This window comes from Kitasatospora sp. NPDC054795 (assembly GCF_053611565.1).
Map to the genome: position 1 here is coordinate 1 of NZ_JBSHAP010000007.1, position 45,692 is coordinate 45,692.

The following is a 45,692-nucleotide window of genomic DNA, read 5'->3' on the forward strand; positions in this document are numbered from 1 at the left end:
GGCTCCCAGTAGACGACTGGGTTGATAGGCCGGATATGGAAGCCCTGTGAGGGGTGGAGTTGACCGGTACTAATAGGCCGAGGGCTTGTCCTCAGTTGCTCGCGTCCACTGTGTTGTTCTGAAACAACGACCCGCCCGAATTTGTCGGGTGTGCGGTGACAGTTTCATAGTGTTTCGGTGGTCATAGCGTGAGGGAAACGCCCGGTTACATTCCGAACCCGGAAGCTAAGCCTTACAGCGCCGATGGTACTGCAGGGGGGACCCTGTGGGAGAGTAGGACGCCGCCGAACAATTATTCAGAAGAACCCCCATCCGGGATCCGGATGGGGGTTCTTCGCGTTTCCGGACCCAACGGACCCAACGGACCCAACGGGCCCAACGAGGTCAACGGGCCCGACAGGCCGGCCGCGGAGAGGACCGAAAAAATCTCGGCCGGCCGTGTCGAGAACCCGTGCCCGGCACCGTCCCCGGGGTGAACGCGGCCAGAATGGGTCGCACCAAGCTCCGAGGAGACGACGATGGCCAAGTACCTGCTGCTGAAGCACTACCGGGGTGCCCCGGACGCGGTCAACTGCGTGCCGATGGATCAGTGGACGCCGGAGGAGGTCACGGCGCACATCACCTACATGCAGGACTTCGCGGACCGGCTGGAGAAGACCGGCGAGTTCGTCGACGGTCAGGCGCTCGCACCCGAGGGGACGTGGGTCCGGTACGACGGCGAGGGGCGTCCGCCGGTCACCGACGGCCCGTTCGCGGAGACCAAGGACCTCATCGCCGGCTGGATGGTGATCGACGTCGACAGCTATGAGCGCGCCGTCGAGCTGGCCGGGGAGCTGTCGGCCGCGCCCGGGGCCGAGGGGAAGCCGATCCACGAGTGGCTGGAACTGCGCCCGTTCCTCGCCATGCCGCCGACCATCACGGAGTGACCTGCCCGATGAACGAGGCCCTGTTGAGGAGCCTCACGCCGAGCGTCATCGGTGTCCTCGTCCGCCGCGGAGCGGATTTCGCGGCGGCCGAGGACGCCGTGCAGGAGGCGCTGGTCGAGGCGGTCCGGGTCTGGTCCGCCGGGCAGCCGCGCGATCCCAAGGGCTGGCTGGTCACCGTGGCCTGGCGCAAGTTCCTGGACACGGCCCGGTCGGATGCCGCCCGGCGCCGTCGGGAGGACCTGGTCGAGCAGGAGCCGGGGCCGGGGCCCGCGGCCGATGCGGACGACACGCTCCAGCTCTACTTCCTGTGCGCCCACCCGTCGTTGACGCCCTCTTCGGCCGTCGCGCTGACCCTGCGTGCGGTGGGCGGGCTGACCACCCGCCAGATCGCCCGGGCCTACCTGGTGCCCGAGGCGACGATGGCGCAGCGCATCAGCCGGGCCAAGCGCACCGTCTCCGGTGTCCGGTTCGATCAGCCCGGGGACGTCGCCACCGTGCTCCGGGTGCTCTACCTGGTCTTCAACGAGGGCTACTCCGGCGATGTCGACCTCGCGGCCGAGGCGATCCGGCTCACCCGGCAGCTCGCGGCGGTGATCGATCACCCCGAGGTGGCGGGGTTGCTGGCCCTGATGCTGCTGCACCACGCCCGGCGGGCCGGCCGGACCGGGCCCGACGGTGCGCTGGTGCCGCTGGCTGAGCAGGACCGCGCCCGCTGGGACACCCGACTGATCGCCGAGGGCATCGGGATCCTGTACGGGGCCCTGGCCCGGGACCGGCTGGGCGAGTTCCAGGCCCAGGCGGCCGTCGCGGCGCTGCACGCCGACGCCCCCACCGCCGAGGAGACGGACTGGGTGCAGATCGTCGAGTGGTACGACGAGCTCGTCCGGCTGACCGCCCGTCCGGTGGTGCGGCTCAACCGCGCGGTGGCGGTCGGCGAGGCCGACGGTCCGCGCGCCGGGCTGGCGGAGCTCGCCGAGCTGGACGACGCGCTGCCCCGGTACACGGCGGTGGCGGCGTACCTGCACGAGCGCGCCGGGGACGCGGCGACGGCGGCGCGGCTGTACGCGGAGGCGGCGCTCAAGGCGTCCAACCTCGCCGAGCGCGAGCACCTGACCCGTCAGGCGGCCCGGCTCAACGCGGTGTTGAGGGGGCGGGCCCAGGAGTGACGGGACGTCGGGACCGCCTGGTCGGTATCCGGAGGGCGGCGGCTCAGAGCCGGCCGGCGGCCTTCAGCGCCAGGTAGGTGTCGGCCAGGGCCGGGGCGATCCGGGCCGGCGGGGCGTCCAGGACGGTGACGCCGTGGCGGGTGAGGCGCTCGGCGGTGGCCCGGCGGTCGGCGCGGGTCTGTTCGGCGGCCGCCGCGCCGTAGACCGCGTCCAGGGTGCCCCGCCCGGCGGCGAGGACGTCCAGCTGGGGGTCTGCGACGGAGGCGAGGACGACCTCGTGGCGCTTGGTGAGCATGGGCAGCAGCGGGCGCAGCCCGTCCTCGACCGGGGCCGCGTCGAGGCCGGTGAGCAGCACGATCAGCGAGCGCTGGGGGGTCATCTTGAGTGCGGTGGCCACCAGTGAGCGCATGTCGGTCTCGTGCAGGGCGGGTTCCAGCCCGGCCATCGCGTTGGTGAAGGCGGGCAGGACCTCGTGGGCCGAGCTGCCGGCCACGGTGACGCGCTTGCGGGAGTCGTGGGCGAGCAGGTCGACCCGGTCGCCGGCCCGGGTGGCGAGGGCGGTGAGCAGCAGCGCGGCGTCGAGGGCGGCGTCCAGGCGGGGTGCGTCGCCGACCCGGCCGGCCGAGGTGCGGCCGGTGTCGAGGACGACGAGGATGTGCCGGTCGCGTTCGGGGCGCCAGGTGCGGACGGCGACGGTGTTCCGGCGGGCGCTGGCGCGCCAGTCGATGGAGCGGACGTCGTCGCCGGGCAGGTACTCGCGCAGGGAGTCGAACTCGGTGCCCTGGCCGCGGGTCAGCACCGAGGTGCGGCCGTCGAGTTCGCGCAGCCGGGCGAGCCGGGAGGGCAGGTGCTTGCGGCTGGCGAACGGGGGCAGTGCGCGGACCGTCCAGGGGACGAGGTGCGAGCCCTGGCGGCCGGCCAGGCCGAGCGGGCCGAGCGAGCGGACCGTCACCCGGTGGGCGTGGTGGTCGCCGCGGCGGGTGGGGGCGAGCACGGTGGTGATCCGGCGCCGCTCGCCGCCGGGGAGGGTCAGGGCGTGCCGGGAGGCGGCCTCGGCGGTGCCGGGGCGCCAGGCGGACGGGGCCCAGGCGTCGCGGACCAGGCCCCGGAGCAGTCGGCCGGACGGGTTGGTGACGGTCAGTTCGACCGTGGCGGGCTCGCCGAGCCGCACGGTGGTGTCGCCGCTCCGTCCGAGCCGCAGGCCGCGGACCGGGGCGGCGAGCACCAGGTCGACCGCGGCGGCGACCAGCACCGCACCGGTGACCAGGCCGATCCCGGTCCAGGACGGCAGCAGCAGGCCCACGACGAGCGCGCCGAGTGCGGCGAGCAGGGCGGTTCGCCCGGTGAGGGCCATGCGGTGCGCTCCTTCGGAAGCCCGTGAGTCGGTAGCCCGTGGGCCGGTACCCCGTGGGGCCGGAAACGGGTGTGGTGCGGTGGGGTGCGGGACGGCGTGCTGCGGCGGGGTGTGCCCGGGTCAGCGGGGTGCGGGCGTCTGGGCGAGGACGGCCTGGATGACGGAGTCGGCGGTGACGCCCTCCATCTCGGCCTCGGCGCGCAGCGCGACCCGGTGCCGCAGGGTGGGCAGGGCGAGCGCCTTGACGTCGTCCGGGGTGACGTAGTCGCGGCCGGCCAGCCAGGCCCAGGCGCGGGAGGCGGCGAGCAGGGCGGTGGCGCCGCGCGGGGAGACGCCGATCGACAGCGACGGGGACTGCCGGGTGGCCCGGCAGAGGTCGACGATGTAGGCGAGGATCTCGGGGGAGACGGTCAGTTTGGCGATCTGCTCGCGGGCGGCGACCAGGTGCTCGGGCCCGGCGACCGGGCGGACGCCGGCCGCGTGGAGGTCCCGCGGGTCGAAGCCGGCGGCGTGCCGGGAGAGCACCTGGAACTCCTGGTCGCGGTCGGGCAGCGGCAGGATCAGCTTGAGCAGGAAGCGGTCCAGCTGGGCCTCGGGCAGCGGGTAGGTGCCCTCGTACTCGACCGGGTTCTGGGTGGCGGCGACCAGGAACGGGACGGGCAGGGCGCGCGGTTCGCCGTCCACCGTGACCTGGTGCTCCTCCATGGCCTCCAGCAGGGCGGCCTGGGTCTTCGGAGGGGTGCGGTTGATCTCGTCGGCGAGCAGCAGGTTGGTGAAGACCGGGCCGGGCTGGAAGGAGAACTCGGCGGTGCGGGCGTCGTAGACGAGCGAGCCGGTGACGTCGCCGGGCATCAGGTCGGGGGTGAACTGGATGCGCTTGGTCCCCAGGCTGAGCGCGGTGGACAGGGTGCGCACCAGCAGGGTCTTGGCGACGCCGGGGACGCCCTCCAGCAGCACGTGGCCGCCGCAGAGCAGGGCGACGACCAGGCCCGTGACGGCGGCGTCCTGGCCGACCACGGCCTTGCCGATCTCGGCGCGCAGGGCGGTCAGCGCGGTGCGCGGGTCGGTGGCGGGGGTAGCGGGTGCCGTGCCGGGGACGGAGCGGAGCTGGGCGGTTGCCTGGTCGGTCACGGGTTCCGTACCTGCCTTTCGAGGGCGTCGAGGTCGTCGGCGAGCCGCAGCAGTGCGGCGTCGTCGGTCGGGGGCGGGCCGTACAGCAGGGCCCGGACGTCCCCGGCGGGCCGGGCGGGCAGCCGGTCGGCCACGGCGACGCAGAGCGCGTCGGAGTCGGGTGCGCCGGCCCGGAGCGGGACGCCCAGGGCGGGGGCGAGGCGGTGGGCGGTGGCGCCGCGCAGCGCCTCGGCGGCGCGGCCGCGGGCCCTGGCCCGCCGGTACAGGCGGGCGCGGCCCTCGGTGGTCTCGGCGGCGCGGACCACCACGGGCAGGTTCTCGCTGACCACCGGGCCGAGCCGGCGCCCGCGCCAGAGGGCGGCGAGCACGGCGGCGACGGCGAGCTGGTAGCCGGCCCAGTGCCAGCCGCTCGGCAGGAAGTCGCCGAAGGTCTTGGTACGGGCGTCCTCGGGGAGCGGGGCGGAGTAGTCGGGCAGGTGCCAGGTGAGGCGGGGCTGCGAGCCGAGCAGGCCGAGGGCGAGGGAGGCGTCGCCGTCCTTGGTCAGTTCGCCGTTGTGCAGGAAGGTTCCGCTGCCGAGCACGATGACGTCGCGGTCGCCGTCGCCGGCCGGGAGGGCGACCAGCGGGTAGCCGTGGCCGCGGGAGTAGCAGCCCTCGCCGCGGCTGCCGCTGGTGTAGAGCATGCCGCCCTGCTGGGCGCTGCCGGCCCGGACGGCCTCGGTGAGCGAGCAGTCGGCGGGGGTGGAGCGGACGGAGGCGTAGGCCGGTCCGCCCGCGTCGTCGGACAGTCGGATGCCGGGGGCGAGCGCGGTGAGCGCGGCCGGGCCGGGGGCGACCAGGACCAGCCGCCGGTGCCGGGCGGCGGCGACGGCGCGCAGCTGGGCGGGGCCGAGGAGGTCGGGTTCGGGCAGTACGAGGGTGTCCGGTCCGGCCGGGGTGGTGGTCGGGTCGGTGCTGAACTCGGCCTTGATGCCCTGGCGTTCGAGCAGGGCGACGACGGCGTGGGCGCCGTCGCGGTCGTAGGAGCGCGGGTCCAGCGGCGGGTAGCGGCGGTCCTGGTCGAGGGCGGACACGGCGGCGGCGCCGATCAGCAGGGCGGCGAGGACGGCCAGGTACCAGCGGGCCCGGCGCCACAGGCCGCGCGTGGTGGGGGTGAGGCTGGTGGGGGTGCCGGGCGCCTCGGTGCCGGGCGGGGGCGTGGGGACGGTACCGGTCATGCCGCTCCTCCCGGGGTCGGGGCGGGGACGGCGGCACCGGCGGCGTCGGCGGTGTCGGGCGCGAGGACCGGGCGGGTGCGCTCCAGGGTCCGGTCGAGCTCGTGCAGCAGCCGGTAGGCGTCCTGGTCGGCGGTGCGCTCGCCGTACGCGATGTCGTCGAAGGTCCGGGCGGCCGCGGCCAGTGCGGCGGCGTGCTCGGGCAGTGCCCGGCCGGCCTCGGTGGCGGCCTCGTCGGCGGTGCGGCCGGGGCGGATGTCGAGCAGGGTGCGCTCCTCCAGGCTGCGCACCAGGGCGCGCATCTGCTCGCGGACGGCTTCGGTCCAGCGTCCGGCGGCGGCGTGCCCGGCGGCGTCCGCCCGGTACTGGTCGGCGCTGCGCGGGCCCTCGGCGCCGTACACGTCCGGGACGGTGCGGGCGGCGCGGCGGGGTGCGCCGAGGCGCCACCAGAGCGCGGCGCCGATCAGCACCGCGACGATCAGGAAGAGGATCAGCCCGGTGGTGCCGGTGGTGCCGTCGCCGGAGATGCTGTCGAGCGCTTTGGCGATGTGGTCGTAGATCCAGTCCGTGATCCGCTGCAGCACGGACGGGTCGTGCTTGTGGTACTCCGCGTCGAGCAGTTCGTCGCGGGCGGCCTCGCGCGCCGGGTCACGCGGCACGGTGACCGGTGCGCCGCCCGCGGCGAGCAGCCCTTCCCCCCAGTTCGGCATCCGGCTCAGCGCCTCGCTGACGTCGGGTCGCCCGGGCCGCCCCAGCCGGTGCCGCCGTGCTCGGGCAGGCCGGCCGCGCGGGCGAGCTCGATGTCCAGGGCCTCGCGGCGGATCCGCTGGTCGATGTAGACCAGCACGCCGACGGCGGCGATGAACGGGGTGGTGAAGGTGCCGGCGATGATCCCGGCGACCGCCAGCAGGAGCAGCATGGCGATGCCCTGGTCGGCGGCGTCGGGCAGGCCCTGGCGGCTGAGCTTCTCGAAGCCCAGCATCAGTCCGATGAGCTGGGCCGGGACCACGACGACCATCGCGACGACGAACGCCAGCACGTAGCCCAGCACGGTGATGCCGAGGACCCGCCACCAGGCGCCGCGGACCAGGCGCCGCGAGCGCGACAGCGCCGTCAGCACACCCTGCTTCTCCAGCATCAGGGCCGGGGCGGCGAGGCTGAAGCGGATCCACAGCCAGACGGCGACCGGCAGGGTCAGCAGACCGAGCAGGCTCAGCAGGCCGGTGATGGCGGCGGAGCCCTGGCCGGCGAGGCCGTACCCGACCATGGGGGCGAAGCCGAGCAGGATCACACCGGGGCCCAGCAGGGCGGTGAGCAGGGTCAGCCCGAGCAGCTGGAGCAGCCGGGGGCGGGCGTCGCGCCACGCCTCCCCGGCGGTCACCGACCGGCCGAGGACGGCGCGGCTGACCACGATGGTGAGCAGCGCGGTGGCGAACACGTTGAGCAGCAGCTCCAGCGGCAGCCCGGCCAGCATCCGCAGGGTCTGGGTGGACTCGCCGGTCTTCCCCTTGACCAGCAGGTTGACGACGACGGAGCCGGCCTGGGAGAGCACGGCGAGGCCGAGCGAGAGCGCGAGCACGGTGCGCCAGTGCCGGCGGACGGTGGTGACGGCACCGTCCAGCAGTTCGCCGAAGCTCAGCGGGCGCAGCGGGATGACGCCCGGCTTGGGGCTCGCCGGGGCGCCCCAGCCGTACGGGCGGTGGCCGCCGGGAGGCTGCTGCCCCCACTGTTGCCCCCACTGCTGGCCCCACTGCTCTCCGGGCCGGGGGGCGCCGGCCGGACCGGGGCGGCCCGCGGTGGCCTGCGGTGGTGCCGACGGCCCGGGCACGGCGGCGGGCGCGTCGGCCGGGGGCCGGGCGTCGTCGCGGGGCGGCTCGGACGAGCTGGGCGAGGCCCAGCCCGGGGTGTCGGTCATCACTGCTCCTCGGAGGGCGTCACGGGCGCGACTGCGAACGGATCTTCCGCCCGCGCGCAGCGCCCATCGTGCCATGGGGCCGGAAACCAGCCCCATGGCGATCCGGTTGCTGATCGGCAACGGTCCCCGGCGGCGGGTCGGGGGGTGGTCCGCAGCGGGTCCGGAGGGGGTCCGCGGCGGGTCCGGAGGGAGTCCGGAGGCGTTCCCGGCAGGCACATTCGCCCGGTATGGCCGGAATGCACCGGTGGGGGAGTTGGCCGTTCTGGAGCATTGGCACTGCTGTGCGGCAGGTCACAATCCGGTAATGAGAAGATGGACGCATGAAGGGACGCGTCCTCGTCGTTGATGACGACTCCGCACTGGCCGAGATGCTCGGCATCGTGCTGCGGGGTGAGGGTTTTGAGCCGTTTTTCGTCGCGGATGGGGACAGGGCGCTAGCTGCGTTCCGGGAGACCAAGCCGGACCTGGTCCTGCTGGACCTGATGCTGCCCGGTCGGGACGGCATCGACGTGTGCCGGCAGATCCGGGCGGAGTCGGGCATCCCGATCGTGATGCTGACCGCGAAGACCGACACGGTCGACGTGGTGGTGGGTCTGGAGTCCGGCGCCGACGACTACGTCACCAAGCCGTTCAAGCCCAAGGAGCTGGTGGCCCGGGTGCGTGCGCGGCTGCGCCGCGCCGAGGAGCCCACGCCCGAGCAGCTGACCATCGGCGACCTGGTGATCGACGTGGCCGGCCACTCGGTGAAGCGGGACGGCCGGGGCATCCCGCTGACCCCGCTGGAGTTCGACCTGCTGGTCGCGCTGGCCCGCAAGCCCTGGCAGGTGTTCACCCGCGAGGTGCTGCTGGAGCAGGTCTGGGGCTATCGCCACGCGGCGGACACCCGCCTGGTCAACGTCCACGTGCAGCGCCTGCGTTCCAAGATCGAGAAGGACCCGGAGCGCCCCGAGATCGTGGTGACCGTCCGCGGCGTCGGCTACAAGGCCGGACCCAGCTGACGTGACGGACCGGGCAGACGACACCCCGCCGGGTTCCGCGGCCGGCGGGGCCGGTGCCGTGCGCGGCGACGTGCTGAGTTCGACCACCCGCCGCCGGCGAGGCCCTTCCGCCGTGGTCGCGCTGGTGAAGCGTCAGCTGCGCCGCCCCGTGCACCGGGTGGCCACGCTCTACCGCCGGTCGATCCAGCTGCGCGTGGTCGCGGTGTCCCTGCTGGCGTCCATCGCGGTCGTCCTGGTGCTGGGTGTGGTCGTGGTGGCGCAGGTGCGCACCGGCCTGCTCGACACCAAGATGGACGCCGCCCGCGCGCAGGCCCGGATCGGCTTCCAGGTCGAGCAGAAGAAGATCGACGAGGCCCGGGACCAGAAGCTGCGGGGCACCGCCGACCCGACCGTCGACGAGACCGGCACCTGGCTGCTGCGGCAGGTCAACGACCTGGCCGGGAGCGGGCAGACCGTCTACTCGGTGATCGCCATGGCCCCCGGCACCGGCGCCGTCGTCCCCGACACCGCCGGCTTCGCGCCGCGCTACTCGGGCGACATCCAGCCGATCAGCATCCCGGACGCCCTGCGGGCCAAGCTCGCCTCCGAGCCCGGCCAGATGTTCGACCAGCCGACCCGGATCCACCGCTCGCCCGAGAGCGGCGGCAAGTCCGAGCCCGGGCTGGCCCTCGGCATGCAGTTCGTCGGTCCGGCCGCGGCCGGGAACAGCTACCAGATGTTCTACGTGTTCTCCTTCGGCCAGGAGACCGACACCCTCAACCTGGTCACCGGCACCCTGGCGACCGCCGGGGTGTTCGTGGTGATCCTCATGGGCGGCATCGCCTGGGTCGTGGTGCGCCAGGTGGTCACCCCGGTCCGGATGGCCGCCGGGATCTCCGAGCGGCTCGCCGACGGCCACCTGGAAGAGCGGATGAAGGTCACCGGGACGGACGACATCGCCCGCCTCGGCGAGTCCTTCAACCGGATGGCCAACGCCCTCCAGGCGCAGATCCGGCAGCTGGAGGAGCTGTCCCGGGTGCAGCGGCGGTTCGTCTCGGACGTCTCGCACGAGCTGCGCACCCCGCTGACCACGGTCCGGATGGCCGCCGACCTCATCTACGACAGCCGCGAGGACCTGGACCCGATGGCGGCCCGCTCGGCGGAGCTGCTCCAGGGCCAGCTGGACCGCTTCGAGTCGCTGCTCGCCGACCTGCTGGAGATCAGCCGCTTCGACGCCGGCGCCGCGATCCTGGACGCCGAGCCGGTCGACCTGCGCGAGATCGTCGCCCGGGTGGTCGAGGCCGCCGAGCCGCTCGCCGAGGCCAAGGGCAGCGCCGTGGTGATCCGCGGCGACGGCGAGCCGGTGCTGGCCGAGGTGGACTCCCGACGGATCGAGCGCATCCTGCGCAACCTGGTGGTCAACGCCCTGGAGCACGGCGAGGGCCGTGACGTGGTGGTCCGGCTGGGCTCCGCGGACGGCGCGGTCGCGGTCGGCGTGCGCGACTACGGCATCGGACTCAAGCCGGGCGAGGCGTCCCGGGTGTTCCACCGTTTCTGGCGGGCCGACCCGTCCCGGGTGCGGACCACCGGCGGCACCGGTCTCGGCCTGTCCATCGCCGTCGAGGACGCCCACCTGCACGGCGGCTGGCTCCAGGCCTGGGGCGAGCCCGGCGGCGGCTCGCACTTCCGGCTCACCCTGCCGCGCACCCGCGGCGGCGAGATCACCCGGGCGCCGTTCCGGCTGGAGCCGGAGGACTCCCGCAACAACCGGGGCCTGGGCGCGCAGGGCACGCCGTACCGGCGGGCGATCAGCCCGTCCGGGGCGACGGCGACGGCCGCGGTCGAGGACCAGGCGGAGACACCGGAGGCCGTGGGCAGCAGCCTCGGCAGCGGGCTCGGCGGGGTGCTGAACATCGGCCCCGGGCTGGGCCGGAGCCGACTGCCGGAGGGGCCGCGCGCGGACCCCTCGGGCGTGTGGACGGCCGCCGGGTACGGGGCCACCGGCGCCCAGGTCATGGTGGACCCGACGCCCGGACGGCCGTCGGTGGCACAGCGGACGGCGGAGCCGGACGTGACGGGCGGGACGACGGACGCGGAGGGGTCGCAGCGTGCGAGGGACGAGCAACAGGACTGAGCCGAGGCTCCTCGCGGCGGTCGGCACGCTGGTCGGCGCCCTGGTGGTGAGCGGCTGCGCGACCATGCCGGATTCCGGCGGCATCGCCCGGGTGGAGCTGCCCCAGGGGTCGGCCGACAAGAACCTGCAGGCCCGGGTCTACCCGGTGGCACCCGGCCGGGGCGCCAAGCCGCGCGAGCTGCTGACCGGGTTCCTGGACGCGGTGACCGCCGACGAGGGGTACGACACCGCGCGCAAGTACCTCACCGAGAGCGCCGCCGCGGAGTGGAAGCCCGAGGCGGAGATCCGGGTGCTCTCGTCCACGACCATCCCGGGCGGCCAGGACGTCACCGACGCGGACACCACGGTCTCGGTGCCGGTGAGCGGGCAGTTGGTCGCCACCGTCGACGAGAAGCACTCGTACCAGCTGGTCGCCGGGCAGAACAACGTCTCCTCCGACTTCACCTTCGTCCGGGAGAAGGACGAGTGGCGGATCGACAAGCTGCCGACCGGCGTGATCATGAACGAGACCAACTTCCGGAACAGCTTCCGGCAGGTCGCGCGGTTCTTCTACACCGCGCCCGACCCGTCGGCGGTGGCCTCCGGGAACGTCGGCCAGGAGGTGCTGGTCGCCGACCCGGTCTACCTGCGGCGCCGGATAGACCCGCTGGCCACGGCGGCCCAGGCGGTGGCCGACGGGCCCTCGACCTGGCTCTCGCCGGTGGTCCGGACGGCGTTCCCGAGCGGCGTCAGGGTCGAGCGGGTGACCATCGACGACGGCAGGGTCGCCCACCTGCAGATCGGCGGGGTCGACCTCGGCGAGCCGATGGCCTGCCGGCGGATGGCGACCCAGTTCTTCTACACCCTCGCCGACCAGGGCAAGGGCCAGGTCGAGCGGCTGGAGCTGAAGGGGCCGCACGGTTCCTGCACCGTCGGCCGCGGCGACGAACCGCCCACCGGCCCCGGTGCGCTGGCCGGGCCGACGCCCGGTAAGCAGTACTACCAGCGTGCCGACGGCGCCCTGGTGGCGACCGACGAGGGGGGCCCAGGCGACCCGGTCCGCGGCGTCCTCGGCAAGCCGCAGTCGAACACCAAGCCGCCGCTCGGCGCCGTCGCGGTCGGCCGCAGCGGCACCCAGGTCGCGGCGATCAGCGAGGACGGCCACCAGGTCTACTCGGTGCCGCTGTCGGACAGCGCGGTGACCATGGGCGAGCCGGTGCTCAGCTCTCCGGCCAAGGGCGGCGACAAGGAGGACGGCTTCGCCTCGCCCACCTGGGACGGCCGCGGCGACCTCTGGGTGGTGGACCGCAACAAGCAGGCCCCGCGGGTGGTGATGGTGCGCGGCGCCAAGTCGTACACCGTGCCGGTCGAGGGGCTGACCGGGCAGACCGTGCAGTCGCTGAAGATCTCCTCGGACGGCGTCCGGGTCGCCCTGGTGGCCAGGACCCCGGGCTCGGCCGTCCGCTCGCTGTGGTTCGGACTGGTGGTGCACGACGGCACCCCGCAGGCGCCGACCGTGAAGATCACCGGGCTGCGCCGGGCCGCCCCCACGCTCACCGACGTCGCCTCGGTGTCCTGGGCGGAGACCGACCAGCTGCTCGTGCTCGGCAAGGAGGCCGACCGGACCCAGCAGCTGTACTTCATCAGCACCGACGGCTCGCAGAGCACGGACACCCAGCTGCAGAGCGCGGAGAGCATGACGACCGTCGCGGCCTCGGAGTCCCGGGGGGACAGCCTGACCCAGGCGCCGCCGGTGCTCGCGATGGGCGAGGTCAAGCAGGCGGACGGCAAGCCGAGCGAGATCAAGGCCTTCCGCCTGGTCAACCACCAGTGGCGGGAAGCCTCGCTGATCGACAAGCCCCGGTCCTTCCTCTACGCGGGCTGACGGCGCGTCCGGGCGGGCCGACGGGCCTCCCCGGGGCCCGCCGCGGGCCCGCCGCGCGAGCTGATGCGGCGGCGGTCAGCCGGCCGGGCGCGCGGTGGCCGCGACCGTGGCCCCGGCCCGGGCCGGCAGGCCGGCGTCGGCCAGCGCCCGGGCGGCCTCGGCGAGGCTGGCCCCGGTGGTCACCAGGTCGTCCACCAGCACCGGGTGACGGCCCGCGAGGCCCGCGGGCCCGGTCCGGGCGCGCGGCAGCACGGTCAGTGCTCCGCGCAGGTTGCGGCGCCGCTCGGCCGCGTTCAGCCCGGCCTGGTCGGCGACCGGCCGGGTGTGCAGCAGCAGCGGCGCGGCCCGGACGTCCAGGCCGGTCCGGCGCAGTGAGCGGGCGGCCGCCCCGGCCAGCCGCAGCGTCGGATCGTGCCCGCGGGCGCGGACGGCCGAGCGGGCCGAGGGCATCGGGACCAGCAGCAGCGGCGCGGCCCCGGCCCGTGCCCCCAGGGCGGAGCGCACCGCCCGTCCGAGGGCCTCGCCGAGCGGCCCGGCCAGCCGCAGCGCGCCCCGCTCCTTGTGGGCGAGCAGCAGTTGCCGGACCGCACCGGTGTACGGTGCGGCGGCGTGCGTCCAGGGCAGCAGGGTCGGGGCCGGCCGTGCGGTGGCCAGCACGCGCCGGCAGGCCGGGCAGAGCTGGGTGCGCTCGCTGCCGCAGCCCGCGCAGTCGGCGGGCAGCAGGACGTCCAGCAGCCCGGCCAGTGCGTGGCCGAACGGCCCTTGGGCGGCCGGCGGGCGGGTGGCGGAGGGGGACGGCGGCACGGCTGCTCCTGGCGGTGGCAGGCACGGAGAGTCAGCACAGGATCCGCCGTATGGGGGGCGTTGTCCAGGTATTTACCCATACTTCACCCGCGAGAGGGTAGACAGGGTGGACCAGCTTGACCGCCCGACCGCAGTATCGGGTCATACCCTCCTCATCGCCCGGGGAGGCGGAAAACCCGTGTGAGGTGTTCGATAAGGCCCAGGGGGTTTCAACCGTCCCTGGTGGGGAGGAAGTGAGGTGAGGGCCAGTCGTTTCCCGCCGCTGGCGGTGGGGGCGGGGGGCCGGCAGTGGATGGGCTGGTCCAGCTGGGTCTCAGTCCGGTCCGGTAGCACCCGGATCGGCGTCAGCACGAGGGATCGGAGTTCTGCGTGGACATCGTCGTCAAGGGCCGCAAGACCGAGGTGCCCAAGAGGTTCCGCGAGCACGTGGCCGAGAAGCTGGAGAAGGTCCAGAAGTTCGACGCCAAGGCCATCAGCCTCGACGTCGAGGTGTCCAAGGAGCACAACCCGCGGCAGGCCGACCGCTCCGATCGGGTCGAGATCACTCTCCGCAGCCGCGGCCCCGTGATCCGGGCCGAAGCCGCCGCCGCCGACCCGTACGCGGCGCTCGACCTGGCCTCGGCGAAGCTCGACGCGCAGCTGCGCAAGTCCGCGGACCGGCGTCGGGTGCACAAGGGCGGCGCGAACGGCCGCACCCCGATCAGCGTCGCCGAGGCGACCGCGGCCCTGGCCGCGCTCCCGGCCGCGACGGCGCCGGAGGGCGAGACGAACGGCGCCGTCCGCAAGACCATGATGGGATCCCTGGAAGTGGAGGGCGAAGGCCCGCTGGTGGTCCGGGAGAAGACGCACCCGGCCGCCCCCATGGCGCTGGACCAGGCGCTCTACGAGATGGAGCTGGTCGGCCACGACTTCTACCTCTTCGTGGAGAAGGACAGCGGCCTGCCGAGCGTGGTCTACCGCCGGCACGGTTACCACTACGGCGTCATCCACCTGCAGACCGACCTCGCGGCCGGGCCGGGCAGCGGGGCGGGCGGCGCGATCGGCGGGTCCGACGACGAGGACTGACCGTCCGAGCGGTGATCGAGGGGTGACCCCGGCGGCCCTGGCCGCCGGGGTCACCGGCGTTCGGGCGTGTCCGCCGGTTCGGGGCGCCCGGCGAAGGGGTCACCCGATGCGGGGGAATCGACACCGGAGGGTGACCGCAGCGGGTTCGGGGCGTGGAATGATTGGCGCACGACGACCCGCGAAGGGGGAGGAGCGGATGGGGGATCACTTCGGGCTGGGGCCCGGGTCCGGGCCAGGGCTGCCGTTGGGGGCGGGGGACGAGTCCGCGTACGAGCCGCGCCGGAGTGAGCCGATCCGCGTCCTGGTGGTGGACGACCACGCGCTGTTCCGCCGCGGGCTGGAGATCGTGCTCGCGGAGGAGCCGGACATCAAGGTCGTCGGCGAGGCGGGGGACGGCGCCGAGGCCGTGCTGAAGGCCGCCGACCTGCTGCCCGACATCATCCTCATGGACGTCCGGATGCCGCGCCGCAGCGGGATCGAGGCCTGTACGGCGATCAAGGACGTGGCGCCCAGCACCAAGATCATCATGCTGACGATAAGCGACGAGGAGGCCGACCTCTACGAGGCGATCAAGGCGGGGGCCACCGGCTACCTGCTCAAGGAGATCTCCACCGACGAGGTCGCCACCGCGATCCGCGCGGTCGCCGACGGGCAGTCGCAGATCAGCCCCTCGATGGCGTCCAAGCTGCTCACCGAGTTCAAGTCGATGATCCAGCGCCGCTCCGACGACCGGGACCTGGTGCCCGCGCCCCGGCTCACCGACCGGGAGCTGGAGGTGCTCAAGCTGGTGGCGACCGGGATGAACAACCGGGAGATCGCCAAGGAGCTGTTCATCAGCGAGAACACCGTGAAGAACCACGTGCGCAACATCCTGGAGAAGCTCCAGCTGCACTCCAGGATGGAGGCCGTGGTGTACGCGATGCGGGAGAAGATCCTCGAAATAGGGTGAGCCGGGCGGGACTCAGCGGTCCGTCAGCAGTTTCTCCAGGGTCGGGCGCAGCCGCTCGTCGTGCAGCGTCCCGACCCGCACCCCGTCGCAGCCGACCCAGTCGGCCGCCTCGCGCAGCGCCGTCGCCAGGGCCTCGACGTGCCGGGCACCGCCGCCGTCCAGCGAGATCTGCCGGGCGACCAGGGTGCGCCCCTCGCGGGCCGGGTCGACCCGGCCGACCAGCCGGCCGCCGGTCAGCAGCGGCATCGCGAAGTAGCCGTGCACCCGCTTGTGCTTGGGCGTGTACGCCTCCAGCCGGTGCGTCATGCCGAAGATCCGTTCGGTGCGGGCGCGGTCCCAGACCAGCGAGTCGAACGGCGAGAGCAGCGTGGTGCGGTGGCGCCCGCGCGGGGCGGTGGCGAGGGCGGCCGGGTCGGCCCAGGCCGGGGCCGGGGCGCCGTCCTGGCCCCAGCCGGCCACCTCGACCGGGACGAGCCCGCTGTCGGCGAGCACCGGGTCCAACTGCTCGGCGCGCAGCCGGTGGTAGTCCAGCAGATCGGCCCGGGTGGCCACGCCGAGCGCGGCGCCGGCCTGGCCGACCAGGGTGCGCAGGCAGTCCTCGTCCGACCGGTCCTGCCCGAACAGCTCGGCCGGGACGGCCTGTTCGGCCAGCGCGTAGACCCGCTTCCAGCTCCGGCGCTCGGTGCAGACCACGTCCCCGAACGCCAGCGCCCGCTCGACCGCGATCTTGGTGTCGGACCAGTCCCACCACTCGGCGGTCCGCTTGGCGCCGCCCAGCTCGGTGGAGGTCAACGGCCCCTCGGCGCGCAGCTTGTCGAGCACGGCGCGGTAGGTCTCGGGTGCGACCTGGTGGCCCCAGAGGTGGCCGCGGTCGCGGTAGCGGCGGCGCCGGAAGGCGAACAGCGGCCACTCCTCGACCGGCAGGACGCAGGCCGCGTGCGACCAGTACTCGAAGCTCGTGCCGCCACCCCAGTAGGCCGCCTCGACGGCCGGGCGGCCGACCGCGCCGAGCCGGGCGTACGGCACCAGCTCGTGCGAGCGGGCGAGCACCGAGATGGTGTCCAGCTGGACGGCGCCCAGGTGCCGCAGCACCCCGCGCACCCCGCCGCGGCGGTCCGGCGCGCCCAGCAGGCCCTGGGCGCGCAGGGCGATCCGGCGGGCGTCGTCCGCGCTGAGGACGGCGACGGGGGCGGGGCGGGCGTCAGCGGCGGTCATGCCGGGGAGCGTAGCCCCGGGCACTGACAGTGCGGGCCGGGGGCGGGGTGCGGGCCCCGAGGTCTCAGACCAGGTCGGAGGGCAGCAGGGAGGCGATCCAGGCGTCGTGGAAGACGCCGCGCTGCTCGGCGTACGAGCGCAGGGTGCCCTCGAAGCGGTAGCCGGCCTTCGCGGCGACCGCACGGGAGCCCTCGTTGCCGACGTAGGCCTGCCACTCCAGGCGGCGCAGGCCGAGCTCGCGCAGGCCGAAGAGGGAGACGGCGCGGGCGGCCTCGGTGGTGTAGCCGCGGCCGCGGAACTCCTTCACGGCCCACCAGCCGATCTCGGCGGAGCCCGGGTCGTGGGCGCGCAGGACGAGCCCCTGGGACCCGACCAGGGCGCCGGACTCGCGCTCGAACACGCACCAGATCCGGTTCGCTCCGGTGCGCCAGCCCTCGATGGCGAGATCGCGCACGAAGAACTCCGCGTCCTCGCGCCGGTACGGAGACGGAACGACCGTCCAGCGCTGGATCTCCGGATCCTGGCACGCCGCGAAGACGGCGTCGACGTCGGATTCCTGCGGGGCGCGCAGGACGAGCCGCTCGGTGGTCAGGACGACCGGTTCGGTGCTGGTTTCTTCCATGAACGGATTATTTCGCCGGGTGAGGCGGCCGGGCATCCGAATATCCCGCCGGTCCGCCCGCCCGGCAGGAGGCCGATTCCGGGGCTCGCCGACCGTTTTGCCCCGGTGGGCGGTGCTATCGGGCCATGTGCCCGCGGGGGTGACACGGGAATACCGTGCTGACGCACCTCCCGGGGGGTTGGACTCCTCGCATACGATGGCCCGTGCGGTGGGGTGACCCACCGTGCAGTCGTCCAGTGCCAATACAGGCAAGGAGCCCGCTCACGTGTCCGTCTTCGACAAGATCCTGCGCGCCGGCGAGGGCAAGATCCTTCGCAAGCTGCAGCGGATTGCTGCCCAGGTCAACTCCATCGAAGAGGACTTCGTCAACCTCACCGACGCCGAGCTGCGCGCACTGACCGACGAGTACAAGCAGCGGCTCGTCGACGGCGAGAGCCTGGACGACATCCTCCCCGAGGCGTTCGCCACCGTCCGCGAGGCCGCCAAGCGCGTGCTCGGCCAGCGGCACTACGACGTCCAGCTGATGGGCGGCGCCGCCCTGCACTACGGGTACGTCGCCGAGATGCGCACCGGTGAGGGCAAGACCCTCGTCGGCACCCTGCCCGCGTACCTGAACGCGCTGACCGGCAAGGGCGTCCACCTGATCACGGTCAACGACTACCTCGCCGAGCGCGACTCGGAGTGGATGGGGCGGGTGCACCGCTTCCTCGGCCTCGAGGTCGGCGTGATCCTGGGCAGCATGACGCCCGTCGAGCGCAAGCGCCAGTACGGGATGGACATCACGTACGGCACGAACAACGAGTTCGGCTTCGACTACCTGCGCGACAACATGGCCTGGTCGCAGGACGAACTCGTCCAGCGCGGCCACTACTTCGCGGTCGTCGACGAGGTCGACTCGATCCTGATCGACGAGGCCCGCACCCCGCTGATCATCTCCGGCCCGGCCGACCAGGCGACCAAGTGGTACGCCGACTTCGCCAAGCTGGTGCAGCGCCTGAAGATCGACCGCGACTACGAGGTCGACGAGAAGAAGCGCACCGTCGGCATCCTGGAGGACGGTGTCAGCCGGGTCGAGGACTACCTGGGCATCGACAACCTCTACGAGTCGGTGAACACCCCGCTGGTCGGCTTCCTGAACAACGCCATCAAGGCGAAGGAGCTGTACAAGCGGGACAAGGACTACGTCGTGATGAACGGCGAGGTCATGATCGTCGACGAGCACACCGGCCGCATCCTGGCCGGCCGCCGCTACAACGAGGGCATGCACCAGGCGATCGAGGCCAAGGAGGGGGTGGAGGTCCAGAACGAGAACCAGACCCTGGCCACCATCACCCTGCAGAACTTCTTCCGCCTGTACGACAAGCTCGCGGGCATGACCGGTACCGGCACCACCGAGGCCGCCGAGTTCCACCAGATCTACAAGCTCGGCGTGGTGCCGATCCCGACCAACAAGACGCCGCTGCGCATCGACCAGCCCGACCTGATCTACAAGTCGGAGCCGGCCAAGTTCGCCGCCGTGGTCGAGGACATCGCCGAGAAGCACGAGAAGGGCCAGCCGGTGCTGGTCGGCACCGTGTCGGTCGAGAAGTCCGAGTACCTGTCGCAGGAGCTGCGCAAGCGCGGCATCCCGCACGAGGTGCTGAACGCCAAGCACCACGAGCGCGAGGCGCAGATCGTCGCGCAGGCCGGCCGCAAGGGCGCCGTCACCGTCGCCACCAACATGGCCGGCCGTGGTACCGACATCATGCTCGGCGGCAACTCCGACCACCTCGCGGCGGCCGAGCTGGCGCAGCGCGGGCTGACCCCGACGGACACCCCGGAGGAGTACGAGGCCGCCTTCCCGGCCGCGCTGGAGAAGGCCAAGGCCTCGGTCAAGGCCGAGCAGGACGAGGTCAAGGAGGCCGGTGGCCTCTACGTCCTGGGCACCGAGCGGCACGAGTCCCGCCGGATCGACAACCAGCTGCGCGGCCGCTCCGGCCGTCAGGGCGACCCGGGCGAGTCCCGCTTCTACCTGTCGCTGGGCGACGACCTGATGCGCCTGTTCAAGGCCGGCATGGTCGAGCGCGTGCTCTCGATGGCCAACGTCCCGGAGGACGTGCCGATCGAGTCCAAGATGGTCACCCGCGCCATCGCCTCCGCGCAGACCCAGGTCGAGCAGCAGAACTTCGAGATCCGCAAGAACGTCCTCAAGTACGACGAGGTGCTCAACCGCCAGCGCGAGGTCATCTACGGCGAGCGCCGCCGGGTGCTGGAGGGCGAGGACCTCCAGGAGCAGGTCGGCCACTTCATGGACGACACCGTCGAGGCGTACGTCCGGGCGGCCACCGGTGAGGGCTTCGAGGACGACTGGGACCTGGAGAAGCTCTGGACCGCGCTCAAGCAGCTCTACCCGGTCACCCTGGACCTGGAGGAGCTGGAGGAGGAGGCCGGCGGTCAGGCCGGTCTGACCCCCGAGTTCCTGATCAAGTCCATCCAGGAGGACATCCAGGGGCAGTACGGCGCCCGCGAGGACCAGCTGGGCGCTGAGATCATGCGCGAGCTGGAGCGCCGGGTCGTGCTGTCGGTGCTGGACCGCCGCTGGCGCGAGCACCTCTACGAGATGGACTACCTCCAGGAGGGCATCGGCCTGCGGGCCATGGCGCAGCGCGACCCGCTGATCGAGTACCAGCGCGAGGGCTTCGACATGTTCACCGCGATGATGGAGGGCATCAAGGAGGAGTCCGTCGGCTACCTGTTCAACCTGGAGGTCCAGGTCGAGCAGCAGGTCGAGGAGGTCCCGGTCGAGGACGCCCAGGTGGTGCTCGACAAGCTGGAGAAGGACGCCGCCCGCCCGGAGATCAAGGCCAAGGGCCTGGAGGCCCCGAAGCCGCAGCGGCTGCACTACACGGCCCCGTCGGACGAGGTCGGCGGCGGTGTCATCGAGGGCGACTTCGAGGACCTCGCGCCGGAGGACGAGGGCGACGGGCTGACCCGCGCCGAGCGCCGCAAGGCCGCGAAGTCGGCCAAGGGCCGTCGCCGCAAGGGCTGAGCCGGCCGCCGGACACCAGCCAGGACGCCACGCAGGGCGCCGTTCCCGGACCGGGACGGCGCCCTGCGCCGTCGTGTACCGCCGGGGGTGCGGCGGGGCGCTCACCGGGCCTCCACGGCGGTGCACTGCCACTGCCCGGCCGGGCCGCGCTGCTCCAGCCGGAAGGCCACCACGTGGTGGCGCCGGCCGAGGTCGACCCGGACGCAGGCCTCGACCGCGTCCGGGGCGGGCGAGCGGTCGTGCACCGGGCCGAGCCGGGGCCGGTTGGCGGGGCCGCCGCGGCGCAGCGCTCCGGCCCGGACCAGCGAGGCGAGCTGTCCGTAGCCGGCCAGGCTGGTGTGCCGCATCAGTTGGCCGGAGGGCCGTGCGCCGGTGAGCACCTCGACCAGCCGGTGGGCGAACCGGGCGGCCAGCGCCCCGGAGTCGGGCCCGGGGGAGTCGGGCCCGGGGGAGTTGGGTCCGGGGGAGGTGGTGCAGGCGGCGCGCGGGTGGCGCGGCCGGCGGCCGGCCGGGTCGCAGCCGCCGGTGTCGCGCGGACGGCGGTGCGGGTGTGCGGTGGGACGGGCGGTGAACCGGACGGTCACGGCGTGGCTCCTCGGCTGGGTGGTGCGGGTACGGACGGGTCCAGGCTGGAGGCGTCCGGCGTGGGGCGGCAACGGGTTTCCGGGATGCCCGGGGCAGGCTTTGGAGTTCACCTATCCGGGGGAACCGGCCAGTGCGGCGACGGGCCGGACGGGCCCGTCGGCGGCGCCCGGTTGACGTGCGGGGACGGACCGTACGGCCCGAAAGGGGACGTTCCGACTGGGCGGACCGGGTGGCGGCGCGCGGCCGCCGCGTTGCGCCGTACCGGCCCGGAGCGCACCATCGGACCCTGACCGGGAGCGGACGGCCGGGCTCCCACGACGAGGGGTGGCCGGTATGGCGACACGGGTGGCGGCGGCGTCGGCCGCGGGCACCGCTCCGCCCGCCGCGGGCGGTCCCCGGCGCGGCCTGGTGCTGGGCGGCGGCGGGATGCTCGGCGCGGCGTGGACGGTCGGTGCGCTGTGCGCCGTCGAGGAGGCCACCGGGCGGCAGCCGGGCGAGGCCGACGTCCTGCTCGGCACCTCGGCGGGCGCGATCCTCGCCGCGATGCTGGCCGGCGGCGTCCGCCCCGAGCACCTGCGCGACCACCAGCGCGGCCTGCCGGTCACCGAGGGCCCGCTGGCCGGGGTGGCCTTCGACTACGACACCGCCGTCGGCGGTGCGCTGCCGCCCCGCCCGCGGGCCGGCATCGGCTCGCCGGGGCTGCTGCGCGACGCCGTCCGGCACCCGCGCGAGTACCCGTTGCTGACCATGGTCTCGGCGCTCGCACCGCACGGCCGGGGCTCGCTGGCGCCGGTCGGCGAGCTGGTGCGCGGCCTGCTCGGCGACACCGGACCGCTCGGCGGCGGTGGAGCGGCCGGCGACGACGGCCGGCCGGAGCCCGGCGGCGGGGGATCGCCGGTGCGGGTGGTGGCCGTGGACTACCGCAGCGGCCGCCGGGTCGTCTTCGGCGACCCGGGCGCCCCGGCCGTCCCGGTGCCCGACGCCGTGATGGCCTCCTGCGCGATCCCCGGCTGGTTCGTGCCGGTGCGACTGGACGGCTCGGCGTACGTGGACGGCGGCTGCTGGTCCGCCACCAACGCCGACCTGATGCTCGGCCGGGGGCTGGACGAGGTGCACGTGCTCGCCCCGATGGCGCTGCGGCTGGACCCCCGGCCGGGGCGGGCCGGGCGGCGGGGCGGGCTCGCGTCCGGCCGCGACACCCTGGCCGCCCTGCGCGAGTGGCGCGCCCGGGAACGCCCCCGCGGCGTGCTCGCCCAGCTGGTGAGCCGCTACCGCCACGCCGTCACCCGGCAGCTGCTGCGCGAGGCCGCGCTGCTGCGGGACGAGGGTGTCCGGGTGCTGCTGCTCGCGCCGACCCCGGCGGACCTCGCGGCGATGGGCCCGAACATGATGGACCCGGCCCGCCGCGGCGCGGTCCTGGAGAGTGCCCTGCGCACCGGCCGGGAGGCGCTGCGGCCCCGGCGGTGAGGGCCCGACCCGGGACCGGCGGCGATCACGGGCCGTCCGGCGGCGCCTATTCTTGGGGCGCTGGAGTCTTGGGGCGCCGGAGAATCCGTGCCGCTGGACGAACCCTGCTGGACGAACCGGAGAGTGCCACCGATGCGCGTGTACGTGCCCACCACCCTGACCGGCCTGGCGGCGGCGCGCGAGGGCGGCGCCCTGGATCAGTCCGCCGCGTACGCCGTGACGCCCGCGCTGCGCGAGTGGTACGTCAGCGACGACCTGGAAGAGCTGGAGTACGCGGCGCTGAACCGGGCCGCGCAGTCCTCGCTGCGGCTGCTGGCCGCCGACCCGCAGGCCCCGTGCCGCCGGGTGGTGGTGGCGCTGGACGTGGCCGACGCGTCGGTGCGGCCCTTCCCCGGGGACGAGTACCAGGACCAGGCCTCGCTCGGCCGGGTGGTTCTTGCCGGCCCGGTGCGGCTGGCCAAGGCGGCCGCGGTGCACGCCGACGTGGCCGACGACGAGGTGGTCACGGACGTGGCGGCGGCGGTGGCGGCGGTGGCCGCGGCCGACGCGGGCGACCAGGACGCCCAGTTCACCGTGGACGGCGCGGAGGACCACGACCTGCTCTGGTACGCGACCCAGGAGATCCCCGCCCTGCTCGCGTGAGGTCCGTCCTTCCGGCGTGTCACCCGGTCGGGTTACCGTTTCACCCTGTGCGCACTCACATCGTTTGGGACTGGAACGGCACGCTCTTCCACGACATGGAGGCGGTGCTCGGGGCGAGCAATGCCGCGTTCGCGACCGTCGGCATCGAGCCGATGAGCCTCCAGGAGTACCGAGAGCAGTACGAGATCCCGATCCCCCGCTTCTACCAGCGCCTGCTCGGCCGGATGCCCTCCGCGCAGGAGTGGCTGAGGCTCGACGACGCGTTCCACGACCGCTACCGGGAGCTCAGTTCCTCCTGCGGGCTGACCGAGGGCGTGCGCGAGCTGATGGACGGCTGGCGGGCGGCCGGGAACAGCCAGTCGCTGCTGTCGATGTACGAGCACGACGCGCTGCTGCCGCTGGTCGACACCTTCGGCCTGACCGGCGGCTTCCTGCGGGTGGACGGCCGCAGCGGCCCGTCCGGCGGACAGAAGGCGGAGCACCTGACCCGGCACCTGGCGGCGCTCGGTGAGCGGGTGGACCCGGCCCGTACGGTGCTGATCGGCGACGCCGCGGACGACGCCGTGGCGGCGCTCGGCGCGGGCGCCCACGCGGTGCTCTACGCCGGCGGTTCGCACACCCGGGAGAAGCTGGAGCCGGTCGGCGTCCCGGTGGTGGACAGTCTGGCCGAGGCGGTCGAGCTGGCCGGCCGGATCGCGGGCTGAACCCCGGGCCCTCCCGCCGTCCCGGGCCGGACCGCGGGCCGCCGGAAGCGGGCGGACGTGGCGGGCGCCACCTGCGCCGTCCGCGGGTATGTAAGGGCGGTTGGCGCCCCGGGTGGGGCTGGAGGTGGGACACCCGACCAGCCGCCAGGACGGAGCCACCATGCCCATCGACGCAGTCACCGAGGTCCCGGTGCCGGTCAACGAGCCGGTGCACGCGTACGCGCCCGGCAGCCCGGAGCGGGGCCGGCTGGTCCGGCGGCTGGACGAGCTGGCCGCCGAGCAGGTCCCGCTGCCGATGACCATCGGCGGCGAGCAGCGTTTCGGTGGCGGCGAGCGGATCGACGTCGTCCAGCCGCACCACCACGCCGCCAAGCTGGGCGTGCTCGGCAATGCCACCCGGGAGGACGCCCGGGCGGCGGTGGACGCGGCGCTGGCCGCCGGGCGGCAGTGGCGCTCGCTCTCCTTCGACGACCGCGCGGCGGTCTTCCTGCGCGCCGCCGACCTGCTCGCCGGCCCCTGGCGGGAGACGCTCAACGCGGCCACCATGCTCGGCCAGTCCAAGACGGCTCAGCAGGCGGAGATCGACTCCGCCTGCGAGCTGATCGACTTCTGGCGGTTCAACGTCCACTTCGCCCGGCAGATCCTGGCCGACCAGCCGGCCTCCTCTCCCGGCGTGTGGAACCGCACCGACCACCGCCCGCTGGAAGGTTTCGTCTACGCGGTCACCCCGTTCAACTTCACCGCGATCGCCGGCAACCTGCCCACCGCCCCGGCGCTGCTGGGCAACACCGTGGTCTGGAAGCCCGCGCCGACCCAGACCCTGGCCGCCTACCACCTGATGCGGCTGCTGGAGGCGGCGGGCCTGCCGCCCGGAGTGATCAACCTGGTGACCGGCGACGGCCTCCAGGTCTCCCCGGTGGCGCTGGCCGACCCGGCGCTCGCCGGGCTGCACTTCACCGGCTCCACCGCCACCTTCCAGTACCTGTGGCAGACCATCGGCGCCAACATCGGTGGCTACCGCACGTACCCGAGGATCGTCGGCGAGACCGGCGGCAAGGACTTCCTGCTGGCCCACCGCTCGGCCGACCCGGAGATCCTGAGGACCGCGCTGATCCGCGGCGCCTTCGAGTACCAGGGCCAGAAGTGCTCGGCGCTCTCCCGCGCCTACCTGCCGCGCAGCCTCTGGCAGCGGATCAAGGACGACTTCCTGGCCGAGGTGGACGCGCTCGCGGTGGGCGACGTGACCGACCTGTCCAATTTCATGGGCGCCCTCATCGACCGGCGCGCCTTCGAGCGGAACCGGGACGCCATCGACCGGGCGAAGGCCGATCCGACGATCGAACTGGCGGCCGGCGGACAGTACGACGACGCGATCGGATGGTTCGTCCGGCCGACCGTGCTGGTCTCCTCCGACCACCGGGGCGAGATCTTCCGGACCGAGTACTTCGGCCCGATCCTCGCCGTCCACGTCTACGAGGACTCCCGCTGGGACGACGTGCTCCGCCGGGTCGACGACGGCGCCCCGTACGGACTGACGGGCTCGGTGATCGCGCAGGATCGTTACGCCATCGCCCAGGCCGTCGAGGAGCTGCGCTTCACGGCCGGGAACTTCTACATCAACGACAAGCCCACCGGGGCCGTCGTCGGCCAGCAGCCCTTCGGCGGCGGCCGGGCCTCCGGCACCAACGACAAGGCGGGCGCCGCGCAGAACCTGCTCCGCTGGACCTCCGCACGGTCGATCAAGGAGTCCTTCGTCCCGCCGACGCACCACGGCTACCCGCACATGGGCTGAGAGTGAACACCGGACTCCGGTTTGGACAAGGTGTCCAGGACGGACCCGACTTCCTGCGGGTTTGCGCCTACCTGTCCCTGTCCACCTTCGATTGATCCGGTTAGGCTGGCTGGCGTCGTCGGGTGGCTGCAGGACGAATGAGTCGTCCTACCCGCTGGGAGGACGTTTCATGCGTGCCATGAGCCCCTTTCAGTCGGATGGTGCGGCAGGATTGCGGTGACCCGTCGGTGTACATCCACACACCACCGAGTCACGCAACGGCGCGCGACAGGAGCCAAGAAGTCATGCAGACCAAGCTGGACGCAGCCAAGGCCGAACTGCTCAAGAAGGCAGCCGCAGCCGCTGAGAACAGCCAGGTGGGGGGAGCGGCGCCGGGGGAGGGTCTGAGCAATGGCGCTCTGACCGCGTACCTGCACCACTACTACCTCCACACCGCGCCCGAGGACCTGGTCGACCGCGACCCGGTCGACGTCTACGGCGCGGCCGCCTCCCACTACCGGCTGGGCCTCAAGCGCCCGCAGGGCACCGCCGAGGTGCGGGTCCACACCCCCTCGGTCGAGGAGAACGGCTGGTCCTGCGGCCACACCGTGGTCGAGGTCGTCACCGACGACATGCCCTTCCTGGTCGACTCCGTCACCAACGAGCTGTCCCGCCAGGACCGCGCGATCCACATCGTGATCCACCCCCAGCTGGTCGTCCGCCGTGACATCACCGGCAAGCTGCTGGAGATCCTGGACGTCGACGCCTGCTCCCGCAGCCAGGCCGCCGGCGCCGACTGGCCGGCCGACGCGACCGTCGAGTCGTGGATGCACATCGAGGTCGACCGCGAGACCGACCGCGAGGACCTGCGCTCCATCGAGGCCGACCTGCGCCGCGTGCTCGGCGACGTCCGCGAGGTCGTCGAGGACTGGGGCAAGATGCGCGAGAGCGCGCTGCGCCTGGCCGACGAGCTCGCCGAGCAGCCCCCGGCCGGCCTGCCCGAGCAGGAGGTCGGCGAGGCCTGGGAGCTGATGCGCTGGCTCGCCGACGACCACTTCACCTTCCTCGGCTACCGCGAGTACGACCTGGTCGAGCACGAGGGCGAGGAGGTCCTCAAGGCCGTCGCCGGGACCGGCCTCGGCATCCTGCGCGCCGACCCGCACAGCCACGACGACGCCCACCACGCGGTCAGCGAGGCCTTCGGCCGGCTCTCCGCGCCGGTGCGCGCCAAGGCCCACGAGAAGAAGCTCCTCGTGCTGACCAAGGCCAACAGCCGGGCCACCGTGCACCGCCCGTCCTACCTGGACTACGTCGGCGTGAAGAAGTTCAACGCCGCCGGCGAGCCGATCGGCGAGCGCCGCTTCCTCGGCCTGTTCTCCTCCGCCGCCTACACCGAGTCGGTCACCCGCATCCCGGTCGTGCGCCGCAAGGTCCAGGAGGTGCTGGAGGAGTCCGGCTTCTCCAGCGAGAGCCACGACGGCCGCGACCTGCTCCAGATCATGGAGACCTTCCCGCGGGACGAGATCTTCCAGACCCCGGCCTCCGAGCTGCTCTCCATCGCGACGAGCGTGCTCTACCTCCAGGAGCGCCGCAAGCTGCGGCTGTTCCTGCGCCAGGACGAGTACGGGCGCTACTTCTCGGCGTTCATCTACCTGCCGCGCGACCGCTACACCACGCGCATCCGGCTGCTGATCACCGACATCCTCAAGGAGGAGCTGAACGGCGCCACCATCGACTACACGGTGTACGCCACCGAGTCGGTGCTGACCCGCCTGCACTTCGTGGTCCGGGTCGCCCCGGGCACCGAGCTGCCGCACCTCTCCGACACGGACATCGAGCGGATCGAGAACCGGCTGGCCGAGGCCGCCCGGTTCTGGATGGACGGCTTCCACGACCAGCTGCACACCGAGCTGGGCGAGGAGAAGGCGGCCGAACTCGGCCACAAGTACGCCAACGCCTTCCCCGACGGCTACCGCGCCGACTTCCCGCCGCGCACCGCCGTCGCCGACATCAAGCAGATCGAGTCGCTGCACGGCGAGGGCGACTTCCGCCTCAACCTGTACCAGCCGGTCGGCGCCGGCGACGACGAGCGCCGCTTCAAGATCTACCGGGTCGGCGGCCCGATCTCGCTCACCGAGGTCCTGCCGGTGCTCCAGCGCCTGGGCGTCGAGGTGCTGGACGAGCACCCGTACGCGCTGCGCCGCTCCGACGGCACCACCGCGTGGGTCTACGACTTCGGCCTGAAGCTGCGCGAGGCCACCGAGCTCACCGACGAGGCCCGCGAGCGCTTCCAGGAGACCTTCGCCGCCACCTGGACCGGCAAGGCCGAGAACGACGGCTTCAACGAGCTGGTGCTGATCGCCGGGCTGACCTGGCGCCAGGCGATGATGCTGCGCACGTACGCCAAGTACCTGCGCCAGGCGGGCTCCACGTTCTCCCAGGACTACATGGAGGACGCGCTCCGCAACAACACCCACACCACCCGCTTGCTGGTCAACCTGTTCGAGGCCCGGCTGAGCCCGAGCCACCGTTCGGGCGCCCTGGAGCTGACCGAGGGCATCCTGGAGGAGCTGTCCGGCGCGCTCGACGAGGTCGTCTCGCTGGACGAGGACCGCATCCTGCGCTCCTTCCTGAACCTCATCAGGGCCACCCTGCGGACCAACTTCTTCCAGCGCACCGCCTCCGGCGAGTGGCACTCCTACGTGTCGATGAAGTTCGACCCGAAGGCCATCCCGGACCTGCCGGCCCCGCGCCCGGCGTTCGAGATCTGGGTCTACTCGCCGCAGGTCGAGGGCGTCCACCTGCGCTTCGGCAAGGTCGCCCGCGGCGGCCTGCGCTGGTCCGACCGGCGCGAGGACTTCCGCACCGAGATCCTGGGCCTGGTCAAGGCGCAGATGGTCAAGAACACCGTCATCGTCCCGGTCGGCGCCAAGGGCGGCTTCGTCGCCAAGCAGCTGCCGGACCCGACGGTCGACCGCGACGCCTGGCTGGCCGAGGGCGTCTCCTCGTACAAGACCTTCATCTCGGCGCTGCTCGACATCACCGACAACCTGGTCGGCGGCGAGGTCGTGCACCCGGCCGACGTGGTCCGCCACGACGAGGACGACACCTACCTGGTCGTCGCCGCCGACAAGGGCACCGCGACCTTCTCGGACATCGCCAACGGCGTCGCCGAGTCCTACGGCTTCTGGCTGGGCGACGCGTTCGCCTCCGGCGGCTCGGCCGGCTACGACCACAAGGGCATGGGCATCACCGCCCGCGGTGCCTGGGAGTCGGTCAAGCGCAACTTCCGCGAACTCGGCGTCGACACCCAGACCGAGGACTTCACCGCCATCGGCATCGGCGACATGTCCGGTGACGTCTTCGGCAACGGCATGCTGCTCAGCGAGCACATCCGCCTGGTCGCCGCCTTCGACCACCGCCACATCTTCCTGGACCCGAACCCGGACGCGGCCTCCTCGTACGCCGAGCGCCGCCGGCTGTTCGAGCTGCCGCGCAGCTCCTGGGACGACTACGACAGGTCGCTGATCTCGGCCGGCGGCGGGGTGTACCCCCGGTCAGCCAAGGCGATCCAGCTGACCCCGCAGGTCCGGGCCGCGCTCGGCGTCGAGGCGGCCAAGCTGACCCCGGCCGAGCTGATGCGGGCGGTCCTCCAGGCCCCGGTCGACCTGTTCTGGAACGGCGGCATCGGCACCTACGTCAAGGCCTCCACCGAGACCAACGCCGAGGTCGGCGACAAGTCCAACGACGCCATCCGGGTCAACGGCGAGCAGGTCCGCGCCCGGGTCATCGGCGAGGGCGGCAACCTCGGCTGCACCCAGCTCGGCCGCATCGAGTACGCGGCCACCGGCGGCCCGGAGGGCACCGGCGGCTGGATCGACACCGACGCGATCGACAACTCCGCCGGTGTGGACACCTCGGACCACGAGGTCAACATCAAGATCCTGCTCAACCAGGTCGTCGCCGAGGGCGACATGACGGTCAAGCAGCGCAACGTCCTGCTGGCCGAGATGACCGACGAGGTCGGCCACCTGGTGCTGCGCAACAACTACGCGCAGAACGTCGTGCTGGCCAACGCCGTCGCCCAGGCGCACAGCATGGTCAACGTGCACGCCCGGATGATCAGCCGCTTCGAGTCGGCCGGCCAGCTGGATCGCGGCCTGGAGTTCCTGCCCACCGAGCGCCAGATCCGTGAGCGCCAGCAGAACGGCCGCGGCCTCTCGCAGCCCGAGATGTCCGTCCTGCTCGCGTACACCAAGATCATCCTGGCCGAGGAGCTGCTGGCCACCGAGCTGCCGGACGACCCGTTCTTCCGCAGCGCGCTGCACGAGTACTTCCCGAGCGCGCTGCGGGCGAAGTTCGCCGACGCGATCGACAACCACGCGCTGCGCCGCGAGATCATCACCACGCTGATCGTCAACGACACGATCAACCGCGGTGGCTGCACCTTCGCCTTCCGCCTGAAGGAGGAGACCGGCGCGACCTACGAGGAGATCGCCCGGACGCACACCGCCGCGCGGGCCGTCTTCGACCTGGAGCCGATCTGGGCCGAGATCGAGGACCTGGACAACAAGGTCCCGGCCCGGGTGCAGACCAAGATGCGCCTGCACTCGCGGCGCCTGGTCGAGCGCGCCACCCGGTGGATGCTCAACAACCGCCGCCAGCCGCTCGACATCGCCGGCACCATCGAGTTCTTCCACGACCGCGTCAACCAGGTCTGGGCCTCGCTGCCCAAGCCGCTGCGCGGCGAGGACCTGACCTGGTTCGACTCCGTGTACGGCGAGCTCGCCGCGGCCGGGGTGCCGGAGGAGCTGGCCACCCGGATCGCCGGCCTCTCCTCGGTCTTCCCGACCCTGGACGTCGCCGAGGTCGCGGACCGCTCCGGCAAGGACGTCGCCGAGGTCGCCGACCTCTACTACGACCTGGGCGACCGGCTCCAGATCTCGCACCTGCTCGACCGCATCATCGAGCTGCCCCGCACCGACCGCTGGTCGTCGATGGCCCGGGCCGCGATCCGCGAGGACCTCTTCGCGGCGCACGCGGCGCTGACCGCCGACGTCCTGGCCTGCGGCGCCGAGGGCGCCACCCCGGAGGAGCGGTACACCGCCTGGGCCGAGCTCAACTCGACCCTGCTGAACCGCGCCAAGAGCACCCTCGACGACATAAGGGGTTCGGACAACTACGAGCTGTCCAGCCTCTCGGTCGCGATGCGCGTCATCCGCACCCTGCTGCGCACCGGTTCGATGCGCTGACGGACGGCTGTACCGGAGGGGCCCGCGTCCACGGACGCGGGCCCCTTCCGCATGCGCGGCCGCCGTGTCCGAAGGGCCGCCGATTCCGGGGTGTGACGGCGCAATCACCCTGCGCGCGAATCGAAGTGTGGTCGGGACGTGTCCCTGTGGTTAACGCGGCGTCACGAATGCCGTCATTTCTTGTCAGAGTTCCCAGCAAGTCGTGGAATTTCGCCCCAACTGCCCTTTTTGGTATCTGTTCTGACATGGCATGAGTTGCAGTAGGCTGACTCCGCGATAGGCGTCGCCGCAGGTCTCGTGCCGGAATGCACTTCGATGTGATGTGACATCAGGTGCCTTTCGGGGAGGTTCGGGCCGCCAGTCCCATTCGCGTTTCGGGGCCCGGACCGGCTCCACGCGATGCCACCTGAAGAGAGTTTCATGACGTCATTTGTGCAGGAACCCTTTTTCTGGGTCTTCATCGTGGTGATGCTCGCAGCCGTCGGAGCGGCCCTCCAGGCCCGCAGGACGAACCTCGCCCTGCGGCGGCGCAACGCCTCCCTGGAGGAGACGAGCGCCCTGGCACAGCGCCGGAGCGACGAGCTCGCCGCGCTGCACGACCATCTGCAGGGCCAGCACGCGTCCGAGCTGACCGCCGTCCGCCGGGACGCCGAGGAGGACACCAAGGCCGTCCTCAAGGCGGCGATGCGCACGCTGCAGGGCCTGGCCGACGAGCAGCAGGTCGTCATCGACAAGGTGCAGCGGAAGTACGGCGACAGCCCGCAGATCCTCGCCGACCTGATGACGATCGACCACACAAACAGCCAGTTCGGCCGGCGCGCCCAGGGCATCGCGGTGCTCTGCGGCGGCTGGCTGGGCCGCCGCGAGAGCGTCGCCTCGGTCTACGACGTGGTCCGCAGCGCCCAGGGCCGTATCCGGCACTTCGACCGGGTGCGGATCCACTCCCGGGTCAGCGTCTCGCTCGCCAGCAAGGTCGTCGAGCCGGTCGCCGTGGTGCTGTCCGAGCTGCTCGCCAACGCGACCAACTACTCCGCCCCGGACACCCCGGTGGAGGTCAGCGTCCAGGCCGTCCCCACCGGCGTCTGCCTGATCATCGACGACGCCGGCCTCGGCATGGGCCAGGAGGAGAAGGACCGCGCGGCACTGCTCCTCAACCCGGGCGCGCCGATCGGCCTCACCAGCCTGGGCAACCCCCCGAAGTTCGGCTTCGCCGTCTCCGGCATGCTGGCCGCCCGCTACGGCTTCCGGGTCTCCGTCGACTCGGTCTCCCCGTACGGGGGCGTGCGCGCCGTGGTGCTGTTGCCCGCCGAACTGCTCAGCAGCGAGGTCGCGGCCCCGCCCGTCGCCGAGCACACCGACTACACCGGCTACCAGGCCCAGGCCGCGCCGGTGGAGCAGCCCGCGCAGTCCTGGGCGCCGGGAGCCGGCCAGCGGCTGGTGTCGCTGTCCGAGCCGGCGGCGCCCCTGGCCCCGGTGCCGGCGCCGTACGCGGCGACGGCGGGACCGGAGACCACCGCGGACGGACTGCTGCCCCGGCGCCGCCGCCAGCGCCCCGTGTCGGTCGTCCCCAACCCGCTGGACCCCGGTCGGGCCGAGGAGCCGGTGCGGAGCACCGGCCAGTACACGCCGTCCCGCCTCGGCGCGTTCCAGCGCGGCACGCTGTCCGGGCGCAACACCATGACCACGGAAGGAACCGAGATCCAGTGAGCCGTGATCTTTCCTGGGTGCTCAACGACGTACTCCAGGTACCCGGCGCCCGGCACGCCATCCTCGTCTCCGCCGACGGCCTCCTGCTCGAACGCTCCAGCGAGATCGGACGCGACGAGGCGGAGACCAACGCCGCCGCGATGAGCTCGATGCAGTCGCTGAGCCGCGCGGTCGCCCCGTTCGTCGGCGGAGGCGGCGGGCTCTGGCGCCAGACCCTGCTGGAGTACGACCACGGCTGGATCTTCCTGATCGCGGCCGGCAGCGGCGCGTACCTGGCCGCCTCCACCGCCCCCGACGTCGACATGGAGGCGATGTCCTTCCGGATGCAGCAGCAGGTGGGCGCGCTCGGACGGGCGATGTCGGCGGCGCCGCGCCAGAGCACGCTCAGCGGCTCATGACGGCCGGCGGCGAGGAACAGCGGGTCACCGGCGGCTTCATCCGCTCCTACGTCATCACCGGTGGACGCGAATTACCGAATGCGGACGACCTCTCTCTGATCACCTTGGTCACCATCGCGCCCGAGCAGGACCTCCCCGCCCTGCCGAGCCCGGAAACCCGGGCGATCTGGGAGCTGTGCTCCGGCGGCTACCTCTCGGTGGCCGAGGTCGCGGCCCGGCTGGAGCTGCCGGTCGGGGTCGTGAGGCTGCTGCTGACGGACCTGATCCGGGAGGGACGGCTGCTGCGCCGGTCGGCCCCGCCCCCGGCCCAGGCCCCGGACCCGAGACTACTGGAGAAGGTACTGCATGGACTTCAACGCCGGTTCGCCTGAGGACATCTACGTCCCCGGCGCGGTGACGACCGCTGTCAAGATCCTGGTCGTGGGGCACTTCGCGGTCGGCAAGACCACGCTCATCGGGGCGCTGTCGGAGATCGCCCCGCTGAGCACCGAGGAGAGCATGACGCAGGCGTCCATCCGCGTCGACGACCTCCGTGGCGTACCGGACAAGAAGACCACGACCGTCGCCCTGGACTTCGGCCGGCTGACCCTCGGCGACGACCTGGTGCTGTACCTGTTCGGCACGCCGGGACAGCAGCGGTTCATGCAGCTCTGGGAGGACATGGCGCGGGGGGCGCTGGGCGCCCTGCTGCTGGCCGACCCGACCCGCCTCGCGGACACCTTCCCCGTCATCGACCTGATCGAGCAGTACGGCCTGGAGTACGCCGTGGCGGTCAACAGCTTCGACCGGCAGAGCGACTACACCGAGGACCAGCTCCGCGAGGCGCTCGACCTGCTGCCGCACACGCCGGTGGTGTTCTGCGACGCGCGGGACCAGCGGTCCTCGGCCGACGCCCTGCTGACGCTCGTCCGGCACCTGCTCGAACGCGCCTCCTGACCTCCCCCACGCCTTCCTCTCCTCACGCCTCCCGGGTTCGCACCCGCCCGGGGCCACCCCCAAGGAACGACCCATGGAATCTCTGCAGCGACCCGTCCCGCAGTCGCCTCCGCCGGGCTGCCCGATGCACGTCGGCGTGAGCACGCCGCTCTACGGGGAGATGTTCTCGGCCGACCCCGACGCGGTCTACGACAAGCTGCGCGCCCACGGTCCCGCCGCGCCGGTGGAGTTGGCCCCCGGGGTGGACGCCACCCTGGTCACCTCGCACGAGGCCGCCCTGCGGGTGCTGCAGAACCCGGGGATGTTCGCCCGGGACTCGCGGCGCTGGGCGGCGCTCAACGAGGGCCGGGTGCCGATGGACAGCCCCGTCCTGCCGATGATGTTCTACCGGCCCAACTGCCTCTTCACGGACGGCGCCGAGCACCTGCGGCTGCGCAAGGCCGTCACCGAGAGCCTGGACCGGCTCAACGACAACCGGCTCAACCGGCACGTCGAGCGGATCGCCGGCTACCTGATCGACCAGTTCAGCGCGCTGGGCCGGGCCGACCTGCTGAACGACTACGCCAAGCTGCTGCCGCTGCTGCTGTTCAACCAGCTGTTCGGCTGCCCGGCCGACATCGGCGACCGGCTGACCCGCAGCATGTCCGCGCTCTTCGACGGCCTCGACGTGATCCAGGCCAACGAGGAGCTGACCTCCTGCCTGATGGACCTGGTCGCGCTGAAGCGCCGCCAGCCGGGCGACGACATCACCTCCTGGCTCATCCAGCACCCGGCCGGCCTGCGGGACGAGGAGCTCAAGGACCAGCTGGTCATGCTGATGGGCGCCGGCGTCGAGCCCGAGCGCAACCTGATCGGCAACGCGCTGCTCCTGCTGCTGTCCGGCGAGGGCGGCCCCGGACTGCGCATCGAGGACGCCCTCGACGACGTGCTGTGGAACAACCCGCCGATCGCCAACTACGCGACGCACTACCCGATGCAGGACCTCAACCTGGGCGGCGTCCCGATGGACGCCGGCAGCCCGGTGGTGATCAGCTTCGCCGCCGCCAACAGCGACCCCGCGCTCACCGACGCCCGGCTGACCCTCAGCAAGGGGGCCCACCTGGCCTGGGGCGCCGGCCCGCACGCCTGCCCGGCCAAGTCCCCGGCCCAGCTGATCGCCCTGAGCGCCATCGAGTGCCTGCTCAACGCGCTCCCGGACGTCACGCTCGCGGTCCCCGCGGAGCGCGTGGAGTGGCGGCCGGGGCCGTTCCAGCGCGGCCTGGTCTCGCTGCCGGTGCGGTTCAGCCCGGTGGCCGCCCGCACCGCGCGGCCGGTCGCGGACCCCGTCCCGGCCCCGGCACCGGTCGGCTCCGAGCAGGCGCCGGCGTACCCGCAGCCCGCCGCCGCCGCGCCCGCCCGGGCGCCGCAGAAGAAGGGCTGGTGGAGCTCCTTCCTGGACGTCTTCCGGGTCTGACTCCGGGCCCGGCTCCGGGTCCGATTCCGGGCCCGGGCGTCCGGGGCCCCGGGGATCCCGCTCCGACGCGCCGCCGGAAGCCGGCCGGTCACCGCGAGGTGAACGGCGTGCGACGGCGGTGCAGTACGTGACGTGGGCAACACGGATCGACGCTTGAGCGCGCTGTTGCTGGGTAGTACGCCGCCGTACTGCCCGCCCGCGTGTTGAAGGAGCCCGTGTGACCGCCATGTTGGAAGCCCGCCCCGCGGAGTCGGAGCGCCCTGACGGAAGGGCCGACCGTCGTGCCGCCGTACCGCTGCTGCGGAGGCTGCGGTCGGCCGAGGGGCTCGCCGATCCGAGCCCGGTCTACGACGAGCTGCGGGAGCTCGGCGACCTCGTTCCGGCGCCCTGGGGCGGCTACCTGGTCACCGGCTACGAAGCGTGCGACCAGGTCCTGCGCGGCAGGACCTGGCTCGTCCCGGACTTCGCCTGGCAGGAGCGGCAGAGCGGGACGGACCGCTGGGAGGCCGTCGCCACCCAGGAGATGAGCCGGACCCTCTCCCGGCTCAACGCCCCCGAGCACACCCGGCAGCGGCGCAGCCTCGGGAGCCTCTTCGACCGGAACACGCTGCGGGACATGGCGCCGGAGATCGAGGCCGACGTCACGGGGCTGCTCGACCGCCTGGCCGAGCGAATACGGACGGACGGCGAGGCGGACTTCGCCACCGTGGTCGCCGAGCAGCTGCCGATCGGCACCGTCGGGCGCTGGCTGGGCATCGCGCCCGCGGACTACCCGCACATCCTGACGATGACCCACAACCAGGTGCATGCCCAGGAACTGCTGCCCACCAAGAGCCAGCTGGCGGTCTCCGAGCAGGCCACCATGGACCTGCGCGAGTACTTCACCCGCCTCGTCCGGGAGCGCCGCGAGAACGACGGCGACGACGTGATCGCCGGCTGGATCCGCACCTGGGACGGGCTGGAGTCCGACCGCGAGGCCACCGACCGGATGGTCTACCAGCTCACCATGTTCGTCACCATCGCCTCGCTGGAGACCACGGCGACGCTGCTCTCCTCGCTGGTGTGGCAGCTGCTGCAGTCGCCGGGCAGGTGGGAGTGGCTGCGGGAGCGGCCCGAGCACATCGACGAGGCGATCGACGAGGCGCTGCGCTACGACCCGCCGATCCGCGTCAACAGCCGCGTCGCGGGCGAGGACACCGTGCTGGCCGGAACGTTCCTCCCCAAGGACACCATGGTCCATGTGATGTACGGCGCGGCCAACCGCGATCCGCGCCGCAACCCGGACCCGCACACCTTCGACCCGCTCCGCCGGGGCACCCACCTCACCTTCGGCGGTGGCGCCCACTACTGCCTCGGCGCGGGCCTGGCCCGGCTGGAGGCGCGCGCCCTGCTCGGCCGGCTGCTGGAGCGCTTCCCGACGCTGCGGGCGGTGAGCCCGCCGGAGCACGCGCCCCGGATGGTCTTCCACCGGGTGACGTCCCTGAGAGTGGCCGCATGAACGTCTCCTCGCAGGCTCCCCAGTACCACCCGTACGCGATGCGGCCCCCGTACCCGGCGAACCCCCCGGCGCCCACCGGCTGGTACGCCCAGCCCGAGCCGGCACCCGCTGTGGCACCCGAGCCGGCCCCCGGGCCCGCGCCGGTCCGTACGGTCCGTTCCGAGCTCCGGGGAGCGGTGCTCCACGTCGAGCTGGACAGCCCGGAGACCGGGAACGCCGTCACCTCCGCCATGCTGGACGAACTCCTCGCCGTCCTCGCCGTGCCCGACCCGGCCGTGCGGGTGATCGTGCTGTCCGCGGCGGGCCGGGACTTCTGCCTCGGCGGCGACCGCGAAGAACTCCTCGCGGGCCTGGACGAGGACCCGACCGGCGGCCGGATACGGAGCTACGGAGACAAGGCCCGCCGGGTCTGCGACGCCCTCACCAACAGCCCCGCCGTGACCGTCGCACGGGTCCAGGGCCGGGCGACCGGCGCCGGCTTCGCCCTGGCGCTCGCCTGCGACCTGCGGGTCGGCGCCGACAACGCCGTCTTCCGGCTGCCCGAGCTGGCCCTGGGCCTGCCCGTCGCCTGGGGCGGGCTGCTGCCCCGCCTGCTCCACGAGGTCGGCGCGGCCCGGGTCCGGGAGATCATCCTCACCGGCCGCCCGGTCGGCGCGGTGGAGGCGCGGGAGCTCGCCATCCTGCAGCGGGTCGTCCCCGAGCAGGACCTGGACGGGGCGGTGGACGAGTGGGCCAGGCCCGTCACGCGCCGCCCCGAGGCCGCCCTGCGGGTCACCAAGACGCTGCTCGCCTCGCACGCGTCGGCCACCCGGCTGTCCGACGCCTCCGTGCTCGACTCCGAGCTGATGGCTTCCGTCCTCGCCGCCGCCCACTACGCCCGCGGCCTCGCCACCCGGCCCCCGGTCGACTGACCGGCGTGCGCGAAGGGGCCCGCGTCCTCACGCGGGCCCCTTCCGTGCGTGGGGAAAACGATTGTCGATCGTGTCCGCACATTCGCTACCGTGTGCGATCGACGAAGGGGAGTGGATCACCGTGGGGACGACGCGCAACACCCGTGCGGCCGGGGCCGTACTGGCGATGGCTCTGGTCGTGGCCGGGGCGGCGGCCTGCGAGGGCGGCGGGGGCGGCGAGGGGAAGACCGGCGCGAGCACGGCGGCAGCCACGCCGCCGCAGCCGTTCGGCGCGAACGGCTACCGGGGACTGCAGCTGTCGATGACCAAGGACGAGGTGCTCGCCGCCGGGGCCCTGGAGCCGTCGCCGGTCTCGGTGCTGAACGGCTGCACCGACTACGCGTACAAGGGCGGCCCGGCACCGGACCCGGTCCGGATGGCGAACGAGGCGGAGGTCCACGCGAAGGCCGGCAAGGCGCTGGCCAGGATGGACGAGATGAGGGCGAAGCGGAAGACGATCCCGCCGCTGGCGGCCGGGGCCTCGCTGAAGGAACTGCAGGAGCACAGCGCGCGACTCCAGGAGCAGCTCCAGCAGGATGCCGTCGAACAGAAGGAGTTCGCCGAGCTCCAGAAGGACCTGGACCTCGTCACGCCCGCCCGCAAGGCCCGGGACGAGGCCCTCAGGGCCACCGGCCGGGTCAATTTCGGCACCGAGGGCCTGCGCCAGGTGGTGGCGCCCGCGGACGCCCGGACCGCGGAGGGCGTCGGCGCGGGTTCGACGGAGGAGGAGCTCAAGCGGGCCTACGAGGGCAAGGAGCTCAAGCCGACCAAGGGCGGCACGTACGAACTCCCGGCCGAGAGCGGCAGCGGCGGCCCGGACTGGTTCTACGAGTTCACCGTGGCCGACGGCAAGGTGACCGGCCTCGCCCTGGTCAAGCACAACACCTACTGTTCCTGAGAGCTCAATTGTGGATCATGGTCGTGGCCCCGGTACGGTGATCGCCGGTACGACCAAGGGGGATTGCGACATGGGAAAGACGCGCAGGTCGATGCGTGCGGTAGGGGTCGGCGTCTCGGTGGCGCTGCTCGCCGTCGGGGCGGCGGCCTGTTCCACCGGTTCCTCCGACAAGGGGAAGGACGGCACGGCCAAGGCCCAGGCCGCCACCGGGGAGCCCACGGCGGCGCCCACGCCGAAGGCGCCCGAGGCCTTCGCGGCAGCCGGGTACCGGGGGCTGAAGCCGGGGATGGCCAAGGACACCGGGCTGGCCACCGGGGCCCTGGAGAGCGCACCGGTCTCGCTGCTCGAAGGCTGCACGGACTTCGTCTACAAGGGCGGCCCGGCACCGGACCAGGCCCGGATGGCCGCCGAGGCGGTCACCGAGGCCCGGTACAAGGACCTGAACGCCAAGGCCGACGCGGCCGGCGGGAAGGCGCCCGCCCCGGAGGGCACCCTGCCGCCGAACGCCTCCGCCAAGGACGCGGCGGCCGCCGCCGCGGGCTCGGCCGCCGGGGCCGCGGACTCGGCCGCTGCCGCCAAGCTGATCGCCGACTCGACGATGGCCCTGGTCGACCTGAGGGTGGCGAAGGAGGCCAAGGAAGCGGCGTACCTGGCCACCGGCCGGGTCTCCTTCGCGGCGACGGGCCTGCGCGAGCTGGTCGCCCCGGCGGAGGCGAAGACGGCCGAGGGCATCGGCGCCGGTTCCACCCTGGAGGCGCTCCAGCAGGCGTACGGCGCCAAGGGCCTCCAGCTGGCCAAGAGCGGCAAGTACGTGCTGCCGGTCGAGGGGCAGCAGGGCTGGCAGTACGAGTTCACCGTGGACGGCGCGAAGGTCACCGGGATGGCCGTGGTGAACCGCGACATCAAGTGCGCCTGACGGCCTGACGGCCTGACCGGTCGGCCGCGAAGATCCCCGGCGTCACGGTGGTCGACCCGGTGACCGACGCCGCCGGCCGCCCCGGCGTCGCGATCGCACGACGGGACGGTGGTGGGAAGGTCGAGTTCCAGTGGATCTTCGACCGCGCTGATTACGCCTTCCTCGGCGAACGCACCGTCGCCGTGGCCGACGGCGCGACCTTCAAGAAAGGCGACGTCACCGGCCAGATGGCCGTCCTCGTCCGCGCCGTCGTCGACCAGCCCGGCACCCGCCCCTGACGGGGACCTGAGGGTGAGGCGCGCGCCCGGGCGCGGGAAGTCGGCCCGGCCGACTTCCCGCGCAGGGCGGCGCGTTGGAAGGAGACCGGGCCCGGCACCTACCCGGGCGGGAGAGGCATGGCTCTCATCCGCCGAGCGCCACGGTGGACGGTGCCTGCCGCCCGCGCAGGGCCGCGCGGGCCCGGGCGATGCCGCCGGGGGTGGCGGGGGCTCCGCTGCCGACGGCGACGGTTCTCGCGCCCAGGCCGGCGCAGGCGCGGCAGATCCCCGGTTGGGGCACCGGGTCGTGGCAGCGGCCGCACTCGGCGTACGGCGTCGGTGGGGGTGCTTCGGGGCGTTCCGGTGGCAGCTTGCGTTGCAGCCGGTCCCGGAGGATCGCCGTGGGGGAGTGCATCGGCTGCGGCAGGCCGGGGAGCAGGGCTTGGGCCAACTCGGCGTCACCGCAGCCTCGTTCCAGCCACTGCGCGACGAGCGGAGCCAGCGTCCGCGCCTCGGCGTCGCCGAGGCGCAGACGGGGTTCGGGCCGGATCACCCGGAACAGGGTGGCCACGGCGGCCCGCGTCCGTTCATCCGGGAGGGTGGGTTCTTGCCCCGGGTCCTTTACGGAAGGGGTGACAGGGCGGCCGGCCCCTCCCTCGCCGGAGTCCGGGCGGGGGACAGCCGGTCGGGGGTGCGGGGTGTCGAAGACGTGGGCCTCGGACCGGACCGTTCCGTCGGGCATCCGGACCCTGTCGACCCGGTAGTACCCGGCGTCCTTCAGTTCTTTGAGCGCCCGCCGGACGGCGCCCCGCCCCTGCGGACTGCTGTCCGCCATCTGCCGCCCGTCCTCCCGCCACCCGTCGGGGCGGGAGAGGAGGTCGGCGAGGAGGCCACGAGCGGTGTAGCTCAGCCGCCGGTCCTGCAACAGGCCGTTGGGAAGAACGGTGAACGCGCGCACGTGCGCGCTACGATGAATCTGCATTGGGAGTCGTTGCTCCTGGTGCCCGACCCCGGGGTGTCTCACCACCGCCGGGGTCTTCTATGTTCTGTTGATGATGCGGAAAGTAGCACAGTGACTACACGCAGTGCGAACTGTTTGCGATACCGCAGGGTCGGATGGGAAGCGGCTGACTGGCGCGTGGCCGGGGCGGTCAGGAACGCCGAGCGAGCCGATGCGGGCCGAGGAAATAGGACAGGGCGGCATGTGACGGCCCGTCAACGACCCCGCCGCTCGTCAGGAGCCTCACAACTTCGCTTTCGGGTACCCACTCCACGCGGGTCGCCTCGGACACATCCTCGGGCTCGCCGACCCTGGTGCATTCCGTGACGTGGTAGGCGTGGAAGTGGGCGTCGCCGATGCCGGCCATGGCGTCGTACTCGGTCAACAGCTCGACCCGGCCGGGACGCCAGCCGGTCTCCTCCTCGACCTCGCGGACGATGGCCGCCGCCGGCTCCTCGCCGGGCTCGGCCCATCCGGCCGGCACCTCCCAGCCCCAGTGGCCGGTGATGAACCGGTGCCGGTAGAGGAGGAGGAACTCGCCGGCCTCGTCGGTGACGACGGCGGTGGTCGAGGCGCGGGGGTAGCGGACGACATGGTGGTCGATCCGGCCGACACCGGGGATCTCGACGTCATCGAGCCAGACCTCGACCCACGGGCTCCCGTAGACCTGCCGACGACCGAACACCTCCCATTCCACGAACAGCCCCTCCCTCACACGCGCACCAGTTGAGTTCCCGACTCTCTCACGCGTGCGGCGAGCTCCCGTACAGGCCTCTCGGCCGACCACGGTGACAGGGATTCCTGGAGCGCTCGGGCGCGCAGGACGATCGGCTGGATGATGCTCGCCCGTGCCAGGTCGAGGGCGGAGTGTGCCGTGGCACACGCGGCTTCGAAGTCGCCTTGGGCGAGCCGCACCTCGGCGAGGTCGAAGGTGAGGACGGCCCTCCCCTTGAGATCGGCAACTGACCGGCGGCCGATGGCGGTCTCAAGCAGGCGGCTGGCAGCGTCATGCTCGCCGAGGTGTGCGTATGTCTCGCCGGCGAGACCGTCCAGCCGTGGCGCGGTGAAGAAGTCGAGGCCGCCGATCGTGCCGTCCTCCGCGAGGTCGAGGTCATGCGCGGCTTGGTCGAGCGCGGCCAGCGCTGCGGTCCGGTCACCGCCTGCGGCAAGCACACGAGCGAGATTGGCAGTGATCCAGGCACGACGACGGGGAGCTGCGGTCTCGCCGTGCGCCGCGGCCTGCCGAAGGAGCATGGCAGCGGTATCGCGCCGCCCGGCCGTGTACTCGACGATGCTCTGCATGGTGAGGAGCCACGCGGTGAGATCATCTGCTTCCCCCTCACCTGCAGCGACGGCACCGAGACCGACACCGGCGAACTCCTCGAAGCCCTCGGCGTCTTCGACGTCCCCGCCTCCCTCACCGACACCGAACTCACCGTCGTCGACCACTTCCTGACCGCCATCGACGCCATGGGCGGCATCCGACCCGGCCACCACCACGGCCTCCACCGCTGGTTCACCACCGGCAACCTCACCGCCGCCTACCTCTCCCTCGCCGCCGCCCGCCCCCTCCCCCGCACCGGAAACCCCGCCACCTACTGGACCACCCTCGTCACCGCCGGCGAACTCCTCACCACCACCCCCAACCCCGACACCCGCCTCACATACGCCCTCACCCACTGCCGCACCCAAGCCACCACCCGCCCGTAAGCGCGGGAAGTGGTGGTGCACATGGCGTTGCCGCTTCGGCTGGGCCGAAGCGGCAACGGATGAGGCGACATGAGTGCTGCTCAGCTGTGGTTTCGGCGGGCCTGGCCAAGCTTGGCCGGGGCCGCCGTGGAGCGTGCCGGTTTCAGCTCTCCCCGCACAGGAAGTCGCCTGGTCGACTTCCTGTGCGCAAGGCGGGCCGGCGCGGCGTCACATCCGGGATCTCAGCACGTCGACCTCGCAGCCCGGCGCGAAGGGGTCGAAGCCGTGCTCGATCAGCCAGCGAACCGCCAGCAGACTTCGCAACGAGCACCACGCGCGGATCACGTCGAGGTCGACGTCGGTGCCGTACCCGGCGATGACGTCGTCGAGGTGCTCCTCGTGTCCGAGCGTGAAGGTGGCGAGGTCGTACAGGGCGTCACCCCGGCCCGCCTCGGACCAGTCGATGATGCCGGTGACCTCGCCGCCGTCGACGAACACGTGCGCGACCTGCAGGTCGCCGTGGGTGAACGCCGGAGTCCACGGCCGGAACGCGGCCTCGGCGACCTCGCGGTTGCGGGTGACCACGTCGGCGGGCAGGACGCCGTTCGACACGAGCGCCTCGCACTCGTCGTCGAGTTCCGCCGTCAGCGCGACGACACTCCGGCCGGCCCGGCCGGGCCTGGGCGGCAGCGGCGCGTCGTGCAGCTTCCGGATGGCGGCGCCCGCCGCGGCCCACTCCGCCGGTGACCCGGTCGACGGCCCGCCGAGGCGCCCGAGGGTCCTCCCCGGCAGCGCGGCGATCGCGAGCACGGGCGGCTTGCGCCACAGGACCTTCGGGGTCGGGACCGGCGCGAGGGACATCGCCTCGACCTCGACGTCGATGCGCGCCTGATCGGCGTCCACCTTCAGGAACACATCTCCGACGCGCAGGGTCGCGCGCTCGGAATGGGCGACGACGACCGTGACCTCATCCATGGGCGACCAGTATCCCGGGAACGGCCGCCGACGTCGCCGGGTTTGTCATGTGCGACGACGCGGCCGACCGCTGCCCGCCACCCGGCGGCCTCTCGCACCGCACCGCACCGGAAGTCGGCCCCGCCGACTTCCCACGCGCACCACGGGCACCACGGGCCAGTGCAGCGGTATGGCTTGGCGTCGTGTTCGTCGCAGGCCAGGACGAAGGTGGCGCTCGACGATGCCGGCGAAGGGAACACCCGCGCCGCACGACATACTCCCGGCGGATTACTCCAGTACCTCGCGGGGGCTACGAACGACACCGGAGTGTTTACATCCATGAGCTGATTCGACGCGGAGCTGCGGAACCTAGCGTCGATCCCATGAAACGCAATCGCCGTACCAGCGCTGTCGCGGTGCTGACGCTCGCCGCCCTCGTCACCGGAACCGGCGCCGGGTTCGCCGCCACGACCACACCGTCGGCCACACCGGTGGCCACGCACGCGTTCGACACCGCACCGGCCACGGCCACCGCGCCCACGCGGTCCTTCCAAGGCACGCTCCCCGCGCCGACCGGCCCCTACGCCGCCGGCGAGGACGTCATCCACCTCACCGACGCGAACCGTCCCGACCCGTGGGTGCCGTCGTCCGGCCCCCGCCAACTGACCGTCACGATGGTCTACCCGGCCGTCCCCGGAACCGGCACCCCGGCCCCTTACATGACCCTCGCCGAGGCAGCCGGAGCCATCCGGTTCCGGGGGATGCCGGCGAGCTCCGGCGTCACCCCACAGAACCTTTCCGGCGTCACCACTCACGCCTTCGACGGCGCGCGGCCGCAGCGCGGCAAGTATCCGCTGGTGCTCCTCTCACCCGGGTTCGAGAACCAGCGCACGACGCTCACCTCGCTCGCGACCGACCTGGCCAGTCACGGCTACGTCGTCGCGCTCGTCGGCCACACCTACGAGGACAGCGGCGAGACGCTGGCGAACGGCCAGACACCGACGTGCGCGATCTGCCACAACCCGGCGCTCGACTTCGACTCCGTCGCCGCCAGCCGCGCGCTGGACATGTCCTTCGTGATCGACCGGTTGACGCACGGCAATACCGCGTGGCCCCTGGCGCACCTCATCGACAAGCACGAGATCGGCACGGCCGGACACTCCATCGGCGGAGCGGCGGCCGCCGCCACGATGATCGCCGACCCGCGAGTACGGGCCGGAGTGAACATGGACGGCTCCTTCCACCCGGCCCCGATGCCCGGCCAAATCAACCGGCCGTTCCTCATGCTGGGTACGGTCGACAACCACCCGGTCGGCGGCCACGACACCTCGTGGGGGCAGGCCTGGGCCGCCCTCGGCGGCTACAAGAAGTGGCTGACGGTCACCGGCGCCGACCACACCAGCTTCACCGACCTGGACCTGCTTCTGGAGGAGGCCGGGTTCCCGGCGCCGGGGCCCCTCTCCCCGGAACGCGGGGTGGTGATCACCCGCGAGTACGTGACAGCGTTCTTCGACCGGACGCTGAAGGGGATCCACAGTCCGCTGCTGGACGGCCCCTCGCCGAACAATCCGGAAGTACTCTTCCAGGACTAGCGGCGCCATCGACACGGTTGAGCCGGCCGGCGTGTTCGGGGGTGTGGTGGATCGACCTCCCCCACCGAACACTACTGCTGCCGCCCGGCGTTCACCATACCGGCGGGTTGGGAGCCGGCAGTGCCCCCTCGACCCCGGTGCACCAGCGCCCACGGCCTGACACCCGACCACCTCGCACAGGAAGCCGGCCCCGCCGACTTCCTGCTCACCCCCACCGGTCCCCCATGATGATGATCATGACTGATGAACCCCTGTCCGTGTCCTTCGCCGAGCTGCGCAGCTCGTTCGACGTCGTACTCCGTCATATGGAAGCCGCTGCGGCGGACGACGCCGTCGCCCTGGACAACGACTACTTCTGGTCCATCCCCCCGAACGACCTCTACAACGTGACCCGGACGCCGGACGAACTCACCATCGGACAGCTCTCGGAATCCTGGCAGCACCTGCGGGACGTAGTCGCCGACCCGGACCGCGCACTGAGCCACCACCTGACCTGGCTCGCCGACGTCCTCCGGGCCATCGCCCACGAGCACCCGGCATAACCCCCTCCCGCCCCGGGGGGGGGGGGGGGCGCCGGCCGCTAGGCCCCGCCCCGCACCCCCCCCAAAACAAGCACCCCCCCCCGGCCGGGCGCCCGCCCCCCCCCCAGGAGGTGTGGG

At 72.8% G+C, this 45,692-nt stretch carries 39 protein-coding genes and 2 rRNA genes; 28 read left to right on the forward strand and 13 right to left on the reverse strand.

Features of this window, described 5'->3' with window-relative positions; genetic code table 11:
• The 4 genes from ACWGJO_RS04040 to ACWGJO_RS04055 form a co-directional block, all read left to right on the forward strand.
• A 23S ribosomal RNA gene (locus ACWGJO_RS04040) occupies positions 1-93 on the forward strand; the annotation flags it as partial.
• Positions 94-173: 80 nt separating this feature from the next.
• Positions 174-290, forward strand: a 5S ribosomal RNA gene (gene rrf, locus ACWGJO_RS04045).
• Between the two features lie 228 nt (positions 291-518).
• Entirely contained in the window at positions 519-926 is a 408-nt protein-coding gene (locus ACWGJO_RS04050; RefSeq protein WP_452182027.1) for a YciI family protein, read from the forward strand.
• Positions 927-934: 8 nt separating this feature from the next.
• The gene (locus ACWGJO_RS04055) at positions 935-2,092 is read left to right on the forward strand and encodes an RNA polymerase sigma factor (RefSeq protein ID WP_452182028.1); all 1,158 of its coding nucleotides are present in this window, start codon (positions 935-937) and stop codon (positions 2,090-2,092) included.
• A 43-nt stretch (positions 2,093-2,135) separates the two neighbouring features.
• Here the strand turns inward: ACWGJO_RS04055 and ACWGJO_RS04060 are convergent, their stop codons facing one another.
• The 5 genes from ACWGJO_RS04060 to ACWGJO_RS04080 all read right to left on the reverse strand — a co-directional run bounded on the left by ACWGJO_RS04060 (position 2,136) and on the right by ACWGJO_RS04080 (position 7,706).
• Entirely contained in the window at positions 2,136-3,446 is a 1,311-nt protein-coding gene (locus tag ACWGJO_RS04060; RefSeq protein ID WP_452182029.1) for a DUF58 domain-containing protein, read from the reverse strand.
• A gap of 120 nt (positions 3,447-3,566) precedes the next feature.
• The gene (locus tag ACWGJO_RS04065; RefSeq protein WP_452182030.1) at positions 3,567-4,577 is read right to left on the reverse strand and encodes an AAA family ATPase; all 1,011 of its coding nucleotides are present in this window, start codon (positions 4,575-4,577) and stop codon (positions 3,567-3,569) included.
• Positions 4,574-5,794 carry a DUF4350 domain-containing protein gene (locus ACWGJO_RS04070; RefSeq protein WP_452182031.1) on the reverse strand — a complete coding sequence of 407 codons (1,221 nt, stop codon included), beginning with the start codon at positions 5,792-5,794 and terminating at the stop codon, positions 4,574-4,576. The genes ACWGJO_RS04065 and ACWGJO_RS04070 overlap by 4 nt, the downstream gene beginning before the upstream one ends.
• Positions 5,791-6,501: a DUF4129 domain-containing protein gene (locus ACWGJO_RS04075; protein ID WP_452182032.1), complete on the reverse strand. Its 711-nt coding sequence runs from the start codon at positions 6,499-6,501 to the stop codon at positions 5,791-5,793. Before ACWGJO_RS04075 ends, ACWGJO_RS04070 begins: the two co-directional genes overlap by 4 nt.
• A gap of 5 nt (positions 6,502-6,506) precedes the next feature.
• Complete coding sequence (locus ACWGJO_RS04080) at positions 6,507-7,706, reverse strand: hypothetical protein (RefSeq protein WP_452182033.1); 1,200 nt, start codon at positions 7,704-7,706, stop codon at positions 6,507-6,509.
• A 320-nt stretch (positions 7,707-8,026) separates the two neighbouring features.
• On the opposite strand from ACWGJO_RS04080, the gene mtrA reads away from it, so the two are divergent.
• The 3 genes from mtrA to ACWGJO_RS04095 are packed head-to-tail and all read left to right on the forward strand — an operon-like array spanning position 8,027 to position 12,681.
• Positions 8,027-8,704: an MtrAB system response regulator MtrA gene (gene mtrA / locus ACWGJO_RS04085; protein ID WP_030247322.1), complete on the forward strand. Its 678-nt coding sequence runs from the start codon at positions 8,027-8,029 to the stop codon at positions 8,702-8,704.
• Position 8,705: 1 nt separating this feature from the next.
• Entirely contained in the window at positions 8,706-10,817 is a 2,112-nt protein-coding gene (gene mtrB, locus ACWGJO_RS04090; RefSeq protein WP_452182034.1) for an MtrAB system histidine kinase MtrB, read from the forward strand.
• Positions 10,792-12,681, forward strand: coding sequence for an LpqB family beta-propeller domain-containing protein (locus tag ACWGJO_RS04095; protein WP_387694789.1), 1,890 nt, complete (start codon positions 10,792-10,794; stop codon positions 12,679-12,681). The genes mtrB and ACWGJO_RS04095 overlap by 26 nt, the downstream gene beginning before the upstream one ends.
• 75 nt (positions 12,682-12,756) lie before the next feature.
• Here the strand turns inward: ACWGJO_RS04095 and ACWGJO_RS04100 are convergent, their stop codons facing one another.
• Positions 12,757-13,485 carry a ComF family protein gene (locus ACWGJO_RS04100; RefSeq protein WP_452182035.1) on the reverse strand — a complete coding sequence of 243 codons (729 nt, stop codon included), beginning with the start codon at positions 13,483-13,485 and terminating at the stop codon, positions 12,757-12,759.
• Between the two features lie 369 nt (positions 13,486-13,854).
• On the opposite strand from ACWGJO_RS04100, the gene hpf reads away from it, so the two are divergent.
• A complete protein-coding gene (gene hpf, locus ACWGJO_RS04105; RefSeq protein WP_452182036.1) occupies positions 13,855-14,550 on the forward strand; it encodes a ribosome hibernation-promoting factor, HPF/YfiA family in 696 nt (231 codons plus the stop codon).
• Positions 14,551-14,746: 196 nt separating this feature from the next.
• Complete coding sequence (locus ACWGJO_RS04110) at positions 14,747-15,499, forward strand: response regulator (RefSeq protein WP_380548160.1); 753 nt, start codon at positions 14,747-14,749, stop codon at positions 15,497-15,499.
• A 12-nt stretch (positions 15,500-15,511) separates the two neighbouring features.
• Here the strand turns inward: ACWGJO_RS04110 and ACWGJO_RS04115 are convergent, their stop codons facing one another.
• Positions 15,512-16,714 (reverse strand): winged helix-turn-helix domain-containing protein, encoded by a 1,203-nt coding sequence (locus ACWGJO_RS04115; protein ID WP_452182037.1) that lies wholly within the window; start codon positions 16,712-16,714, stop codon positions 15,512-15,514.
• A 64-nt stretch (positions 16,715-16,778) separates the two neighbouring features.
• Positions 16,779-17,336: a GNAT family N-acetyltransferase gene (locus ACWGJO_RS04120; protein WP_452182038.1), complete on the reverse strand. Its 558-nt coding sequence runs from the start codon at positions 17,334-17,336 to the stop codon at positions 16,779-16,781.
• Positions 17,337-17,601: 265 nt separating this feature from the next.
• Here ACWGJO_RS04120 and secA point away from each other — a divergent pair, with 265 nt between their 5' ends.
• On the forward strand, positions 17,602-20,364 hold the full coding sequence (secA, locus tag ACWGJO_RS04125) for a preprotein translocase subunit SecA (RefSeq protein ID WP_452182039.1): 2,763 nt from the start codon (positions 17,602-17,604) through the stop codon (positions 20,362-20,364).
• A gap of 101 nt (positions 20,365-20,465) precedes the next feature.
• Here the strand turns inward: secA and ACWGJO_RS04130 are convergent, their stop codons facing one another.
• A complete protein-coding gene (locus ACWGJO_RS04130; protein WP_452182040.1) occupies positions 20,466-20,948 on the reverse strand; it encodes an Rv3235 family protein in 483 nt (160 codons plus the stop codon).
• A 334-nt stretch (positions 20,949-21,282) separates the two neighbouring features.
• Here ACWGJO_RS04130 and ACWGJO_RS04135 point away from each other — a divergent pair, with 334 nt between their 5' ends.
• The 15 genes from ACWGJO_RS04135 (at position 21,283) to ACWGJO_RS04205 (ending at position 39,819) form a co-directional block, all read left to right on the forward strand.
• Positions 21,283-22,416 carry a patatin-like phospholipase family protein gene (locus ACWGJO_RS04135; protein WP_452182041.1) on the forward strand — a complete coding sequence of 378 codons (1,134 nt, stop codon included), beginning with the start codon at positions 21,283-21,285 and terminating at the stop codon, positions 22,414-22,416.
• A 132-nt stretch (positions 22,417-22,548) separates the two neighbouring features.
• Positions 22,549-23,058 (forward strand): DUF6912 family protein, encoded by a 510-nt coding sequence (locus tag ACWGJO_RS04140; RefSeq protein ID WP_359908538.1) that lies wholly within the window; start codon positions 22,549-22,551, stop codon positions 23,056-23,058.
• A gap of 47 nt (positions 23,059-23,105) precedes the next feature.
• On the forward strand, positions 23,106-23,762 hold the full coding sequence (locus tag ACWGJO_RS04145; RefSeq protein WP_452182042.1) for an HAD family hydrolase: 657 nt from the start codon (positions 23,106-23,108) through the stop codon (positions 23,760-23,762).
• A 166-nt stretch (positions 23,763-23,928) separates the two neighbouring features.
• The gene (gene pruA, locus ACWGJO_RS04150; RefSeq protein ID WP_452182106.1) at positions 23,929-25,554 is read left to right on the forward strand and encodes an L-glutamate gamma-semialdehyde dehydrogenase; all 1,626 of its coding nucleotides are present in this window, start codon (positions 23,929-23,931) and stop codon (positions 25,552-25,554) included.
• A gap of 284 nt (positions 25,555-25,838) precedes the next feature.
• On the forward strand, positions 25,839-30,785 hold the full coding sequence (locus ACWGJO_RS04155) for an NAD-glutamate dehydrogenase (RefSeq protein WP_452182043.1): 4,947 nt from the start codon (positions 25,839-25,841) through the stop codon (positions 30,783-30,785).
• Between the two features lie 420 nt (positions 30,786-31,205).
• Positions 31,206-32,492, forward strand: coding sequence for an ATP-binding protein (locus ACWGJO_RS04160; RefSeq protein WP_452182045.1), 1,287 nt, complete (start codon positions 31,206-31,208; stop codon positions 32,490-32,492).
• Positions 32,489-32,890, forward strand: a complete 402-nt coding sequence (locus ACWGJO_RS04165) for a roadblock/LC7 domain-containing protein (protein WP_359908526.1) — start codon at positions 32,489-32,491, stop codon at positions 32,888-32,890. Before ACWGJO_RS04160 ends, ACWGJO_RS04165 begins: the two co-directional genes overlap by 4 nt.
• On the forward strand, positions 32,887-33,261 hold the full coding sequence (locus ACWGJO_RS04170; RefSeq protein ID WP_387694779.1) for a DUF742 domain-containing protein: 375 nt from the start codon (positions 32,887-32,889) through the stop codon (positions 33,259-33,261). The genes ACWGJO_RS04165 and ACWGJO_RS04170 overlap by 4 nt, the downstream gene beginning before the upstream one ends.
• The gene (locus ACWGJO_RS04175; protein WP_359908521.1) at positions 33,236-33,826 is read left to right on the forward strand and encodes a GTP-binding protein; all 591 of its coding nucleotides are present in this window, start codon (positions 33,236-33,238) and stop codon (positions 33,824-33,826) included. The genes ACWGJO_RS04170 and ACWGJO_RS04175 overlap by 26 nt, the downstream gene beginning before the upstream one ends.
• A 73-nt stretch (positions 33,827-33,899) precedes the next feature.
• The gene (locus tag ACWGJO_RS04180) at positions 33,900-35,279 is read left to right on the forward strand and encodes a cytochrome P450 (RefSeq protein WP_452182046.1); all 1,380 of its coding nucleotides are present in this window, start codon (positions 33,900-33,902) and stop codon (positions 35,277-35,279) included.
• Between the two features lie 226 nt (positions 35,280-35,505).
• On the forward strand, positions 35,506-36,777 hold the full coding sequence (locus ACWGJO_RS04185; RefSeq protein ID WP_452182107.1) for a cytochrome P450: 1,272 nt from the start codon (positions 35,506-35,508) through the stop codon (positions 36,775-36,777).
• A gap of 38 nt (positions 36,778-36,815) precedes the next feature.
• Positions 36,816-37,688, forward strand: a complete 873-nt coding sequence (locus tag ACWGJO_RS04190; RefSeq protein ID WP_452182108.1) for an enoyl-CoA hydratase/isomerase family protein — start codon at positions 36,816-36,818, stop codon at positions 37,686-37,688.
• A gap of 121 nt (positions 37,689-37,809) precedes the next feature.
• The gene (locus ACWGJO_RS04195; RefSeq protein ID WP_452182047.1) at positions 37,810-38,625 is read left to right on the forward strand and encodes a hypothetical protein; all 816 of its coding nucleotides are present in this window, start codon (positions 37,810-37,812) and stop codon (positions 38,623-38,625) included.
• Between the two features lie 70 nt (positions 38,626-38,695).
• Positions 38,696-39,541 carry a hypothetical protein gene (locus ACWGJO_RS04200; protein WP_452182048.1) on the forward strand — a complete coding sequence of 282 codons (846 nt, stop codon included), beginning with the start codon at positions 38,696-38,698 and terminating at the stop codon, positions 39,539-39,541.
• Between the two features lie 59 nt (positions 39,542-39,600).
• On the forward strand, positions 39,601-39,819 hold the full coding sequence (locus tag ACWGJO_RS04205) for a hypothetical protein (protein ID WP_452182049.1): 219 nt from the start codon (positions 39,601-39,603) through the stop codon (positions 39,817-39,819).
• A gap of 124 nt (positions 39,820-39,943) precedes the next feature.
• Here ACWGJO_RS04205 and ACWGJO_RS04210 read toward each other — a convergent pair whose 3' ends face one another.
• The 3 genes from ACWGJO_RS04210 to ACWGJO_RS04220 form a co-directional block, all read right to left on the reverse strand.
• On the reverse strand, positions 39,944-40,780 hold the full coding sequence (locus ACWGJO_RS04210; RefSeq protein WP_452182050.1) for a hypothetical protein: 837 nt from the start codon (positions 40,778-40,780) through the stop codon (positions 39,944-39,946).
• A 169-nt stretch (positions 40,781-40,949) separates the two neighbouring features.
• A complete protein-coding gene (locus ACWGJO_RS04215; RefSeq protein ID WP_452182051.1) occupies positions 40,950-41,495 on the reverse strand; it encodes an NUDIX hydrolase in 546 nt (181 codons plus the stop codon).
• A gap of 14 nt (positions 41,496-41,509) precedes the next feature.
• Positions 41,510-42,292, reverse strand: a complete 783-nt coding sequence (locus ACWGJO_RS04220) for a hypothetical protein (protein WP_452182052.1) — start codon at positions 42,290-42,292, stop codon at positions 41,510-41,512.
• Between ACWGJO_RS04220 and ACWGJO_RS04225 the strand changes: the two genes are divergently transcribed.
• Positions 42,269-42,508 carry a hypothetical protein gene (locus tag ACWGJO_RS04225; protein WP_452182053.1) on the forward strand — a complete coding sequence of 80 codons (240 nt, stop codon included), beginning with the start codon at positions 42,269-42,271 and terminating at the stop codon, positions 42,506-42,508. The two genes, ACWGJO_RS04220 and ACWGJO_RS04225, sit on opposite strands and share 24 nt — an antisense overlap.
• Before the next feature lie 207 nt (positions 42,509-42,715).
• Here the strand turns inward: ACWGJO_RS04225 and ACWGJO_RS04230 are convergent, their stop codons facing one another.
• A complete protein-coding gene (locus tag ACWGJO_RS04230; protein ID WP_452182054.1) occupies positions 42,716-43,462 on the reverse strand; it encodes a phosphotransferase family protein in 747 nt (248 codons plus the stop codon).
• Positions 43,463-43,824: 362 nt separating this feature from the next.
• Here ACWGJO_RS04230 and ACWGJO_RS04235 point away from each other — a divergent pair, with 362 nt between their 5' ends.
• Both ACWGJO_RS04235 and ACWGJO_RS04240 read left to right on the forward strand, forming a co-directional pair.
• Positions 43,825-45,033 (forward strand): alpha/beta hydrolase family protein, encoded by a 1,209-nt coding sequence (locus tag ACWGJO_RS04235; protein WP_452182055.1) that lies wholly within the window; start codon positions 43,825-43,827, stop codon positions 45,031-45,033.
• Between the two features lie 236 nt (positions 45,034-45,269).
• A complete protein-coding gene (locus ACWGJO_RS04240; RefSeq protein WP_452182056.1) occupies positions 45,270-45,575 on the forward strand; it encodes a hypothetical protein in 306 nt (101 codons plus the stop codon).
• Positions 45,576-45,692 lie beyond the last annotated feature (117 nt).

Coding starts and splice junctions, on each gene's coding strand:
- ACWGJO_RS04175 (WP_359908521.1), top strand. CDS start 33,236: ATGGACTTCAACGCCGGTTCGCCTGAGGACATCTACGTCCCCGGCGCG.
- ACWGJO_RS04235 (WP_452182055.1), top strand. CDS start 43,825: ATGAAACGCAATCGCCGTACCAGCGCTGTCGCGGTGCTGACGCTCGCC.
- ACWGJO_RS04190 (WP_452182108.1), top strand. CDS start 36,816: ATGCGGCCCCCGTACCCGGCGAACCCCCCGGCGCCCACCGGCTGGTAC.
- ACWGJO_RS04210 (WP_452182050.1), bottom strand. CDS start 40,780: ATGCAGATTCATCGTAGCGCGCACGTGCGCGCGTTCACCGTTCTTCCC.
- ACWGJO_RS04185 (WP_452182107.1), top strand. CDS start 35,506: ATGTTGGAAGCCCGCCCCGCGGAGTCGGAGCGCCCTGACGGAAGGGCC.
- mtrA (WP_030247322.1), top strand. CDS start 8,027: ATGAAGGGACGCGTCCTCGTCGTTGATGACGACTCCGCACTGGCCGAG.
- ACWGJO_RS04110 (WP_380548160.1), top strand. CDS start 14,747: ATGGGGGATCACTTCGGGCTGGGGCCCGGGTCCGGGCCAGGGCTGCCG.
- ACWGJO_RS04050 (WP_452182027.1), top strand. CDS start 519: ATGGCCAAGTACCTGCTGCTGAAGCACTACCGGGGTGCCCCGGACGCG.
- ACWGJO_RS04225 (WP_452182053.1), top strand. CDS start 42,269: ATGGGCGGCATCCGACCCGGCCACCACCACGGCCTCCACCGCTGGTTC.
- ACWGJO_RS04160 (WP_452182045.1), top strand. CDS start 31,206: ATGACGTCATTTGTGCAGGAACCCTTTTTCTGGGTCTTCATCGTGGTG.
- ACWGJO_RS04230 (WP_452182054.1), bottom strand. CDS start 43,462: ATGGATGAGGTCACGGTCGTCGTCGCCCATTCCGAGCGCGCGACCCTG.
- ACWGJO_RS04170 (WP_387694779.1), top strand. CDS start 32,887: ATGACGGCCGGCGGCGAGGAACAGCGGGTCACCGGCGGCTTCATCCGC.
- ACWGJO_RS04135 (WP_452182041.1), top strand. CDS start 21,283: ATGGCGACACGGGTGGCGGCGGCGTCGGCCGCGGGCACCGCTCCGCCC.
- ACWGJO_RS04115 (WP_452182037.1), bottom strand. CDS start 16,714: ATGACCGCCGCTGACGCCCGCCCCGCCCCCGTCGCCGTCCTCAGCGCG.
- ACWGJO_RS04060 (WP_452182029.1), bottom strand. CDS start 3,446: ATGGCCCTCACCGGGCGAACCGCCCTGCTCGCCGCACTCGGCGCGCTC.
- ACWGJO_RS04075 (WP_452182032.1), bottom strand. CDS start 6,501: ATGCCGAACTGGGGGGAAGGGCTGCTCGCCGCGGGCGGCGCACCGGTC.
- ACWGJO_RS04070 (WP_452182031.1), bottom strand. CDS start 5,794: ATGACCGGTACCGTCCCCACGCCCCCGCCCGGCACCGAGGCGCCCGGC.
- ACWGJO_RS04180 (WP_452182046.1), top strand. CDS start 33,900: ATGGAATCTCTGCAGCGACCCGTCCCGCAGTCGCCTCCGCCGGGCTGC.
- ACWGJO_RS04155 (WP_452182043.1), top strand. CDS start 25,839: ATGCAGACCAAGCTGGACGCAGCCAAGGCCGAACTGCTCAAGAAGGCA.
- ACWGJO_RS04240 (WP_452182056.1), top strand. CDS start 45,270: ATGACTGATGAACCCCTGTCCGTGTCCTTCGCCGAGCTGCGCAGCTCG.
- ACWGJO_RS04200 (WP_452182048.1), top strand. CDS start 38,696: ATGGGAAAGACGCGCAGGTCGATGCGTGCGGTAGGGGTCGGCGTCTCG.
- ACWGJO_RS04080 (WP_452182033.1), bottom strand. CDS start 7,706: ATGACCGACACCCCGGGCTGGGCCTCGCCCAGCTCGTCCGAGCCGCCC.
- ACWGJO_RS04120 (WP_452182038.1), bottom strand. CDS start 17,336: ATGGAAGAAACCAGCACCGAACCGGTCGTCCTGACCACCGAGCGGCTC.
- ACWGJO_RS04140 (WP_359908538.1), top strand. CDS start 22,549: ATGCGCGTGTACGTGCCCACCACCCTGACCGGCCTGGCGGCGGCGCGC.
- ACWGJO_RS04055 (WP_452182028.1), top strand. CDS start 935: ATGAACGAGGCCCTGTTGAGGAGCCTCACGCCGAGCGTCATCGGTGTC.